The organism is Burkholderia seminalis, assembly GCF_001718535.1.
Lineage (GTDB): Bacteria > Pseudomonadota > Gammaproteobacteria > Burkholderiales > Burkholderiaceae > Burkholderia > Burkholderia seminalis.
Window position 1 is genome coordinate 626,762 of record NZ_CP013398.1, and the last position, 55,571, is coordinate 682,332.

General features: G+C 67.7%; 51 protein-coding genes and 1 other RNA gene (2 of these 52 running past the window's edge). 35 read left to right on the top strand and 17 right to left on the bottom strand.

Annotated features, from left to right (window positions below; genetic code table 11):
• A protein-coding gene (locus WJ12_RS02825; RefSeq protein ID WP_034186418.1) for an SDR family NAD(P)-dependent oxidoreductase crosses the window boundary here: on the top strand, positions 1-129 show its final stretch. Its footprint begins 645 nt before the window's first position; the window shows 129 of its 774 coding nt (coding positions 646-774); its start codon lies beyond the left edge, outside the window; it ends in the stop codon at positions 127-129.
• 15 nt (positions 130-144) lie between these two features.
• The gene (locus tag WJ12_RS02830; protein WP_034186419.1) at positions 145-1,203 is read left to right on the top strand and encodes an L-idonate 5-dehydrogenase; all 1,059 of its coding nucleotides are present in this window, start codon (positions 145-147) and stop codon (positions 1,201-1,203) included.
• Positions 1,204-1,308: 105 nt separating this feature from the next.
• On the opposite strand, the gene WJ12_RS02835 is transcribed toward WJ12_RS02830, so the two are convergent.
• Positions 1,309-2,508, bottom strand: coding sequence for an MFS transporter (locus tag WJ12_RS02835; protein ID WP_034186420.1), 1,200 nt, complete (start codon positions 2,506-2,508; stop codon positions 1,309-1,311).
• Between the two features lie 310 nt (positions 2,509-2,818).
• Between WJ12_RS02835 and cynR the strand changes: the two genes are divergently transcribed.
• Positions 2,819-3,709, top strand: coding sequence for a transcriptional regulator CynR (gene cynR, locus WJ12_RS02840; RefSeq protein ID WP_059558085.1), 891 nt, complete (start codon positions 2,819-2,821; stop codon positions 3,707-3,709).
• Between the two features lie 36 nt (positions 3,710-3,745).
• On the opposite strand, the gene WJ12_RS02845 is transcribed toward cynR, so the two are convergent.
• Positions 3,746-4,468 (bottom strand): FadR/GntR family transcriptional regulator, encoded by a 723-nt coding sequence (locus WJ12_RS02845; RefSeq protein WP_175029127.1) that lies wholly within the window; start codon positions 4,466-4,468, stop codon positions 3,746-3,748.
• 212 nt (positions 4,469-4,680) lie between these two features.
• On the opposite strand from WJ12_RS02845, the gene WJ12_RS02850 reads away from it, so the two are divergent.
• The 3 genes from WJ12_RS02850 (at position 4,681) to WJ12_RS02860 (ending at position 7,677) form a co-directional block, all read left to right on the top strand.
• Positions 4,681-6,003: a C4-dicarboxylate transporter DctA gene (locus WJ12_RS02850; protein ID WP_034186448.1), complete on the top strand. Its 1,323-nt coding sequence runs from the start codon at positions 4,681-4,683 to the stop codon at positions 6,001-6,003.
• Between the two features lie 118 nt (positions 6,004-6,121).
• Complete coding sequence (gene alc, locus WJ12_RS02855; RefSeq protein WP_059558035.1) at positions 6,122-7,129, top strand: allantoicase; 1,008 nt, start codon at positions 6,122-6,124, stop codon at positions 7,127-7,129.
• A gap of 14 nt (positions 7,130-7,143) precedes the next feature.
• Complete coding sequence (locus WJ12_RS02860) at positions 7,144-7,677, top strand: ureidoglycolate lyase (protein ID WP_034186449.1); 534 nt, start codon at positions 7,144-7,146, stop codon at positions 7,675-7,677.
• Positions 7,678-7,791: 114 nt separating this feature from the next.
• Here WJ12_RS02860 and fur read toward each other — a convergent pair whose 3' ends face one another.
• Complete coding sequence (gene fur / locus WJ12_RS02865; protein WP_006753314.1) at positions 7,792-8,220, bottom strand: ferric iron uptake transcriptional regulator; 429 nt, start codon at positions 8,218-8,220, stop codon at positions 7,792-7,794.
• Between the two features lie 141 nt (positions 8,221-8,361).
• On the opposite strand from fur, the gene WJ12_RS02870 reads away from it, so the two are divergent.
• The 9 genes from WJ12_RS02870 (at position 8,362) to WJ12_RS02910 (ending at position 17,569) form a co-directional block, all read left to right on the top strand.
• Positions 8,362-9,180 carry an outer membrane protein assembly factor BamE gene (locus tag WJ12_RS02870; protein ID WP_059558034.1) on the top strand — a complete coding sequence of 273 codons (819 nt, stop codon included), beginning with the start codon at positions 8,362-8,364 and terminating at the stop codon, positions 9,178-9,180.
• Positions 9,181-9,242: 62 nt separating this feature from the next.
• Entirely contained in the window at positions 9,243-10,040 is a 798-nt protein-coding gene (dapB, locus tag WJ12_RS02875) for a 4-hydroxy-tetrahydrodipicolinate reductase (RefSeq protein ID WP_049031358.1), read from the top strand.
• A 17-nt stretch (positions 10,041-10,057) separates the two neighbouring features.
• A complete protein-coding gene (locus tag WJ12_RS02880) occupies positions 10,058-10,726 on the top strand; it encodes a MotA/TolQ/ExbB proton channel family protein (RefSeq protein ID WP_034186425.1) in 669 nt (222 codons plus the stop codon).
• A gap of 24 nt (positions 10,727-10,750) precedes the next feature.
• Entirely contained in the window at positions 10,751-11,209 is a 459-nt protein-coding gene (locus WJ12_RS02885) for an ExbD/TolR family protein (RefSeq protein ID WP_059558032.1), read from the top strand.
• 181 nt (positions 11,210-11,390) lie between these two features.
• A complete protein-coding gene (gene leuS, locus WJ12_RS02890) occupies positions 11,391-13,985 on the top strand; it encodes a leucine--tRNA ligase (RefSeq protein WP_034186427.1) in 2,595 nt (864 codons plus the stop codon).
• A 38-nt stretch (positions 13,986-14,023) separates the two neighbouring features.
• Positions 14,024-14,575, top strand: a complete 552-nt coding sequence (locus WJ12_RS02895; RefSeq protein WP_034186428.1) for an LPS-assembly lipoprotein LptE — start codon at positions 14,024-14,026, stop codon at positions 14,573-14,575.
• Positions 14,576-14,593: 18 nt separating this feature from the next.
• The gene (holA, locus tag WJ12_RS02900) at positions 14,594-15,688 is read left to right on the top strand and encodes a DNA polymerase III subunit delta (protein ID WP_034186429.1); all 1,095 of its coding nucleotides are present in this window, start codon (positions 14,594-14,596) and stop codon (positions 15,686-15,688) included.
• A 167-nt stretch (positions 15,689-15,855) separates the two neighbouring features.
• On the top strand, positions 15,856-17,127 hold the full coding sequence (locus tag WJ12_RS02905; RefSeq protein WP_059558030.1) for a glutamate-5-semialdehyde dehydrogenase: 1,272 nt from the start codon (positions 15,856-15,858) through the stop codon (positions 17,125-17,127).
• Between the two features lie 19 nt (positions 17,128-17,146).
• On the top strand, positions 17,147-17,569 hold the full coding sequence (locus WJ12_RS02910) for a CopD family protein (RefSeq protein WP_107938103.1): 423 nt from the start codon (positions 17,147-17,149) through the stop codon (positions 17,567-17,569).
• Between the two features lie 132 nt (positions 17,570-17,701).
• On the opposite strand, the gene WJ12_RS02915 is transcribed toward WJ12_RS02910, so the two are convergent.
• Positions 17,702-18,550 carry a MurR/RpiR family transcriptional regulator gene (locus WJ12_RS02915; protein ID WP_021158790.1) on the bottom strand — a complete coding sequence of 283 codons (849 nt, stop codon included), beginning with the start codon at positions 18,548-18,550 and terminating at the stop codon, positions 17,702-17,704.
• Between the two features lie 293 nt (positions 18,551-18,843).
• Between WJ12_RS02915 and edd the strand changes: the two genes are divergently transcribed.
• The 4 genes from edd (at position 18,844) to WJ12_RS02935 (ending at position 23,444) form a co-directional block, all read left to right on the top strand.
• On the top strand, positions 18,844-20,700 hold the full coding sequence (edd, locus tag WJ12_RS02920; RefSeq protein ID WP_059558028.1) for a phosphogluconate dehydratase: 1,857 nt from the start codon (positions 18,844-18,846) through the stop codon (positions 20,698-20,700).
• Between the two features lie 19 nt (positions 20,701-20,719).
• A complete protein-coding gene (gene eda, locus WJ12_RS02925; RefSeq protein ID WP_034186432.1) occupies positions 20,720-21,346 on the top strand; it encodes a bifunctional 4-hydroxy-2-oxoglutarate aldolase/2-dehydro-3-deoxy-phosphogluconate aldolase in 627 nt (208 codons plus the stop codon).
• 219 nt (positions 21,347-21,565) lie between these two features.
• A complete protein-coding gene (locus tag WJ12_RS02930; protein ID WP_034186433.1) occupies positions 21,566-22,927 on the top strand; it encodes a GntP family permease in 1,362 nt (453 codons plus the stop codon).
• A 13-nt stretch (positions 22,928-22,940) separates the two neighbouring features.
• Complete coding sequence (locus WJ12_RS02935) at positions 22,941-23,444, top strand: gluconokinase (RefSeq protein ID WP_034186434.1); 504 nt, start codon at positions 22,941-22,943, stop codon at positions 23,442-23,444.
• Between the two features lie 73 nt (positions 23,445-23,517).
• On the opposite strand, the gene WJ12_RS02940 is transcribed toward WJ12_RS02935, so the two are convergent.
• Positions 23,518-24,165 carry a TetR/AcrR family transcriptional regulator gene (locus tag WJ12_RS02940; RefSeq protein ID WP_034186435.1) on the bottom strand — a complete coding sequence of 216 codons (648 nt, stop codon included), beginning with the start codon at positions 24,163-24,165 and terminating at the stop codon, positions 23,518-23,520.
• A gap of 277 nt (positions 24,166-24,442) precedes the next feature.
• Here WJ12_RS02940 and WJ12_RS02945 point away from each other — a divergent pair, with 277 nt between their 5' ends.
• Positions 24,443-25,867 carry an NAD(P)/FAD-dependent oxidoreductase gene (locus WJ12_RS02945; RefSeq protein WP_059558026.1) on the top strand — a complete coding sequence of 475 codons (1,425 nt, stop codon included), beginning with the start codon at positions 24,443-24,445 and terminating at the stop codon, positions 25,865-25,867.
• Positions 25,868-25,960: 93 nt separating this feature from the next.
• Here the strand turns inward: WJ12_RS02945 and purB are convergent, their stop codons facing one another.
• Complete coding sequence (gene purB, locus WJ12_RS02950; protein WP_069245540.1) at positions 25,961-27,349, bottom strand: adenylosuccinate lyase; 1,389 nt, start codon at positions 27,347-27,349, stop codon at positions 25,961-25,963.
• Positions 27,350-27,632: 283 nt separating this feature from the next.
• Between purB and WJ12_RS02955 the strand changes: the two genes are divergently transcribed.
• The 6 genes from WJ12_RS02955 to WJ12_RS02985 all read left to right on the top strand — a co-directional run bounded on the left by WJ12_RS02955 (position 27,633) and on the right by WJ12_RS02985 (position 33,492).
• Complete coding sequence (locus WJ12_RS02955) at positions 27,633-28,586, top strand: LysR substrate-binding domain-containing protein (protein WP_034186438.1); 954 nt, start codon at positions 27,633-27,635, stop codon at positions 28,584-28,586.
• Between the two features lie 283 nt (positions 28,587-28,869).
• Entirely contained in the window at positions 28,870-30,156 is a 1,287-nt protein-coding gene (locus tag WJ12_RS02965) for a Glu/Leu/Phe/Val family dehydrogenase (RefSeq protein ID WP_034186440.1), read from the top strand.
• Between the two features lie 218 nt (positions 30,157-30,374).
• Complete coding sequence (locus tag WJ12_RS02970) at positions 30,375-31,268, top strand: glutamate/aspartate ABC transporter substrate-binding protein (RefSeq protein ID WP_034186451.1); 894 nt, start codon at positions 30,375-30,377, stop codon at positions 31,266-31,268.
• Positions 31,269-31,352: 84 nt separating this feature from the next.
• Positions 31,353-32,093 carry an amino acid ABC transporter permease gene (locus WJ12_RS02975; RefSeq protein ID WP_034186441.1) on the top strand — a complete coding sequence of 247 codons (741 nt, stop codon included), beginning with the start codon at positions 31,353-31,355 and terminating at the stop codon, positions 32,091-32,093.
• Positions 32,093-32,770, top strand: coding sequence for a glutamate/aspartate ABC transporter permease GltK (gene gltK, locus WJ12_RS02980; protein WP_034186442.1), 678 nt, complete (start codon positions 32,093-32,095; stop codon positions 32,768-32,770). Before WJ12_RS02975 ends, gltK begins: the two co-directional genes overlap by 1 nt.
• Complete coding sequence (locus WJ12_RS02985; protein WP_069245541.1) at positions 32,767-33,492, top strand: amino acid ABC transporter ATP-binding protein; 726 nt, start codon at positions 32,767-32,769, stop codon at positions 33,490-33,492. The genes gltK and WJ12_RS02985 overlap by 4 nt, the downstream gene beginning before the upstream one ends.
• Before the next feature lie 84 nt (positions 33,493-33,576).
• On the opposite strand, the gene WJ12_RS02990 is transcribed toward WJ12_RS02985, so the two are convergent.
• Together WJ12_RS02990 and WJ12_RS02995 are read right to left on the bottom strand one after the other, a co-directional pair.
• Positions 33,577-38,796, bottom strand: a complete 5,220-nt coding sequence (locus WJ12_RS02990) for an autotransporter outer membrane beta-barrel domain-containing protein (RefSeq protein WP_059557356.1) — start codon at positions 38,794-38,796, stop codon at positions 33,577-33,579.
• Positions 38,797-39,400: 604 nt separating this feature from the next.
• Positions 39,401-40,312: a class II glutamine amidotransferase gene (locus WJ12_RS02995; protein WP_034187113.1), complete on the bottom strand. Its 912-nt coding sequence runs from the start codon at positions 40,310-40,312 to the stop codon at positions 39,401-39,403.
• A 206-nt stretch (positions 40,313-40,518) separates the two neighbouring features.
• On the opposite strand from WJ12_RS02995, the gene pyrC reads away from it, so the two are divergent.
• The 3 genes from pyrC to rnpB all read left to right on the top strand — a co-directional run bounded on the left by pyrC (position 40,519) and on the right by rnpB (position 42,882).
• Positions 40,519-41,583: a dihydroorotase gene (gene pyrC / locus WJ12_RS03000; RefSeq protein WP_011350953.1), complete on the top strand. Its 1,065-nt coding sequence runs from the start codon at positions 40,519-40,521 to the stop codon at positions 41,581-41,583.
• Positions 41,580-42,458: a DUF3025 domain-containing protein gene (locus WJ12_RS03005; RefSeq protein ID WP_059557354.1), complete on the top strand. Its 879-nt coding sequence runs from the start codon at positions 41,580-41,582 to the stop codon at positions 42,456-42,458. The genes pyrC and WJ12_RS03005 overlap by 4 nt, the downstream gene beginning before the upstream one ends.
• Before the next feature lie 12 nt (positions 42,459-42,470).
• An RNA gene (gene rnpB, locus WJ12_RS03010) (RNase P RNA component class A) lies at positions 42,471-42,882 on the top strand.
• A 70-nt stretch (positions 42,883-42,952) separates the two neighbouring features.
• Here the strand turns inward: rnpB and WJ12_RS03015 are convergent.
• Positions 42,953-43,417: an OsmC family protein gene (locus tag WJ12_RS03015; RefSeq protein WP_175028623.1), complete on the bottom strand. Its 465-nt coding sequence runs from the start codon at positions 43,415-43,417 to the stop codon at positions 42,953-42,955.
• A 411-nt stretch (positions 43,418-43,828) separates the two neighbouring features.
• Complete coding sequence (locus tag WJ12_RS03020) at positions 43,829-44,134, bottom strand: DUF1090 family protein (protein WP_059557353.1); 306 nt, start codon at positions 44,132-44,134, stop codon at positions 43,829-43,831.
• Between the two features lie 311 nt (positions 44,135-44,445).
• On the opposite strand from WJ12_RS03020, the gene rplM reads away from it, so the two are divergent.
• The 3 genes from rplM to erpA all read left to right on the top strand — a co-directional run bounded on the left by rplM (position 44,446) and on the right by erpA (position 45,877).
• Positions 44,446-44,874, top strand: coding sequence for a 50S ribosomal protein L13 (gene rplM, locus WJ12_RS03025; RefSeq protein WP_009687896.1), 429 nt, complete (start codon positions 44,446-44,448; stop codon positions 44,872-44,874).
• 10 nt (positions 44,875-44,884) lie between these two features.
• On the top strand, positions 44,885-45,277 hold the full coding sequence (gene rpsI / locus WJ12_RS03030; RefSeq protein WP_006476904.1) for a 30S ribosomal protein S9: 393 nt from the start codon (positions 44,885-44,887) through the stop codon (positions 45,275-45,277).
• 228 nt (positions 45,278-45,505) lie between these two features.
• Positions 45,506-45,877 carry an iron-sulfur cluster insertion protein ErpA gene (gene erpA, locus WJ12_RS03035; RefSeq protein ID WP_034187117.1) on the top strand — a complete coding sequence of 124 codons (372 nt, stop codon included), beginning with the start codon at positions 45,506-45,508 and terminating at the stop codon, positions 45,875-45,877.
• Positions 45,878-45,984: 107 nt separating this feature from the next.
• Here the strand turns inward: erpA and WJ12_RS03040 are convergent, their stop codons facing one another.
• A complete protein-coding gene (locus WJ12_RS03040) occupies positions 45,985-47,133 on the bottom strand; it encodes an anhydro-N-acetylmuramic acid kinase (RefSeq protein ID WP_069245542.1) in 1,149 nt (382 codons plus the stop codon).
• Positions 47,134-47,275: 142 nt separating this feature from the next.
• Between WJ12_RS03040 and tyrS the strand changes: the two genes are divergently transcribed.
• The 3 genes from tyrS to WJ12_RS03055 are packed head-to-tail and all read left to right on the top strand — an operon-like array spanning position 47,276 to position 49,658.
• On the top strand, positions 47,276-48,517 hold the full coding sequence (tyrS, locus tag WJ12_RS03045; RefSeq protein ID WP_034187119.1) for a tyrosine--tRNA ligase: 1,242 nt from the start codon (positions 47,276-47,278) through the stop codon (positions 48,515-48,517).
• Positions 48,514-48,972, top strand: a complete 459-nt coding sequence (dtd, locus tag WJ12_RS03050) for a D-aminoacyl-tRNA deacylase (protein ID WP_034182741.1) — start codon at positions 48,514-48,516, stop codon at positions 48,970-48,972. Before tyrS ends, dtd begins: the two co-directional genes overlap by 4 nt.
• 23 nt (positions 48,973-48,995) lie before the next feature.
• Complete coding sequence (locus tag WJ12_RS03055) at positions 48,996-49,658, top strand: histidine phosphatase family protein (protein ID WP_059557352.1); 663 nt, start codon at positions 48,996-48,998, stop codon at positions 49,656-49,658.
• Between the two features lie 54 nt (positions 49,659-49,712).
• Here WJ12_RS03055 and WJ12_RS03060 read toward each other — a convergent pair whose 3' ends face one another.
• The 6 genes from WJ12_RS03060 to purH form a co-directional block, all read right to left on the bottom strand.
• Complete coding sequence (locus tag WJ12_RS03060) at positions 49,713-50,825, bottom strand: ParB/Srx family N-terminal domain-containing protein (protein ID WP_059557371.1); 1,113 nt, start codon at positions 50,823-50,825, stop codon at positions 49,713-49,715.
• Between the two features lie 152 nt (positions 50,826-50,977).
• Positions 50,978-51,931 (bottom strand): oxygenase MpaB family protein, encoded by a 954-nt coding sequence (locus WJ12_RS03065; RefSeq protein ID WP_059557350.1) that lies wholly within the window; start codon positions 51,929-51,931, stop codon positions 50,978-50,980.
• A gap of 21 nt (positions 51,932-51,952) precedes the next feature.
• On the bottom strand, positions 51,953-53,023 hold the full coding sequence (gene ruvB / locus WJ12_RS03070) for a Holliday junction branch migration DNA helicase RuvB (protein ID WP_006483430.1): 1,071 nt from the start codon (positions 53,021-53,023) through the stop codon (positions 51,953-51,955).
• A gap of 108 nt (positions 53,024-53,131) precedes the next feature.
• Entirely contained in the window at positions 53,132-53,713 is a 582-nt protein-coding gene (ruvA, locus tag WJ12_RS03075; RefSeq protein WP_031402135.1) for a Holliday junction branch migration protein RuvA, read from the bottom strand.
• A 164-nt stretch (positions 53,714-53,877) separates the two neighbouring features.
• A complete protein-coding gene (gene ruvC / locus WJ12_RS03080; RefSeq protein ID WP_059557348.1) occupies positions 53,878-54,420 on the bottom strand; it encodes a crossover junction endodeoxyribonuclease RuvC in 543 nt (180 codons plus the stop codon).
• Between the two features lie 151 nt (positions 54,421-54,571).
• A protein-coding gene (gene purH / locus WJ12_RS03085; protein WP_034187122.1) for a bifunctional phosphoribosylaminoimidazolecarboxamide formyltransferase/IMP cyclohydrolase crosses the window boundary here: on the bottom strand, positions 54,572-55,571 show its 3' portion. Its footprint extends 566 nt past the window's final position; 1,000 of the gene's 1,566 nt are visible here — the last part of the coding sequence; the start codon falls outside the window, past its right edge; its stop codon occupies positions 54,572-54,574.

Sequence of the window (55,571 nt, forward strand, 5' to 3'; positions counted from 1 at the left end):
ACGCCGGCCGGTCGCTGGGGGCGCGTCGACGAGCTGTGCGGCGCGGCGATCTTTCTCGCGTCGGCCGCCTCCGATTTCGTGAACGGCCAGACGCTGTTCGTGGATGGCGGCCTGACCAGCGCCGTTTGACGAGAGGAGAGGGTCATGCGTATGCGTTGCATGTGTGTGGTGATCCACGGGCCGAACGACCTGCGGGTCGAGGAGCAGGACGCGGGCGAGATCGGCCCGGGCCAGGTGCGCGTCGACGTCGCGATGGGCGGCATCTGCGGCTCCGACCTGCATTACTTCCGGCATGGCGGCTTCGGCGCGATCCGGCTGCAGCAGCCGATGGTGCTCGGCCACGAGGTGGCCGGCACGGTCGCGGAGGTCGCGCCGGACGTGACGTCGGTGAAAGTCGGCGACCGCGTCGCGGTCAATCCGAGCCGGCCGTGCGGCGCGTGCCGCTACTGCCTCGAAGGGCTGCCGAACCAGTGTCTCGACATGCGCTTCTACGGCAGCGCGATGCGCATGCCGCACGTGCAGGGCGCGTTCCGCAACGCGCTCGTATGCGACGCCGTGCAGTGCGTGAAGGTTGCCGATCACGTGCCGCTGTCGCTCGCGGCGCTCGCCGAGCCGTTCGCGGTCGGGCTGCATGCGGTGTCGCGCGCGGGCCCGCTGATCGGCAAGCGGGTGCTCGTGTCGGGGTGCGGGCCGATCGGCGTGCTTGCGGTCGCGGCCGCGCGCGTGCACGGCGCGACGGAGATCGTCGCGACCGACGTCGTCGAGGCGCCGCTGGCGGTGGCCAGTGCGCTCGGCGCCGACCGCACGATCAACGCGGCCGCCGATGCCGGCTGGGTCGCGCGTTACGCCGCCGACAAGGGCACGTTCGACGTGATGATCGAGTGTTCGGGCAATGCGCGGGCGCTGCGAGACGGGCTGGACGTGATGCGGCCGCGCGGTGTCGTCGTGCAGCTCGGGCTCGGCGGCGACGTCAGCCTGCCGCAGAACGTCGTGGTCGCGAAGGAGCTGTCGATCTGCGGATCGTTCCGCTTCCACGCGGAATTCGCGCTCGCGGTGCAGCTGATCAATGCGGGGCGCGTCGACCTGCGGCCGGCCGTCACGCGCGTGTTCCCGATGCGCGATGCGAATCTCGCGTTCGAACTGGCCGGCGACCGGCAGCGCGCGATGAAGGTGCTGATCGATTTCGCGGGCGAGACCGCGTGACGGCGCGGCACTGACCCGCGACGGCCTCGACGCCGTCGCCACGAGGCACGCCCGCGATACGCGCGGCGTGCCTCGGTCGTCGTGTCGCGGAAACGGAGGATCGCGTTACGGCGTGACCTGCCGCGTGCCGACACGTTGCGAGGCGAGCCACAGCGCGATCAGCACGCCCGACAGCGCCGCGCCCGCGATGCACACGCCGCGCCAGCCGGCGATGCCGTACGCGACGCTCGCCGCGAACGACCCGAGCGCGCCGCCGATGAAGTAGCTCGTCAGGTAGATCGTCGTCACGCGGCTGCGCGCGTTCCCGGCCAGCGCGTAGATCACGCTCTGGTTCGAGATGTGCATGCCCTGCACGCCGACGTCGAGCAGCAGGATGCCCGCGATCAGCGCCGCGAGCGAATGCGCGCCGGCCGCGATCAGCGCGAACGACGCGAGCACGGCCGCGGCGAACAGCCCCGTCGCCGCGTTGCCGTGGCCGCGATCGACGAGCCGGCCGGCCGACGTCGCCGCGAGCGCGCCCACCGCGCCGACGACGCCGAACAGGCCGATCCGGCCTTCGGAATAGCCGTACGGCGGCTGGCTCAGCAGGAACGTGAGGCCCGTCCACAGCAGGCTGAAGCACGCGAACACCAGCGCGCCGTAGGTCGAGCGCAGCGCGATCAGCGGTTGCGCGCGCACCAGCGCGACGAGCGACTTCATCAGCGCCGCATAGTCGACGCGCGTGTCGCGGCGATCCTTCGGCAGCTTCACGGCGAGCACGCCGGTCAGCGCGAGCACCATCACCGCGGCGATGCCGTACACCGCACGCCAGCCGAACCCGTCGGCGATCGCGCCGGCCGCGACGCGCGCGAGCAGGATGCCGAGCAACAGGCCGCTCATCACGGTGCCGACCGCGCGGCCGCGCGAGCGCGCGTCGGCGAGCGATGCCGCGAACGGGACGAGCAGCTGCGTCGAGCAGGTGACGAAGCCGACCGCGACGTTCGCGACGACGAACGTCGTGAAATTGGTGCTGACGGTCACGGCGGCCAGCGCGACGACGTTGAGCATCAGCAGCCGCACGATCAGCGTGTGGCGGTTGACCGCGTCGCCGAGCGGGACGATCAGCAGCAGGCTCGCCGCATAACCGAGCTGTGTCAGCGTGACGAGATAGCCGAGCTCGGCCGGCGCGCGGCCGAAGCTGCGCGCGATCGCGGCGAGCAGCGGCTGCGCGTAATAGATGTTGCCGATGACGATGCCGCACGCGCAGGCGAACAGCAGCGTCATGCCGCGGGTCAGCGGAGGATGGTTGTCGTGATGCGGTTCCATGGTCGTGAAAAAACGGCGGCGCCGGCCGGCGGCACGGGACCGTCGGTTGCGCGGGGTGACGGAAATCGGGGCCGGTGTGACGGATCGGCGGTGGGCCGATGCGCGCCGGGCGGATCGCGGCCGGGCCCGGATCGGGCGCGCGGCGGATCGTCGTGCGGCGGGCGCAGGCAGGGCGGGCCCGGGCGGGCCGCTCCGGTGCGGACAGGTGCGAGGCACGGGAACGGATGTGCGTATGATGCGGGAGTCGCCCCATAGCGTCCAAGACTGGATCGTTATGGTATTCATTGGCAAAACCAATACATTGGCCGCGATGCTTCTTCGCCACATCCGCTATTTCCTGGCCGTCGCCGAGCAACGCAGTTTCACGCGCGCGGCCGATGCGCTGCACGTGTCGCAGCCCACGCTGTCGCAGCAGGTGCGCCAGCTCGAGGACACGCTCGGCGTGCAGCTGTTCGACCGCTCGGGCCGCACGGTGCGGCTCACCGAATTCGGCGAAGTCTATGCACGCCATGCGCGCGCCGCGCTGCACGAGCTCGATGCGGGGCAGCGCGCGCTGCACGACGTTGCCGATCTCGGCGGCGGGTCGCTGCGGCTCGCGATGATGCCGACCTTCGCGGCCTACCTGAGCGGCTCGCTGATCGACGGTTTTCACACCGATTACCCGAACGTCGCGCTGACGATCGACGCGATGCCGCAGGCGCGCATCGAGGCGCTGCTCGCCGACGACCGGCTCGACGCGGGTTTCGCGTTCATGCCGTCGCGCGCGCCGGACATCGACGCGCTGCCGCTGTGGGACGAGCCGCTCGCGCTCGTGACGGGCCGCACGCACCGTCTCGCGCGGCGCCGCCGCGCGCTGACGCCGGCCGAGCTCGGCGGCGAGCCGCTGGTGCTGCTGAGCCGCGCGTTCGCGACGCGCGAGCGCATCGACCGGTACTTCATCGAGCATGGCGCGCGGCCGACGATCGCGATCGAGACGAATACGATCAGCGCGGTGCTGGCGCTCGTGCGATGCGGCCGGCTTGCGACGGTGCTGCCCGATGCGATCGCGCGCGAGAGCGGCGAGCTGTGCGCGCTGGAGATCGATCCGCCGCTGCCGGCCCGCACGGCCGCGCTGCTCACGCGCCAGGGCGCGTACCGCAGCGTCGCGGCGCGCGCGTTCATCGAGCGCGCGCTCGCGTTCCGCTATCCGTCGGGCGGGTGACCGGGACGCCCGGGCCGTTTGGGAACCGGGGGCGCGTCAGGCGCCTGGCGTCGGGAAGAAGATGCCTGCGCGCTGCGCGGCGTTCGCGATGTGCGTTTCGATCGCGGTGCCCGCGGCGGCCGCATCGCGCGCGATCAGCGCGTCGACGATCGCGCGGTGCTCGTGCCATGTCGACAGCAGCAGCTCGCGCCGGTAGAACGGCATGCGCTGGCTTTCCTTCATGATGTCCGCGCTGCTGCGCAGCACCGATTCGATCGCCGCGTTGCCGGCCAGGTGGATGATCCGCATGTGGAAGTCGAAGTCGAGCTGCGACGCTTCGTCGATCGCGTTGTCGGTCAGCGCGACGTGCAGGTCGGCGAGGTTGTCCTCGAACCATGCGATGTCGGCGTCGCTGACGACGCGCGCGGCCATCCGCGCGGCGAACCCTTCGAGCGCATAGCGCATCTGGTACGTATCGGGCGGCGACGACTGCTCGGAGAACTGCCACGGATGCGCGGCCGACGCCTGCGCGCTTTCGACATACACACCCTTGCCCGCCCGGATGCGCAGCATCCCGAGCGCCTCGAGCGTCGACAGCGCCTCGCGCAGCGACGCGCGGCTGATTTCCAGCTCCTCGGAGAGCTGGCGCTGGGCCGGCAGCAGGCTGCCGACCGGATAAACGCCTGCCTCGATCCGGTCGCGGATCGTCGCGATGGCGGCGTCGGTCACGGTATGCGGAACGTTTTTCATGGTGTGGACTTTGGCCGGTCTGACCGGCATTGTAATCCGCACGCGGGCAGTGCACGACGCCCCTACGGGAAAGCCACGATCCGACCCTGTCAGATGCGTTCCAAGCGGGCGGGCAGGGGCGGGAAATCCCTATTTTGTCGGTCCTTGACGCCACTATATCGGCTTCCTACTATCCACCATAACATCACTGGTCTTACCAGTATGAACAGACGAAACTGCAACCGTTGGATCGGGAGAGCGCCGTGTCGAAATTCCTCAATTCGCTGTTTGGCCGGGTAGTCGTCGCATTGATCCTGGGGGTCGCGCTAGGCGCGTTCTTCCCGCACTTCGCCGAGTCGCTGCGGCCACTCGGCGACGGCTTCCTGAAGCTGATCAAGATGGTCATCGGCCCGATCGTGTTCTGCGTCGTGGTCAGCGGGATGGCCAATGCGGGCGACCTGAAGAAGGTCGGCCGGGTCGGCCTGAAGGCCGTCGTCTACTTCGAGGTGATGACGACGATCGCGCTCGGCATCGGCCTGGTGCTCGCGTGGTTCACGCGCCCGGGCGTCGGGATGAACATCGACCTGCGCTCGCTCGACGCCGCGTCGCTCGCGTCGTACGCGAAGAACGCCGAAAGCCTGAAGGACACGGCCGGCTACCTGATGAAGATCATCCCCGACACCGCGATCGACGCGTTCGCGAAGGGCGACATCCTGCAGATCCTCGTGTTCGCGGTGCTGTTCGGCTCCGCGCTGTCGCTGCTGGGCGACAAGGCGCAGCGCGTCAACTCGCTGATCGAGGAACTGTCGCACGTGTTCTTCCGGATCATCGGCTTCATCATCAAGCTCGCGCCGCTCGGCGTGCTCGGCGCGATCGCGTTCACGACCGGCAAGTACGGCGTCGCGTCGCTCAAGCAGCTCGGCTACCTCGTCGCGGTGTTCTACGTGAGCTGCTTCGTGTTCGTCACGGTCGTGCTCGGCATCGTGATGCGCATCGCGGGCTTCTCGGTGTTCAAGCTGATTCGCTACCTGCGCGAGGAACTGTCGATCGTGCTCGGCACGGCGTCGTCGGACGCGGTGCTGCCGCAGGTGATGAGCAAGCTCGAATACATGGGCATCAAGGATTCGACGGTCGGCCTCGTGATCCCGACCGGCTATTCGTTCAACCTCGACGGCTTCTCGATCTACCTGACGCTCGCGGTGCTGTTCATCGCGCAGGCGACCAACACGCCGCTGTCGACCCATGACCTGATCGTCGTGCTGCTCGTGTCGCTCGTCACGTCGAAGGGCGCGCACGGCATCCCCGGTTCGGCGATCGTGATCCTCGCGGCGACGCTGTCGGCGATCCCCGCGATCCCGGTGCTCGGCCTCGTGCTGATCCTGCCGGTCGACTGGTTCGTCGGCATCGCCCGCGCGCTGACCAACCTGATCGGCAACTGCGTCGCGACGGTCGTCGTCGCGGTATGGGAAAACGACATCGACCGCGCCCGTGCGACGCGCGTGCTGAACCGCGAGCTGCGCTACGTGCCGGCCGACGAGGCAGGCCGCGCGGCGCCGGTGGGCGGCGACCAGGCTCACGCGCTCTGAGCGCGGCTCGGCGCGCGGGCCGGCTTCGCCCCTGGCCATTGCGCGCGCTCGTCTTGCATGCGCCGGCGCCTCGATGCGCCGGCCTTTCACCAGAAATAACCGGAAATCAGGAGACGACGTGGCAGCCCCCATTCTCGATTCGAACGCGCCCGCGTTTGCGCGGCGCTACATGAACCTTGCCGACCCGCGCCTCGGGGCGCAGGCGCTGTTCGCCAGCGACGAATTCTTCGCGCCGAAGGAGCGCATGCTGAATCCGGAGCCGGCCGTGTTCATTCCCGGCAAGTACGACGACCACGGCAAGTGGATGGACGGCTGGGAAACGCGCCGCAAGCGCACGACCGGCCACGATTTCTGCGTGGTGCGCCTCGCGCGGCCGGGCGTGATCCATGGCGTCGACCTCGATACGAGCCACTTCACCGGCAATTTTCCGCCGGCCGCGTCGATCGAGGCGTGCGCCGTCGACGGCGACACGCCGCCCGACGACGCCGCGTGGCGCACGATCGTCCCCGCGACGACGCTGCAGGGCAATTCGCACCACTACGTGAGCGTCGACGACGCGCAGCCGGTCACGCACCTGCGCGTGAACCTGTATCCGGACGGCGGGCTCGCACGGCTGCGCGTGTACGGCCAGCCGCAGCGCGACTGGCGCCACGTGCCGGCCGGCGAGCTCGTCGATCTCGCGGCGATCGAGAACGGCGGTTATCTGGTGGCCGCGAACAACCAGCACTTCGGGCCGGCATCGCAGATGCTGATGCCGGGGCGCGGCGCGAACATGGGCGACGGCTGGGAAACGCGGCGCCGCCGCGAGCCCGGCAACGACTGGGCGATCGTCGCGCTCGCGCGGCCGGGCATCATCCGGCGCGTCGAGGTCGACACGGCGTTCTTCAAGGGCAATTTCCCCGACCGCTGTTCGCTGCAGGCCGCGCACGTCGCGGGCGGCACCGACGATTCGCTCGTCACGCAGGCGATGTTCTGGGCCGAACTGCTCGGCGAGCAGAAGCTGCAGATGGATCACGTGCACACGTTCGACCAGCTCGCGGCGCTCGGCCCCGTCACGCACGTGCGCTTCAACATCTTCCCGGACGGCGGCGTGTCGCGCCTGCGTCTGTGGGGCGAGCCGGCCTGAAGGAGGGCAGCGTCATGACCGGATCCCGCATCCTGCGCGTCGAACGCCTGACCCGCGAGGCGTTCGCGCCGTTCGGCGACGTGATCGCGCTCGAAGGCGCGCGGCACTTCCCGATCAACGGCGGCACGACCGAGCGCTTCCACGATCTCGCGGCGATCGACGTGTGCGCGGACGGCGGCCGGCCGCTCGTCAGCGTGTTTCGCGCGCAGCCGCGCGCGCTGCCGGTCGCGGTCACGCTGATGGAGCGCCATCCGCACGGCAGCCAGGCATTCATCCCGCTCGCGGCCGTGTCGCGCTATGCGATCGTCGTCGCGCCGGCCGGCGACTTCCGGCCCGATGCGATGCGCGCGTTCCTGGCCGAAGGCTGGCAGGGCGTGAACTATGCGAAGGGCGTCTGGCACCATCCGCTGCTCGCGCTCGACGCGCTCAGCGATTTCGTGATCGTCGATCGCGGCGGCCCGCAGCCGAACTGCGACGAGATCCCGCTCGAGTGCGCATGGACGCTGGCATTCGAGCCGGCTTGCGCGAGCGTCGAAGGGCATTCGTAAGCAATATTGGCCGGCCCGCGCGCCCCGCGCGGCGCGGACCGAAAAGAAAAACGGCCCGGGCGGCGAGATGCCGGCCGGGCCGTGCTGCGTGCGCGACGCACGCGAATCGGCGGCTCAGTGCTTGCGGTGCGGGCAGTTCTCGGTCGTGCACGAGCCGTACATCGCGAGCGAGTGCTCCTGGAGCCGGAAGCCGCGCTCCTTCGCGATCGCCTGCTGGCGGCTTTCGATCTCGGCATCGAAGAATTCCTCGACGCGGCCGCAATCGAGGCACACGAGGTGATCGTGGTGCGAGCCCTCGTTCAGCTCGAACACGGCCTTGCCCGATTCGAAGTTGCTGCGCGTGAGCAGGCCGGCCTGCTCGAACTGCGTGAGCACGCGGTAGACGGTCGCGAGCCCGATGTCGAGCTGCTCGTTGAGCAGGTTCCGGTAGACGTCTTCGGCCGTCAGGTGGCGCACCGGGCTCTGCTGGAAGATCTCGAGAATCTTGAGGCGCGGTAGGGTGGCCTTTAGCCCGATATTCTTGAGATCCGTCGGATTGGTCATGGCTAGGCATCCCTAGAGTACAATGCAGGGCTTCAATGTTACCGGCTTTTCGCCGTTCCAGAAACACGCGCGGCCTGCACGCGGGCCAGCACGGTGAAGGAAATGATCCCAGAATCGCTTTCGCACTTTCAGAGGAGTCGCATGCGGAGTGCCATCATCGCTGCCGCCGCCGTCGTCGCGCTGGCGGGTTGTTCGTCGTACGACAGCGTGACGCAGCGCATTGCGCAGAGCATCACGCCCTATCGGATCACCGTCGTGCAGGGCAACTTCGTATCGCAGGAGAAAGCCGCGCAACTGCAGGTCGGCATGACGCGCGAGCAGGTCCGGGCATTGCTCGGCACGCCGCTGCTGGCGGACATGTTCCACGCCGACCGCTGGGATTACCTCTTCTACTTCAAGCGCGGCTCGACGTCGATCGTCCAGCAGCGCGATCTCGTCGTGACGTTCGCGGGCGATCGCCTCGCGGGCTGGACGGGCGCCGACAACCTGCCGTCCGAGCTCGACCTGCTGGCCGACATCGACGGTGACCGCGGCGGCAAGAAGGCGAAGGCGGCCGCGGCGGCGCGGAAGGCGTCGGAAGCCGCTGCCGCGAGCGCCGCGCAGGCGCAGGCGGCGAGTACGCCGGTGCCGGATGTCGTCGCCAGCCCGTCCGTCGTGCCGGCCTCCGGCGCGGCGGTCGACCAGGATGCGAACGCGCAGGCCGCACGTGCGGCGAACCGCGCGACCAACCAGGTGTCGGGACAGGGTTCGGCCGCACGCCGCTTCACGCCGTCCGCGCAGGCCTCGGGCGGCGCACCGGTGCCGGGCGGCCAGCCGCCGGGCGCCGCGCCGGCGATCCAGCCGCAGTTCCAGTTCCACCGCCCGCCGCAGCCGAACGTGTCGAACGAGGCGTCGCCGCCCGTCGGTCCGCAAGGTTCGGACAACCTGCAGAACCAGCCGCTCACCGCGCCGGCGCAGTAAGCGCGGTTGCGGAACCAGGGCGGCTCGCGCCGCCCGCCTTTAGACCTGTCGTGTAGAAAGCCATGAAGATTGCGATTGCCGGCGCATCGGGCCGAATGGGCCGGATGCTGATCGAAGCCGTTCTCAACGATGCCGACGCGCAGCTCGTCGGCGCGCTCGACCGCGCCGATTCGCCGTTCCTCGGCCAGGACGCCGGTGCGTTCCTCGGCAAGGAAACCGGGATCAAGCTGACCGACGACCTCGACGCCGTGTTCGCGCAGGCCGATTACTTGATCGATTTCACGCGCCCGGAAGGCACGATGGCCCACATCGCGGCCGCGCTGCGCCACGACGTGAAGCTCGTGATCGGCACGACCGGCTTCACCGCCGAGCAGAAGGCCGAGCTGCAGGCCGCGGCGGCCAGGATCGGCATCGTGTTCGCGGCGAACATGAGCGTCGGCGTGAACGTCACGCTGAAGCTGCTCGAATTCGCGGCGAAGCATTTCTCGCACGGCTACGACATCGAGATCATCGAGGCGCACCACCGCCACAAGGTCGATGCGCCGTCGGGCACCGCGCTGATGATGGGCGAGGCCGTCGCCGGCGCGCTCGGCCGCTCGCTCGACGAGTGCGCGGTGTACGGCCGCCACGGCGTGACGGGCGAGCGCGACCCGTCGTCGATCGGCTTCGCGGCCGTGCGCGGCGGCGACATCGTCGGCGATCACACCGTGCTGTTCGCCGGGATCGGCGAGCGCATCGAGATCACGCACAAATCGTCGAGCCGCGTGTCGTACGCGCAGGGCGCGTTGCGCGCGGTCCGCTTCCTGTCGGCGCGTGGCGCCGGCCTGTTCGACATGCAGGACGTGCTCGGCCTGCGCTGACCCACGGGGAAACTCCGATGGCGATACCCACCGGCGTTGTCCACTACCTCGAAAGCGGCGATGCGATCACGCATGCGGTCGCCTATGTGCTGCTGGCGATGTCCGTCGCCAGCTGGTGCTTCCTTTTCATGAAAGCCTGGCTCCTGGTCCGCGCGAAGCGCCAGGGGCCGCGCGCGCTCGCCGCGTTCTGGCGCGCGCCGTCGCTCGACGCGGGCATTGCCGCGCTCGCCGGCGCGGATCGCGAGCGCGTGTTCGTGCCGCTCGCCGAAGCCGCGCGCGACGCGGCCGACGACCATGACCCGGCCACGCTGGCCGCGCGCGTGGAGCGCGGCGAACGCGTGCTGCGCGCGCTGCGCCACGCGATGCTGCGCTCGCAGCGGCGTCTCGAATTCGGCCAGGTGCTGCTCGCGTCGATCGGCAGCACCGCGCCGTTCGTCGGGCTGCTGGGCACCGTGTGGGGCATCTACCACGCGCTCGGCAGCATCGCCGCGAGCGGGCAGGCGCAGATCGAGAACGTCGCGGGGCCGGTCGGCGAGGCGCTGATCATGACCGCGTTCGGGCTCGTCGTCGCGATTCCCGCGGTGCTGGCCTACAACATCCTCGGGCGGCTCGTCCGGCAGCTCGCCGAGGAACTCGACGGTTTCGCGCGCGACCTGCACGTGTTCGTGTGCGCGGCGGGCGCCTGACCGACGGGCGCGGGAGGAACGACCATGGCATTCGGCGGGCTCGAGCACCACAAGACGTCCGCGCCGATGGCGGAGATCAACATGACGCCGCTGATCGACGTGATGCTCGTGCTGCTCGTCATCTTCATCATCACCGCGCCGCTGATGACGCACGCGATCCGGCTCGACCTGCCGAAGGTCGCGGCCAGCGTCGCGCGCGACACGCCGTTATCCGTCACCTTGTCGATCGACGACGCCGGCAAGCTGTACTGGGACGACGCGCCCGTCGCGCTCGACGCGCTGCCCGCGCGCTTCCGGGCCGCCGCCGCGGGCGCCGCGCCGCCGGAGCTGCGGCTGCGCGCGTCGCGCGCGACGCGCTACGACGTGATCGCGCAGGTGATGGGCGCCGCGCAGGCCGCGGGTCTTACGCGGATCGGTTTCGTGACCGACGTGCCGCCGCAGGCGGGCGCCGCCGCGCCGGCCGCCGCCACGGCGAAACCCTGACGCGCCCCGGTTGCGGGCCCCGGCCCGCGAGACCGGCCGTGCGGGCCGGCGCGGGCGGTATAATCGTCGTTTTTCCCGGTCCGGCAACAGCCCGCCTGTTCCCGCGCCGGGCATGCACGCCTTTCGATCCACTTCTGCGCGCGAGCCGTCGCGCCGCTTAAAGCCTAGCCCGAACCACACCATGCACGAAAGATACGTACCCGCCGACGTCGAAGCCGCCGCCCAGGGCGACTGGCGCGCAGCCGATGCCTACAAGACGCAGGAAGATTCGCAGAAGCCGAAGTTCTACTGCGTGTCGATGCTGCCGTACCCGTCCGGCAAGCTGCACATGGGTCACGTGCGCAACTACACGATCAACGACGTGATGTACCGCTATCTGCGGATGAACGGCTACAACACGCTGATGCCGATGGGCTGGGACGCGTTCGGGATGCCGGCCGAGAACGCCGCGATGGCGAACGGCGTGCCGCCCGCGAAGTGGACCTACGACAACATCGACTACATGAAGGGCCAGATGCAGTCGATGGGCCTCGCGATCGACTGGTCGCGCGAGATCGCGACGTGCAAGCCCGACTACTACAAGTGGAACCAGTGGCTGTTCCTGAAGATGCTCGAGAAGGGCATCGCGTACAAGAAGACGGGCACCGTGAACTGGGACCCGGTCGACCAGACCGTGCTCGCGAACGAGCAGGTGATCGACGGGCGCGGCTGGCGCTCGGGCGCGCTCGTCGAGAAGCGCGAGATCCCGATGTACTACCTGCGCATCACGCAGTACGCCGATGAACTGCTGAACGACCTCGACGGCCTCGGCTGGCCCGAGCGCGTGAAGATCATGCAGCAGAACTGGATCGGCAAGAGCTTCGGCGTGAACTTCGGCTTCCCGTACGAACTCGACGGCGAGCAGAAGCTGCTGCGCGTGTTCACGACGCGCGCCGACACGATCATGGGCGTCACGTTCTGCGCGATCGCGGCCGAGCACCCGCTCGCCACGCGTCTGGCGCAGGACAAGCCGGAACTGCTCGCGTTCATCGACGAATGCAAGCGCGGCGGCGTCGCCGAAGCCGACGTCGCGACGATGGAAAAGAAGGGCGTCGCGACGGGCTTCTCGGTCAAGCACCCGCTGACCGGCGAGCCGGTCGAGGTGTGGATCGGCAACTACGTGCTGATGAGCTATGGCGAAGGCGCGGTGATGGGCGTGCCGGGCCACGACGAGCGCGACTTCGCGTTCGCGAAGAAGTACGATCTGCCGATCAAGCAGGTGATCTCGGCCGAAGGCCAGACGTACTCGCTCGACGCATGGCAGGAGTGGTACGGCGACAAGGAAACCGCGGTCTGCGTGAACAGCGGCAAGTACGACGGCCTGCGCTACGCGGAAGCGGTCGACGCGGTCGCGGCCGACCTGAACGCCGGCGGCTTCGGCGACAAGCAGGTCACGTGGCGCCTGCGCGACTGGGGCGTATCGCGCCAGCGCTACTGGGGCACGCCGATCCCGATCATCCACTGCCCGTCGTGCGGCGACGTGCCGGTGCCGGAACAGGACCTGCCGGTCGTGCTGCCGGAAGACCTCGTGCCGGACGGCTCGGGCAACCCGCTCGCGAAGTCGGAAGCGTTCCTGAACTGTTCGTGCCCGAAGTGCGGCGCGGCCGCGAAGCGCGAAACCGACACGATGGACACGTTCGTCGATTCGTCGTGGTACTTCTCGCGCTACACGGCGCCGGACGCCGACACGATGGTCGACGCACGCACCGATTACTGGATGCCGATGGACCAATACATCGGCGGCATCGAGCACGCGATCCTGCACCTGCTGTATTCGCGCTTCTGGACCAAGGTGATGCGCGACCTCGGCCTCGTGAAGTTCGGCGAGCCGGCGAAGAACCTGCTCACGCAGGGGATGGTGCTGAACGAGACGTTCTACCGCGAGGACGCTTCGGGCAAGAAGACCTGGTACAACCCGGCCGACGTGACGGTCACGCACGACGACAAGGGCCGCCCGGTCGGCGCGACGCTGAACACGGACGGCCAGCCGGTCGTGCTCGGCGGCATCGAGAAGATGTCGAAGTCGAAGAACAACGGCGTCGATCCGCAGGTGCTGATCGACCTGTACGGCGCCGACACCGCGCGCCTGTTCACGATGTTCGCCGCACCGCCCGAGCAGCAGCTCGAATGGTCGGGCGCGGGCGTCGAAGGCGCGAGCCGCTTCCTGCGCCGCGTGTGGAGCTTCGGCTACGGCAACCGCGAGGCGCTCGCCGCGCGCGCGGGCTTCGATGCAGCCGCGCTCGGCGAAGCCGACAAGGCGCTGCGCCGCGAGATCTACAGCGTGCTGAAGCAGGCCGATTTCGACTACCAGCGCCTGCAGTACAACACGGTCGTGTCGGCCGCGATGAAGATGCTGAACGCGATCGACGGCGCGAAGGGCGCGACGCCCGGCGTGCTGCGCGAAGCGTACGGCGTGCTGCTGCGCGTGCTGTACCCGGTCGTGCCGCACGTCACGTTCGAGCTGTGGAAGGCACTCGGCTACGCGGACGAATTCGGCCCGCTGCTCGACGCGCCGTGGCCGAAGGTCGACGAGGCCGCGCTCGAGCAGGCCGAGATCGAACTCGTGCTGCAGGTGAACGGCAAGGTGCGCGGCGCGCTGAAGGTGGCGAAGGACGCGAGCCGCGAGGCGATCGAAGCCGCGGCGGTGGCCGACGAAGCATTCGCGAAGTTCAGCGACGGCAAGCCGGCGAAGAAGATCGTCGTCGTGCCGGGCCGCCTCGTGAACATCGTCGTCTGACGGCCGCCGGCCGTCGGACGTACCCAGAAGGAGCGAAGGTGATCCGCAGATCGTTTTTGATGCTCGTCGGCAGCGCGGTCGCGCTGTCGGCATGCGGCTTCCAGTTGCGCGGCCAGCAGGACTACGCGTTCAAGCACCTGCTGGTGGCCGGTGCGCCGGCGCCCGTCGAGGCGCGTCTCACGCGCCTCGTCGAGGCCGGCAGCGACACGAAGATCGTCAAGTCGGCGGACGACGCCGACGCCGTGCTGCGCATGTGGGAGTCGCGTGGGCAGAACACGCTGACGCTCAACAAGTTCGGCTCGGCGCAGGAATACGCGCTGTTCTATACGCTGAACTACACGCTGACGAGCAAGGACGGCACCGTGCTGATCCCGCCGAGCGCGATCGCGCTGAACCGCGCGATGACGTACAGCGACCAGTACACGAACGCGAAGGCGCAGGAAGCCGACATCCTGTACGGCGACATGCAGAACGACGCGGTCGACCAGCTGATGCGACGTCTCGCGATCGTCCATTCGCTGACGCCGGCGCCGGAGGACGTGGTGCCGGGTGTCGCGCCGCGCGCGCCGCTGCCGCCGCCGCCGCTCTGATCGACGGCGCACGTAGCGATGCAATTGCGACTTGATGCGCTGGAGCCGCACCTCGCGAAGGGGTTGGCCGGGCTCTATACCGTCTACGGCGACGAGCCGCTGCTCGCGCAGGAAGCGTGCGACCGCATTCGTGCGGCCGCACGCGCGGCCGGCTTCACCGAGCGTTCGGTGCATACGGTCGAGCGCGGCTTCGACTGGAGCGTGCTGCTCGGCGCGACCCAGGCGATGTCGCTGTTCGGCGAGCGCCAGCTGATCGAGCTGCGCATTCCGTCGGGCAAGCCCGGCAAGGAAGGCGCCGATGCGCTGAAGACGCTCGCGGCCGCGCCCAATCCCGACGCGCTGATGCTCGTCACGTTGCCGCGTCTCGATGCGGCCACGCAGAAATCCGCGTGGTTTACCGCGCTGCAGAACGGCGGCGTCGCGCTGAAGATCGATCCGGTCGATCGCGCGCAACTGCCGAACTGGATCGGCCAGCGTCTCGCGATGCAGGGCCAGCGGGCCGCGCCCGGCGACGACGGGCGGCGCGCGCTGCAGTTCATTGCCGAGCGCGTCGAAGGCAACCTGCTCGCCGCGCACCAGGAAATCCAGAAGCTCGGGCTGCTGTATCCGCAAGGGACGCTGTCGTTCGAGCAGGTGCACGACGCGGTGCTGAACGTCGCGCGCTACGACGTCTTCAAGCTGAACGAAGCGATGCTCGCCGGCGACGCCGCGCGGCTCGCACGGATGATCGACGGGCTGAAGGGCGAGGGCGAGGCGATCGTGCTCGTGATGTGGGCCGTCGTCGAGGAACTGCGCACGCTGCTGCGGATCAAGCGCGGCGCGACGGCCGGCAAGCCGCTGGCGACGCTGCTGCGCGAGAACCGCGTATGGGGGCCGCGCGAGCGGCTGATCGGCCCCGCGCTGAACCGCGTGTCGGAAGGCGTGCTCGAGAAGGCGCTCGCGTTCGCCGCGAAGCTCGACCGGCAGGTCAAGGGGCTCACGGCCGTCGTGCCGGGCCGCCGCACGCAGGACGAGCCGCCGCCCGATCCGTGGGACGGGCTGTTCCAGCTCGCGATGACGGTCGCGGGCGCGCGCGGCGAACGACCGCCGACCGCGGGTCGCGTGCGACGCTAGGTCCCGTCCGGGCCGTCAGCGCGCACGGCGCAACCCGCTTACAATATTTCGATTGCCGGCGCGGCGTGTCTGCCGCGGCCTGGCGCGGATGGCCGCCCCGGATGGCCGTCCGCGCGCTCCCCCACGAATTCATGCCGCTCCGCGCGGCTCGCTTCTCGAGTCACACGATGGATATCGATCAGTACATGACCGACCTGGGCCGTCGCGCCCGGCACGCTTCCCGCGCGATGGCGCGCGCCAGCACGGCCGCGAAGAACGCGGCGCTCGACGCGGTGGCCCGCGCGATCGAACGCGACGTGCAGGTGCTGAAGGACGCGAATGCGCGCGACGTCGCCCGCGCCCGTGAAAAGGGGCTCGATGCAGCGTTCGTCGACCGCCTGACGCTGTCGGACAAGGCGCTGAAAACGATGGTCGAAGGGCTGCGCCAGGTCGCGTCGCTCGCCGATCCGATCGGCGAGATCGGCAACCTCAAGTATCGCCCGAGCGGGATCCAGGTCGGCCAGATGCGCGTGCCGCTCGGCGTGATCGGCATCATCTACGAATCGCGCCCGAACGTGACGATCGACGCGGCCGCGCTGTGCCTGAAGTCGGGCAACGCGACGATCCTGCGCGGCGGCTCCGAAGCGCTCGAATCGAACGCGGCGCTCGCGAAGCTGATCGGTGAAGGGCTCGAGGCGGCCGGCCTGCCGCAGGACGCGGTGCAGGTCGTCGCGACGGCCGATCGCGCGGCGGTCGGCAAGCTGATCACGATGACCGAATACGTCGACGTGATCGTGCCGCGCGGCGGCAAGAGCCTGATCGAGCGCCTGATCAACGAGGCGCGCGTGCCGATGATCAAGCACCTCGACGGCATCTGCCACGTGTACGTCGACGATCGCGCCGATCTCGCCAAGGCGCTGACCGTCTGCGACAACGCGAAGACGCACCGCTACGGCACCTGCAACACGATGGAGACGCTGCTCGTGTCGGGCGGCATCGCGGCTGCGCTGCTGCCGCCGCTCGGCAAGCTGTATCGCGACAAGCAGGTCGAGCTGCGCGTCGATGCGGCCGCGCGCGCGGTGCTCGCCGATGCGGGCGTCGGTCCGCTCGTCGACGCGACCGAAGAAGACTGGCATACCGAATATCTCGCGCCGGTGCTCGCGATCAAGGTCGTCGACGGCCTCGACGCCGCGATCGAGCACATCAACCACTACGGCTCGCATCACACCGATGCGATCGTTACCGAGGATCACGACCGCGCGATGCGTTTCCTGCGCGAGGTCGATTCCGCGAGCGTGATGGTCAACGCGTCGACCCGCTTCGCGGACGGCTTCGAGTTCGGCCTCGGCGCGGAAATCGGCATCTCGAACGACAAGCTGCACGCACGCGGCCCCGTCGGCCTGGAAGGGCTGACGTCGCTGAAGTACGTCGTGCTCGGACACGGCGAAGGCCGCCAGTAACCCGCGAGGCACACCACCAATGGCAATGCTCTGGGTCAAGACGTTCCATATCGTTCTGATCGCCGCGTGGTTCGCGGGGCTCTTCTACCTGCCGCGCATCTACGTGAACCTGGCCATGGAGACCGATCCGGCCGCGGTACGCCGCCTGCTGCTGATGGCGCGCAAGCTGTTCCGCTTCATGACGATGATCGCGGTGCCGGCGCTGGCCTGCGGGCTGTGGCTGTGGCTCGTGATCGGCATCGGGCAGGGGCAGGGCTGGATCCATGCGAAGGTGACGGTCGTGCTGCTGCTCGTGATCTACCACGCGTACTGCGGGCACTTGTTGAAAGTGTTCGAGCGCGGCGAGAACAAGCGTACCGACAAGTGGTATCGCGTGTTCAACGAACTGCCGGTGCTCGGCATGCTTGCCGCGGTCGCACTGGTCGTGATCAAGCCGTTCTGAGCGGCGCGGCCGGCGCGGTGGCCGGTGCGGACCCCTGCGCGACGGCGCCCCTCGGGGCGCCGTTTGTCGTTGACGTGCGTGTTACGTGCCGGCTGATGCGCCGGTCATGCGCCGGCCGACCGCCACGCGCCGTCAATCCTTCGTGCCGTCGTCGATCCGGCGCCGCGTAATCGCTTCCTTCGCGCGGCCGACCCGTTCCATCAGCGCGGGGCCGCGCGACAGCGCCACGCCGACCGCGAGGATGTCGCCGATCGCGAGGTGCGACATCCGCGACGTCATCGGCGAGAACACGTCCGTTTCCTCGGCAACGTTCGACGCGAGGCTCACGGTCGCGAGCTTCGCGAGCGGCGAATGGCTCTGCGTGATCGCGACGACCTTCGCGCCGCACGCGAGCGCGGAGCGCGCGGCGTCGACGATGTCGCGCGTGCGGCCGGTGTTCGAGATCGCGACGACGACGTCGTGCGGCCCGAGCAGCGCGGACGACATCGAGAACGTGTGCGGATCCGAGTACGCGACGCTCGGCACGCCGAGCCGGAAGAACTTGTGCTGGATGTCCTGCGCGGCGATGCCCGAGCCGCCAGCGCCGTAGAACTCGATCCGCGACGCGTTCGACAGCAGCGCGATCGCCTCGGCGACGCTGCCGGCGGACAGGCTGTTGCGTACTTCGATCAGCGCGCCGATCGTGCGGTCGAACACCTTGCCGATGATGCCGGGCGCCGGTTCGTCGGGCTCGACGTCGCGATAGACCGACGACACGCCCGGCGCGACGCTCTGTGCGAGCCGGATCTTGAATTCGCGAAAGCCGCTGCAGCCGAGCGCCTGGCAGAAGCGGGCGATGGTCGGCTGGCTGACGCCCGCGCGCGTCGACAGCTCGGTCATCGCGAGGTCGAGCACCTCGCGCGGCGCGGCGAGGATGTAGTCGGCGAGCTTGCGCTCGGACGGGCGCAACTCGGCGCGGATCGCTTCAATGCGAGGCAGCATGGGGCGGTACGTGAAAATCGGGTTCGGATGAGCGAGTGTATCGCAATCGAATTGTAGAAAATCTACATGAAATTACTAGCGTCATTGTGGTGCTTTTGGTGGGATGACGACAGGCGAAATTAGGGTTTTCACTAGGTTTGGCCTTGCTGGTGGCGGGAATAAGGATTGCGCACCTGTCGATCCGCATTGCGTGCTTGTAGTTTTTCTACTAGACTGGCTTCGTTCGGTCGACGCACTCGACCGTCCCCACGATTCCAACCGCCGGTGTCGGCCGGCATACAGGAGCGCCCAGCATGACGTCGCTGCACCCCACCCTGGCGAAGGTCACCGAACGCGTGATCGCCCGCAGCCAATCGACCCGTTCCGCCTATCTGCAGCGCATCGACGGCGCGCAGGGCAAGTTCCCGGCACGCGGCGCGCTGTCGTGCGCGAACCTCGCGCACGGCTTCGCGGGCCTCGAAGGCAACGACAAGTTCTCGATCAAGGCGATTCGCGAGCCGAACATCGGCATCGTGTCCTCGTACAACGAGATGCTGTCCGCGCATGCGCCGTACAAGGATTTCCCCGAGATCATCAAGGCGGCCGCGCGCGAGAACGGCGGGGTCGCGCAGTTCGCCGGCGGCGTGCCGGCGATGTGCGACGGTGTCACGCAGGGCAACCCGGGGATGGAGCTGTCGCTGTTCTCGCGCGAAGCGATCGCGATGGGCACGGCGATCGCGCTCACGCACAACATGTTCGACGCGGCGCTGTGCCTGGGCATCTGCGACAAGATCGTGCCGGGCCTCCTGATCGGCGCGCTGCAGTTCGGCCACCTTCCGACGATCTTCGTGCCGGCCGGCCCGATGACGAGCGGCCTGTCGAACGACGACAAGGCGAAGATCCGCCAGCAGTTCGCGACCGGCCAGGTCGGCCGCGACGCGCTGCTCGAAGCCGAATCGGCCGCGTATCACGGCCACGGCACCTGCACGTTCTACGGCACGGCGAACAGCAACCAGATGCTGATGGAGCTGATGGGCCTGCACCTGCCGGGCTCGGCATTCGTTCATCCGCACACGCCGCTGCGCACCGCGCTGACGGCCGAGGCCGCGCGCCGCGTGCTCGACCTGACCGTCGAGCGCGGCCATTACACGCCGATCGGCCATGTGATCGACGAGAAGGCGATCGTCAACGGCATCGTCGCGCTGCTCGCGACGGGCGGCTCGACCAACCACACGCTGCACCTCGTCGCGATCGCGCGCGCGGCCGGCATCCTGATCGACTGGAACGACTTCGACGAACTGTCGGCCGTCGTGCCGCTGCTCGCGAAGATCTACCCGAACGGCAAGGCCGACGTGAACCACTTCCACGCGGCGGGCGGCGTCGCGTTCCTGGTGCGCAACCTGCTCGAAGGCGGCCTGCTGCACGAGGACGTGACGACGGTCGCCGGCAAGGGACTGTCGCACTACACGAAGGAGCCGAAGCTGATCGACGGCAAGCTGACGTGGGTCGACGGCGCGGCCGAGAGCCACGACACGAAGGTGCTGCGCGGCATCCGCGACCCGTTCCAGCCGGACGGCGGCCTGCGCCTGATGCAGGGCCGGCTCGGCCGCGGCGTGATCAAGATTTCGGCGGTCGCGCCCGAGCACCGCAAGGTGACGGCGCCCGCGATCGTGTTCGATTCGCAGGAAGCCGTGCAGGAAGCGTTCGATCGCGGCGAGCTGAAGCGCGATTTCGTCGCGGTCGTGCGCTTCCAGGGCGCGCGCGCGAACGGGATGCCCGAGCTGCACCGTTTGACGCCGCTGCTCGGCGTGCTGCAGGATCAGGGCTTCCACGTCGCGCTGGTGACCGACGGCCGCATGTCGGGCGCGTCGGGCAAGGTGCCGGCCGTGATCCACGTGTCGCCGGAAGCGCTGCTGGCCGGCCCGCTGGGCAAGGTGAAGACGGGCGATACGCTGGTGATCGACGCGGAAGCCGGCGTGCTCGACATCGAGATCGACGACGCGGAGTGGCATGCGCGCCCGGTCGCGCAGCCGCTGCACCAGGCCGAGAACGAGGTCGGCTTCGGGCGTGAACTGTTCGGCGTGTTCCGCGCGGCCGCGGCGCCGGCCGAGCAGGGCGCATCGGTTTTCGGGACGCTGGTCGGCGAAACGGCCGCCCACGTCGCCGCATGAATTTCAAGGAGCCAATTCAATGAAGACGATTGCTGAAATCGTGAAGCTGGGCCCGGTCATTCCGGTGCTCGCATTCGACTCGGTCGAGCAGGGCGAACACGTGTCGCGCGCGCTGCACGCAGGCGGCGTGAAGGTACTCGAGATCACGCTGCGCACGCCGGCCGGCCTGGAGGCGATCCAGCGCGCGAGCCAGCTCGCGGACGACATCGTCGTCGGCGTCGGCACGATCACGAAACCCGAGCACTGCGCGCAGGCGAAGCGCGCCGGCGCGAAGTTCGGCGTGTCGCCGGGCCTGACGAAGGACCTGCACCTCGCGTCGCTCGACGCGGGCCTGCCGCTGCTGCCGGGCGTGATGACGCCGAGCGACATCATCCAGGCGCTCGAATTCGGCTACGAGATCGTGAAGTTCTTCCCCGCGCAGCAGGCAGGCGGCGTGCCGATGCTGCAGGCGTTCCACGGCCCGTTCCCGGCGCTGAAGTTCTGCCCGACCGGCGGCATCACGGTCGACACCGCGCCGAATTTCCTGAAACTGCCGAACGTCGTGTGTGTCGGCGGCTCGTGGCTCACGCCGAAGGCCGCGCTTGCCGCGCAGGACTGGGCCGAAGTCACGCGCCTCGCGCAAGCCGCGAGCCAGCTGCCGCGCTAATGCTTGTATGAAATGAAGAAAGAACCCTCGGAAGCGAGCGCTTAGTGCTTGTTTTACCGAGGGTTTTTGCTGATGGAACCGGTTCTATCCGCAGGCCGTAAAGATAAGTAAAATTCAGCGTCCTGACGGGGTGGGTACCCCCCGTGTTTCGGAGACCTGCATAGCCGGGCATACTCGCAACAGCTCGCCCGGTTCGAACAATTCTAGGAGGAGTGCCACATGGGGGCTGTCCAAGGCAGCATGCTGCTCGTATTCACGCTGATCGCGATTGCCGCGCTGATCCTGATGATCGCGCGCTACAAGATCTACCCGTTCCTGGTGCTGATCATCGTTTCGCTCGGCCTTGGTCTCGTCGTCGGCATGCCGATGGACAAGATCGTCAAGTCGTTCGAGACGGGCACCGGCGGCACGCTCGGTCACATTGCGATCGTCGTCGGCCTCGGCACGATGCTCGGCAAGATGATGGCCGAATCGGGCGGCGCCGAACGGATCGCGACCACGCTGATCGACTGGTTCGGTGAAAAGAACATCCACTGGGCGATGATGTTCGTCGCGATCATCGTCGGCCTGCCGGTGTTCTTCGAAGTCGGCTTCGTGCTGCTGATCCCGATCGCGTTCAACGTCGCGAAGCGCACCGGCAAGTCGCTGCTCGTCGTCGGCCTGCCGATGGTGGCCGGCCTGTCGGTCGTGCACGGGCTGATCCCGCCGCACCCGGCCGCGCTGCTGGCTGTCCAGCAATACGGCGCCGATATCGGCAAGACGATCGCGTTCGGCCTGCTCGTCGGCGTGCCGACCGCGATCATCGCGGGCCCGCTGTTCGCGCTGACGATCTCGAAGTTCGTGAAGCTGCCGGACAACAACCCGCTCGCGTCGCAATTCGTCGATTCGCGCACGGACGGCCGCACGCGCGAACTGCCGAGCTTCGGCATCACGCTGTTCACGATCCTGCTGCCCGTCGTGCTGATGCTCGTCGGCAGCTGGGCCGACCTGCTGTTCACGCCGAAGTCGCTGCCGAACAACCTGCTGCGCTTCGCCGGCAACTCGGACGTCGCGCTGCTGATCGCCGTGCTCGTGAGCTTCTTCACGTTCGGCAAGCTGCAGGGCTTCAACCGCGACCAGATCCAGAAGTTCTGCAGCGAGTGCCTGGCGCCGATCGCCGGGATCACGCTGATCGTCGGCGCGGGCGGCGGCTTCGGCGGTGTCCTGCGCGACAGCGGGATCTCGCAGCAGATCGTCGAGACCGCGAAGCACGCGCATCTGTCGCCGCTGCTGCTCGGCTGGTTCGTCGCGGCGCTGATGCGTCTCGCGACCGGCTCGGCGACGGTCGCGATGACGACGGCCTGCGGCATCGTCGCGCCGATCGCGGCGGCGGCCGGCACGACGGTCAGCCCGGAGCTGCTGGTGCTGGCCACCGGTTCGGGCTCGCTGATCTTCTCGCACGTGAACGATGGCGGCTTCTGGCTGATCAAGGAATACTTCGGGATGACGGTCGGTCAGACGTTCAAGACCTGGTCGTTGCTCGAAACCATCATTTCAGTGCTTGGTCTGGGCTTCACGCTGCTGCTGAGCATGGTTTTGTAACAAGGGGTAGTCAATGATTCTGATCGCAATGGGCGTATCGGGCGCAGGCAAGTCGCTGATCGGCGAAATGCTGGCGGAACGCCTGTCGTGCAGCTATACCGACGGCGACGCGTTTCACAGCGCGGCGAACAAGGAAAAGATGCATAACGGCATTCCGCTGACCGACGACGACCGCTGGCCGTGGCTGCGCACGATCCGCGCGGCCATCGAGGAAAAGCAGCGTGCCGGCGAAACGGCCGTGTTCACGTGCTCGTCGCTGAAGCGGTCGTACCGCGACGTGCTGCGCGGCACCGACACCGATGTGCGGTTCGTGTATCTGAAGGGGTCGTTCGAGGTGTTGCAGGAGCGCCTGAAGAGCCGCACCGGCCATTTCTTCGATCCGTCGCTGCTGAAGAGCCAGCTCGATACGCTCGAGGAGCCGGGCCCGGACGAAGCGATCGAGGTCAGCATCGAGCTGACGCCCGAACGGATCGTCGATCAGGTCATGCTGAAGATCGGTACCGCGCAGCAGCATTGAGCGCGGTTCGCGGCAATCGTCACGCAAAAGGCGCCCTTCGGGGCGCCTTTTGCGTTGGCGCGAAGCCGGCCGGTCAGGCCGCGTGCGCGCGCCGCGCGATGCCGTCGAGCAGCACGTCGAGCATCGTGTCGTGCACGACGGCCGGGTCCAGCTGCGCATAGAGCGGGGCGGCCGACCTGACGAGCGGATGCTCGGCGTCGGACAGCGCGTTCATCTCCGCGAGTTCGACGTCGTTGGCCGCACGCGTGAGGCCGCCGGCTTCGGCGGCAGCGAGCCCGATCACGCTCGCGTACCAGCCGACACACACCGCCGGCAGCGCCGCGCGCGGGATGCCGGCGTCGGTCAGCGCGCGATGCACGGCCTCGATGTGTGCGAGGTCGGCCGGCCCCGTGCTCATGTGCCGCTGCAGCAGCGCGAACGCGGCAGGGTAGCGCAGCGCGAGCGCGCGGTACTGGCGCGCGAGGTCGCGCAGCCGCTCGCGCCACGGCAGCGACGGGTCGACCGGCACGAGCGAGCGCGACAGCGCGTTCGCGATCGCGCGGTTCAGGCCTTCCTTCGACTTGAAGTGATACAGCACGCTCATCGGGTCGCAGCCGACCGACTGCGCGAGCTTGCGCACGCTGAATGCGGCTTCTCCGACGTCTTCGAGCAGCGCGAGGGCGGCCGCGACGATCGCGTCCTTGTCGAGGCCGCGCGGGCCTTGGGCGGGTTTGTCCTTCATCGAGGCGGGCGGGCACGCCGGTGCGGGACCGGCCGTAAACTTGACGAAAGCTTATTCTACACTGTAGAATTATTTCTGCGGTGTAGAAATTGGGTGTCCCGGCACCTTTCAAGACGTGCTTTCGCACAGTCCGGGATCCAGGCGGCACGAGCGTGCCCGCCGTCAACACGGGCCATCGCGCCCCCTCTTCTCGTTGACACCCATGTGGAACCGGCTGCCCCACCCGCGAAGCCAGAAGGCTATTCGACAGGCGGCCCAAGACCATGCAAGTGCAATCATGACGTCCAACCACCAACGACCCCTGATCCAGGGCGAATCGCGTTTCGAGCAAACGCAACTGAACATCGAAAAAGACAACTGGAACTGGTGCGACCCGGCTCGCTACGACGGCGAGCGCCCGGCCAACTGGTATGAGGCGTCGCTGTCGCGTCATGCGAACGGCGCGCCGCTCGCGCACGATGCGGTGTGCGACGTGCTCGTGATCGGCGCGGGGCTGCTCGGCGCATCGGCCGCGCTGCATCTCGCGGAAGCGGGCGTCGACACGATCCTCGTCGACAAGCACCACGTCGGTTCGGCCGCGTCCGGCCGCAACGGCGGCCAGCTGACGCCCGGCCTCGCGCGCTGGGAGGCGGCCGACATGATCGACCATCTGTCGCACGACGACGCGAAGCGGCTGTGGCGCTTCGCGTCGGCCGAGTCGATGGACCTGATCGATGCGATCGGCGCGCGCTACGCGCTCGACCTCGACCGCAAGCGCGGCCACATCACGGCGGCCGTTCACCCGGGCCACATGAGCGCGCTGCTCGACGGCGCGGATGCGCGCCGTCATCTCGGCGACGCGGGCGTGACGCTCGTCGGCCGCCATCAGCTGCACGACGAATACGTGCGCTCGGGGCTGTATCACGGCGCGGCGATCGATGCGATCGGCGGCCAGATCCATCCGCTCGCGCTGGTGCGCGGCCTCGTGCACGGCTTCCGGCTGAACGGCGGCGCGCTGTTCGAGGGCACCGAGGTGCTCGAACTCGACGAGACGCCCGCGGGCGTCGTCGCGACGACGCCGGGCGGCACGATCACCGCGCGCAAGGGCGTCGTGCTCGCGCTGCACAACACGACGTTCCGGCTGCTGGACGACGGCGCGGCAACCACGGTGCCGTTCTTTACCTACGTGAGCGTGACGGCGCCGCTCGACGTCGATGTCGCGACGCTGATGCCGGCCGGCATGCCCGTGTACGACACGCAGTTCCAGATCGACTACTACCGGCCGGTGCGCGGCAACCGCCTGCTGTTCGGCGGGCAGGGCACCGGCACCTGCTGGGCGCAGCCCGACGTCAACGCGTATCTGCTGACGCGGCTGAACACGGTGTTTCCGCAGACCGACGGCCGCATCGCGCTCGACTACTGCTGGAGCGGCGTCAGCGACTTCACGCTGAACGGCGCCACCGACAGCCGCAAGACCGATGCCCGCGTGCCGATGTACATGGTGCAGGGCTGGAGCGGCCACGGCGTCGCGCAGACGGTGCGGATCGGCAAGGCGATCTGCGACGATTTCGTCGGCCGCAACGACGATTTCTCAATGCTCACGGGCATCGATCACCGCGCGATTCCGCTCGGCCGGCAGTTGTCGCCGATCGCGATTCCCGCCGCGAAGGCCGCGATGAGCGTGATGAGCGCGCTGAACCCGGGGCGGATGATCTCGTTCTGATGGTCCGGTGTTCAGGCTGCCGCGCGCCGTCAATGAAAAAGCCCGATGCGAATCGCTCGCATCGGGCTTTTTTTCGTCCGGGGACGGCGGTGCTTACGCGATCCGCTTCGCGAGTTCGACGGCCTTGCCGATGTACGACGCGGGCGTCATCGCAAGCAGCAGATCCTTCGCGTCCTGCGGGATCGCGAGCGTGCCGACGAATTCCTGCAGCGCCTCGCGCGTGATGCCCTTGCCGCGCGTCAGTTCCTTCAGCTGCTCGTACGGGTTCTCGATGCCGTAGCGGCGCATTACCGTCTGCACCGGCTCGGCCAGCACTTCCCAGCAGTTGTCGAGATCTTCGTCCAGGCGCTGCGGGTTCACCTCGAGCTTGTCGAGGCCGCGGATCAGCGAGTCGTACGCGAGCAGCGAGTAGCCGAGCGCGACGCCCATGTTGCGCAGCACCGTCGAGTCGGTCAGGTCGCGCTGCCAGCGCGACACCGGCAGCTTGTCGGCGAGGTGGCGCAGCGTCGCGTTCGCGAGGCCGAGGTTGCCTTCCGAGTTCTCGAAGTCGATCGGGTTGACCTTGTGCGGCATCGTCGACGAGCCGATCTCGCCGGCCTTCGTCTTCTGCTTGAAGTAGCCGACCGAGATGTAGCCCCACACGTCGCGGTCGAGGTCGAGCAGGATCGTGTTCGCGCGCGCGACGGCGTCGAACAGCTCGGCCATGTAGTCGTGCGGCTCGATCTGGATCGTATACGGGTTGAACGTGAGCTTCAGGCGGTTCTCGATCACGTCGCGCGAGAACGCTTCCCAGTCGAATGCCGGATACGCGGACAGGTGCGCGTTGAAGTTGCCGACCGCGCCGTTCATCTTGCCGAGGATCTCGACCTTCTCGATGCGGGTGATCGCACGGGCGAGACGCGCGGCGACGTTCGCGAGTTCCTTGCCGAGCGTCGTCGGGCTGGCCGGCTGGCCGTGCGTGCGCGACAGCATCGGCTGCTCGGCGTGCGCGTGCGCGAGGGCGACGAGGCGCTGGTAGACCGTGCGCAGCGCCGGCAGGATCACGTGTTCGCGCGCGCCGGCGAGCATCATGCCGTGCGACGTGTTGTTGATGTCCTCGGACGTGCACGCGAAGTGGATGAATTCGCTGGCCTGCTCGAGTTCGGCCTGGCCCTTCACCGATTCCTTCAGCCAGTATTCGACGGCCTTCACGTCATGGTTCGTCACGCGCTCGATTTCCTTGATGCGGGCGGCGTCGTGCGCGGTGAAGCGCTCGGCGAGCTGCAGCAGGAACTGCTCGGACGCATCGGAGAAGCGCGGGATTTCCGCGAAGCCGGCGCGCGACAGCGCGATCAGCCAGTGCACCTCGACGGTGACGCGGTGGCGCATGAAGGCGGCTTCGGAGAGCCAGTCGCGCAGCGCTTCGGTCTTGCTGGCGTAGCGGCCGTCGATGGGCGAGAGCGCGGTGAGGGCGAAAAGCGTATCGGGACGAGTGTCGGACATGATCGGGCGGGCCTTGGGGCCGGGTCGAGCGAGGGGGAAGGAGAATCCGGCATTTTACCATTGGCGCGGGGCGATCCCGGCCGAACCGGTCCGGCCGCTGCCGGCGCGGGCCACCGGCGCGGGCGACCAGTGCGGGCGACCAGTGCGGGACGGCGGGCGCGTGACGGCGGGGCGGCGCCAGAAAGGGCCGCTTGCGCGTGTCCGCGCCGCCGCCGCCGACCGGGGCTGCCCGCCGGTAGAATGCAGGCTTCTTCCCGACCGCCGCCCGCCGCGCCCCGCCTGCATGGAACTGAAATGGCTCGAAGACTTCGTTTCGCTCGCGGAAACGCGCAGCTTTAGCCGGTCCGCCGAACTGCGGCACGTGTCGCAGCCGGCGTTCTCGCGGCGGATCCAGGCGCTGGAGGCGTGGCTCGCGACCGAACTGATCGATCGTTCGGTTTATCCGACGCGGCTCACGCAGGCCGGGCAGATCTTCTACGAGCAGGCGCTGACGATGCTGTCGCAGGCGCACGAGGCGCGCACGCTGCTGCGCGGCCACGTCGGCGCGCCGGTGCCGACGATCGAGTTCGCGGTGCCGCACACGCTGTCGCTTACGTATTTTCCGCGCTGGCTGCAGCGGATCGAGGCGAAGATGGGCCAGGTCCACACGCGGCTGCGCGCGCTGAACGTGCACGACGCGGTGCTGTCGCTCGTCGAGGGCGGCTGCGATCTCGTGATGGGCTACCACCACCCGAGCCATCCGGTCGCGCTCGACCCGGCGCGCTACGACATGCTGATCCTCGGCAGCGAGCCGATCAGCCCGTTCTCGGCGCCCGGCCGCGCCGGCCGGCCGCGCCATACGCTGCCGGGCGCGGCCGACGCGCGCGTGCCGTACCTGTCGTATACGCCGAACGCGTATCTCGGCCGGATGACCGAGGTCATCATCGCGAACGCGCCGACCCGGCTGTTCCTCGACCGCGTCTACGAGACCGACATGGCCGAAGGGCTGAAGGCGATGGCGCTCGCGGGCCACGGCGTCGCGTTCCTGCCGCACAGCGCGGTCGAGGATTCGGTCGCGGGCGGCCGGCTGATCCGGCTCGACCGGTCGGCGCGCGGCGGCGCGCATCCGTTCACGCTGACGATGGAGATCCGGCTGTACTGCGACAAGCTCGCGCTGCAGGGCGACGATCCGCGCCAGAAACTCGTGCGCGCGCTGTGGGAGGTCGTGCGCGACGAGCTGCGCGACACCCCGAATTAACCGCCGGCGGTTAATCGACCGCCGCCGGTCGGTCGCGGCCGGCTGACGGCGGCCTTGCGGTGCCTGTCGGGTGGCTGTCCGGCGGCCGGCCCGCGCGCAAGCCAGCCGATTTTTTCGCCGGCGCGATGCACGGCCGATCGCGGGCGTTCTTGCGCAAATCGACCGCGGATTTGCGAAAAATCGCGATCATGCAAGAAACGCATAATCGAATAAGCAAACGGCATTGGATAAAAAAAACGGGTTTTTCGACAATGTGCGCAATCCGTTGAACGTTGGAGCTTCCATGTCTTCGCAACAGCAGTCCATCCCGTCCTACCTGCACGCCGACGATCTCGGCCCGTGGGGCAACTACCTTCAGCAGGTCGATCGCGTCGCGCCGTACCTCGGTTCGCTGTCGCGCTGGCTCGAAACGCTGAAGCGTCCGAAGCGCATCCTGATCGTCGATTGCCCCATCGAGCTCGATAACGGCACCGTCGCGCACTTCGAAGGCTATCGCGTGCAGCACAACGTGTCGCGCGGCCCGGGCAAGGGCGGCGTGCGCTACCACCAGGACGTGACGCTGTCGGAAGTGATGGCGCTGTCCGCATGGATGTCGGTGAAGAACGCGGCCGTGAACGTGCCGTACGGCGGTGCGAAGGGCGGCATCCGCGTGGACCCGCGCAAGCTGTCGCGGGGTGAGCTCGAGCGCGTGACGCGCCGCTACACCAGCGAAATCGGCATCATCATCGGGCCGAACACCGACATTCCGGCGCCGGACGTCAACACCAACGAACAGGTGATGGCGTGGATGATGGACACGTACTCGATGAACCAGGGCCAGACGTCGACCGGCGTCGTGACCGGCAAGCCGATCGCGCTCGGCGGTTCGCTCGGTCGCAAGGAAGCGACGGGCCGCGGCGTGTTCGTCGTCGGCTCGGAAGCGGCGAAGAAGAAGGGGCTGGAAATCGAAGGCGCGCGCATCGCGGTGCAGGGCTTCGGCAACGTCGGCGGCATCGCGGCGAAGCTGTTCCAGGAAGCCGGCTCGAAGGTGATCGCGGTGCAGGATCACACGGGCACGATCTACCAGCCGGCCGGCCTCGATTCGAACAAGCTGCTCGACCACGTCGCACGCACGGGCGGCGTCGCGGGCTTCGAAGGCGCCGAGCCGATGCCGAACGACGAGTTCTGGACGGTCGAGACCGACATCCTGATCCCGGCGGCGCTGGAAAACCAGATCACCGAGAAGAACGCGGCGAAGATCCGCACGAAGATCATCGTCGAAGGCGCGAACGGCCCGACGACGACGGCGGCGGACGACATCCTGAGCGCGAACGGCGTGCTCGTGATCCCCGACGTGATCGCGAACGCCGGTGGCGTGACCGTCTCGTACTTCGAATGGGTGCAGGATTTCTCGAGCTTCTTCTGGACGGAAGACGAGATCAACCACCGCCTCGAGCGCGTGATGCGCGAAGCGTTCGCCGGCGTGTGGGCGGTCGCGGAAGAGCACAAGGTGACGGTGCGTACGGCGGCGTTCATCGTCGCGTGCAAGCGCATCCTGATGGCGCGCGAAATGCGTGGCCTCTACCCCTGATCGTTGACTATGATCCATTCATGACGCAATCCCCCCGATTGCGGAAATGAACCCTCGCGGGCGATGCCGGATCCGGCATCGCCCGCGCGCGCATTCGGGCGCCAGGAGCCGGGTGGAAGGCTTCGTGCAGGGCGATTCGTAGTGCGGTAAACAACCAGTACTTTCAAAAATATTACTTTGATACACTGGCGCGGGTTTTAGCCAAGGAGATGACCAAAATGAAATACCACAAGGCAGTCCTGATGGTCGCGGCGCTTTGCGCGTTCGCAAGCGGCGCGCATGCTCAGGAGACGGGCACGCTGAAGAAGATCAAGGACACGGGCGTGATCGCGCTGGGCCACCGCGAATCGTCGATTCCGTTCTCCTATTACGACCAGAACCAGCAGGTGGTCGGCTATTCGCGCGAATTCCAGATGAAGATCGTGGACGCGGTGAAGAAGAAGCTGAACCTGCCGAACCTGCAGGTGAAGAACATCCCCGTCACGTCGCAGAACCGCATTCCGCTCGTGCAGAACGGCACGGTCGACATCGAGTGCGGCTCGACGACCAACAACACCGAGCGCCAGCAGCAGGCTGCGTTCTCCGACACGATCTTCGTGATCGGCACGCGCCTGATGACGAAGAAGGATTCGGGCGTCAAGGATTTCGCCGACCTGAAGGGCAAGACGGTCGTGACGACCGCCGGCACGACGTCGGAGCGCCTGCTGCGCAAGATGAACAACGACAAGCAGCTGGGCATGAACATCATCAGCGCGAAGGATCATGGCGATTCCTTCAACACGCTGGAATCGGGCCGCGCGGTCGCGTTCATGATGGATGACGCGTTGCTCGCGGGCGAGCGCGCGAAGGCGAAGCAGCCGGGCGAGTGGGTGATCGTCGGCACGCCGCAATCGGAAGAAGCCTACGGCTGCATGATGCGCAAGGGCGATGCCGACTTCAAGAAGGTCGTCGACGACGCGATCTCGCAAGTCGAGAAGTCGGGCGAAGCCGCGAAGATCTACGCGAAGTGGTTCGAGAATCCGATCCCGCCGAAGGGGCTGAACCTGAACTTCCCGTTGTCCGATTCGATGAAGAAGCTGTACGCGAACCCGAACGACAAGGCACTCGACTGACCACACGGCCGTTGATGCAGAAATGACGCTAATGAGACGGAAGAGGCCACGCTTCTTCCGTCTCTTTTTGCTGGAGTCTTGCCCATGTCTTACCACTGGAACTGGGGCATCTTCCTGAGCCCCGTGTCGACCGGCGAGCCGACGACTTATTTCGGATGGCTGATGTCCGGCTTCTGGGTGACGATCGAAGTGTCGCTCGTCGCCTGGGTCATCGCGCTGATCGTCGGGTCGCTGTTCGGCGTGCTGCGCACCGCGCCGAACAAATGGCTGTCCGCGATCGGCACCGTGTATGTGTCGATCTTCCGGAACATTCCGCTGATCGTGCAGTTCTTCGTCTGGTATCTCGTGATACCCGAGCTGCTGCCCGCGTCGATCGGTACCTGGATCAAGCAGTTGCCGCCGACCACGCAGTTCTTTACCGCGTCGATCGTCTGTCTGGGCCTGTTCACCGGCGCGCGCGTGTGCGAACAGGTGCGCTCGGGGATCAACGCGCTGCCGAAGGGCCAGCGCGCGGCCGGTCTCGCGATGGGCTTCACGCAATGGCAGACGTATCGCTACGTGCTGCTGCCCGTTGCGTACCGGATCATCGTGCCGCCGCTCACGTCGGAATTCCTGAACATCTTCAAGAACTCCGCCGTCGCGTCGACGATCGGCCTGCTCGACCTGTCCGCGCAGGCGCGCCAGCTCGTCGACTACACCGCGCAGACGTACGAGTCGTTCATCGCCGTCACGCTCGCGTACGTGATCATCAACCTCGTCGTGATGGCGTTCATGCGCTGGATCGAAGGCCGCACGCGGCTGCCCGGCTATATCGGAGGCAAGTGATGCATCAGTTCGACTGGAGTAGTATTCCCGGCGCGCTGCCGACGCTGTGGACGGGGGCCGTCGTCACGTTCCAGATCACGCTGATCGCGATCGTGGTCGGGATCGTCTGGGGCACGCTGCTGGCGCTGATGCGGCTGTCGGGCGTCAAGCCGCTCGCGTGGTTCGCGCAGGGCTACGTGACGGTGTTCCGCTCGATCCCGCTCGTGATGGTGCTGCTGTGGTTCTTCCTGATCGTGCCGCAGCTGCTGCAGGGCGTGCTCGGGCTGTCGCCGACGATCGACATCCGCCTCGCGTCGGCCATGGTCGCGTTCTCGCTGTTCGAAGCCGCGTATTATTCCGAGATCATCCGCGCCGGCATCCAGGCGGTGCCGCGCGGGCAGGTGAATGCCGCGTTCGCGCTCGGCATGAACTACGCGCAGGCGATGCGCCTCGTGATCCTGCCGCAGGCGTTCCGTGCGATGGTGCCGCTGCTGCTCACGCAGGCGATCGTCCTGTTCCAGGATACGTCGCTCGTGTACGTGATCAGTCTCGCGGACTTCTTCCGCACGGCGGCCAACATCGGCGATCGCGACGGCACGACCGTCGAGATGGTCCTGTTCGCCGGCGCATGTTATTTCGTGATTTGCTCGTTGGCGTCTGCTCTCGTCAAGGGTCTCCAGAAAAAGGTCACAAGATGATTTCCATCAAGAACGTTTCGAAGTGGTACGGCCAGTTTCAGGTCCTCACCGACTGCACGACCGAGGTCAAGAAAGGCGAAGTGGTCGTCGTGTGCGGCCCGTCGGGCTCGGGCAAGTCGACGCTGATCAAGACCGTCAACGGCCTCGAGCCGTTTCAGCAGGGCGAGATCCTCGTGAACGGCCAGTCGGTCGGCGACAGGAAGACGAACCTGTCGAAGCTGCGTTCGAAGGTCGGGATGGTGTTCCAGCATTTCGAGCTGTTCCCGCATCTGTCGATCACCGAGAACCTGACGCTCGCGCAGGTCAAGGTGCTCGGCCGCGGCAAGGACGAAGCGACCGAGAAGGGCATGAAGCTGCTCGAGCGCGTCGGCCTGAAGGCGCATGCGCACAAGTTCCCGGGGCAGCTGTCGGGCGGCCAGCAGCAGCGTGTCGCGATCGCGCGCGCGCTGTCGATGGACCCGATCGCGATGCTGTTCGACGAACCGACGTCCGCGCTCGATCCCGAGATGATCAACGAAGTGCTCGACGTGATGGTCGAACTCGCGCAGGAAGGGATGACGATGATGGTCGTCACGCACGAGATGGGCTTCGCGAAGAAGGTCGCGCATCGCGTGATCTTCATGGACAAGGGCGCGATCGTCGAGGACGACCGCAAGGACGATTTCTTCTCGAATCCGAAATCGGAACGCGCGAAGGACTTCCTCGCGAAGATCCTGCACTGAGCGTTCGCGCGTTTCGCGCGCGTCCATGCGAAAACCGCCCGGCATCGAGCCGGGCGGTTTTTTTTCGGCCGCCGGTCGCGTGCGTTACCAGCTGTAGCGGTAGCCGACCTGCCCGACGATGCCGCGCCGGTAATCGCCGCCGATGTTGCGCGCGATTTTCGCGTTCGCGTAGAGCTCGCCCGACTTGCCGAAGCTCGCGCTCACGCCGACCCCGAGCTCGTACCAGGTGCGGCCAAGGTGCGTCGCGAACGGCGTGCCGCCGACGACGGTCTGGCCCGGCGACAGGAAGTCGTGCAGCACGTCGGCCGTGAAGTACGGCGTCGCGGCGCCGCCGCCCGCATCCGACTGGAGGTTCGGCCGGAAGATGCGCACGCCGACGCGGCCGCGCAGCGCGTTCGTCGTCGTGCCCGATACGGCCGACACGTTGTCGTTGAACCCGTTCAGCTTCAGGTACTGGTACATCAGCTGCGCCTGCGGTTCGATCGCGATCGGCGTGCCGCCGATCGCGAACGGCTTGCCGACTTCCTGCGACAGCGCAATACCGAAACCGTTCTGCGACGCCTCGTTGCCGTAGCTGTCGCGATAGCGGTTGCCGTAGTGCGTGACCTGCCCGACGCTGTCGAAGTAGGTGCCGTCCGGCAGATAGCGCGTCCAGTAGCCACCGACGCTCTGCGCGTGCATCTCGACCGAGCCCGTCGAGGTCGACAGGTCCTGCGCGTCGGCGCGCGCCATGTCGCTGAAACTCGCGTTCGACACGCCGATGCTGGCGGTCACGCCCGCATGCGTGCTGCCCGCGCCGTTCGGCGCCTGGTCGAGCGTCCAGTCCTTGCCGAACTGCGCGAAGAACGTGCGCTCGTCGGCCGCGAAGCGGCCCGCGTTCGCATCGAGGCTCTGGCCGCCGATGCGCCCCCATACGCCGTCGCGGTTGCCCGGCTGCTGCTTCTCGACGTTGTAGATGTCGCCGACGCGCTCGTGCAGCTTGCCGAGCGTGGAGAAGCCGTAGTCGGCGTTCAAGAGCGGCGTGAGCGCGTAGCCGGCGACGCCCGGGCGGTACGCGAGCGTGCCGCCGTTGCCGTTCCCGTTGTTGCCGCCGTCGCCGCCGCCGGACGGGTGGATCGGGTCGCCGGGGTCGGTCTGGTCGAGCTGCGAGCGAAGGTACCAGCCGTTCGCGTCGCTTTGACCGCCGCGATAGAGCCGGTATTCGTACGCGCCGGCCTGGACGGGCCCGGCGAGATGGAAGGCCGACGCGGTGGTCGTGCCGCCGTTGGCCGTGAGGACCACCGGAATCCCGTCGCCGGTCGTCTGCGCGCCGGTGCCGGCCGTATTGGCGATCTTCAGGCCGGTCGTGCCGTTCGCGGCGCCGCCGTTCACGATCAGCCGGTCGGTCGGCGACGCGTCGGCGCCGAGATACGTGTTGAGCGCGATCGTGCCGCCGCGGCCGACATAGTTGCCGGTCGTCAGCGTCTTGTAGCTGCCCGTGAGCGTCGGCGAACCGACGGGGGCGGCGAACGCGACGAGGCCCGCGTTGCTCAGGCTGCTCAGGACCGAGCTGCCCGTCATGCGCCACGTGCTCGAGCCGTCGACCCTCAGCGCGACCGGATCGATCTTGCCGGTCAGCGTCGTGCCGTACCCGAGGAACACGTTGCCGGTGCTCGATGCGTCGGAGACGATGTCGCCCGCGAGGTTCACGCCCAATGCGTTGAACGTCACGTTGCTGCCGTTCGCAAGGTTCAGCAGCGTGCCGTTGCCGGCCGTCACGACCGTGCCGTTTACCGTGATGTCGGCCTTGCCGCCGCGCGCGGCGAAGGCCGGCCCGGCGACGGACGTCACGCTACCGCCCTGGACCAGGACCGAACTCGTCGCGCCGCTCGCGAGCATATCCGACGTCAGCACGCCGGCCGTCGCGCCCTTGAGCGTCGTGCCGTGCAGTTCGAGCAAGCCGCCGCTGTCCGCGGTTGCGCCGTTGCCGGCCGCGCTGTCGATCGACGAATCCGTACCGGTGATACGCCCGCCGTGCAGCGCGACGCTGCCGTCGGCAGCGCTACCCGACGTGGTGAGCGTCACACCCGACAGCGTGGCTGCCGCACCATCCATCACGATCGCATGCGCACCGGCGCCGGTCGTCGCGACGGTCGTGCCGTCGGCCAAGAACGCCGAATCGGCGCTCGACACGTAGACGCCGCGCGCATTGGTACCGGAGGTGCGGACGACCGTCGTCGGATAGGTCGCGATGAGCGCGCTCGTGCCGGTCGACGTGACGCCGTCGGCGCCGTTGCCGGTCGTGGCGATCTGCATATCGGACAGTGAGATCGTTGTGTTCGCGCCGAGGTTGCGGATCCCGCTGCCCGATCCGCCCGTTGCGATCGAGGTCGCGCCGGCCACGATACCACCGCGCGTGACGGTCGGGTCGATCAGCACGCCGTCGGCGCTGCCGTTCGCGATCACGGTGCCGGCGCCCGACATCGAGACCCATGTGCCGGCGCCCGTCAGGCGCACGCCCGCGATGCCGTCGTCGGCTTCGATCGAGCCGGTGTTGGCGAGTAGCGCCGATGCCCCCTGCACGAGCGCGCCGGTGCCATCGGACACGCGGATCGTCGACGCGTTGTTTACCGCGCCTAACGTGCCGACGACGACGCCCGTCGAGTCGGCGCCGGTCAGCAACACCGTATTGCGGTTATCGAACGTGCCGAGGTTTTGCGCGACGAAGCCCGTCACGCCGGCGGTCGACGACGTCACGGCGGCATGGTTGGTCAGCGTCGTCGCGACCAGGCCACCGGTGTTTGCGCCGGCGAGGTCGTGCGCCTGCCCGTCGACGACGCCCGCGATCGCGCCGGCCGCGTTCAGGTTGATCGTCGCGCCGGCGTCGATCGTGCCGTTCGCGCCGCCCTCGACCGCGATCGCGATGCCGTTCGCGCCGTTGACGTTGTAGGTCGCGTTGCCGGTCGACAGCGTCGTGCCGGCGTCGGTCGCGAGCACGCCATGCGCACGCTGGCCGTTGACGTCGGTCGTCAGCGTGCCGGCCGCCGACGCGCCCGTGTACGCCGCGCCGCCCGCGACGCGGAACAGCGTCGAGTCGTCGGTGTCGACGCCGAGGTGCTGAGCGGCCACGTTGATCTTCGAGCCCGCGCCGTATGCGTAGAAGCCGATCTGGTTTGTGCCCGACATGAAGGCCGGCACCGCGTTCGCGCCGACGTCGATCGTCGCGCCCGAGCGTGCGTGCACGCCGATCGCGCCGGTGCCCGTCAGGTTGAGCGCGCCGTCGAGCGTGGCCTTCGCAAGCGGCCCTTCGGCCCACACGCCGTAGTTGCGCGTGCCCGACGCGGGATCGAGGCCGCCGGCCACGTCGATCGTGCCGGTCGACGTCGCGGCGGTCGCTTGCGTGCCGGTGCCGAGCACCATCACGCCGATGCCGTTCACGCCATTCAGCGTGATCGTGCCGGTGTTGGTCACGGTCGCGGCCGTATCGGCCGCGAGCATGCCGACGTTGGCGAGCGGCGTGCCGGGCGCCGTGCCGTTGACGACGATCGCTCCCGCGTTGGTCAACGTGCCGGACGTCGAGCCGATGCTCGCGAGCGCGGCGCCGTTCTGTGTCTGCGAGCCGATCACGATCGTGCCGAGGTTGCTCGCGGTGCCCGATGCGCCGAGCAGGATGCCGTATGCGTGCGCGGCGAGCGCGACGTCGCTTGCCGTGCCGCCGGGTGCGTACTGGGCCGCGCGGCCGAGATAGATCGTGCCGCCGGCCTGGTTCGTGAAGCTGCCGCCGTCGACGAGGCCGCCGATCACCTGGCTGTCGAGCGTCGTCGCGTTGACGCCGACGTTGATCGTGCCGGCGTTCGACCCGGTCGCGCCGTCTGTCACACCTACCGCGTAGTTCTGCAGGTTCGGCTGGTTGCCGTCGAGCGTCCACGCGCCGACGTTCATCACGCCGTTGTTGACGAACGAGGTGCCCGTTCCGCTTGCGTACACGCCGTTGCCTTCCGTGTAAGCGTTGAAGCCGAAGTTGGCGGGCGGCGCGCTGCCGCTCGTGTCGAAGTTGTCGCCGGATGCGTAGCCGGACGAGATCGTGCCGTTGTTGACGCCGCTTGCACCGCTCAGCAGGCGCACCAGCGTGAAGTCGCCCGACAGGCGCCCGTCGTTGATGAAGTGCGCACCGTTTTCCGCGAGGACGGCCGAGCTCGGGACGATCGTGTTGGTGCCGCGGAAGTCGATCTGGCCTTCCTTGCCGATCTGCAGCGTCGCGTTCGCGCCCGTGCCGTGCATGACTGACAGGAAATCGATCGGCAGCGTGTTCTTGTCGCCCGCGGACACGGTGTTCTGATACTGGAAGCTTTGCTGCGAGAACGTCACGGCCTGGCTGAACGCGCTGTCGTAGGCGGCCTGCGAGCCGAGCGCGCCGCTTTGCACGGAGCGCACGAGAAAGTCGTTGTATGCGGCAAGCGATGCGGCGTCGGTGACCTTCCACGTACTGCCGTCGAACGCGGTGAAGGTGCCCGCGTAGGCCGGCACGTCGAGCTGGCGGCTGCCGACGGCACCGCCGTCCGCAAGATAGTCGCCGGTGGTGAACTGAATCTGGTTGCGCGAGTTCCAGGTGACGGTGCTTGTCGTGGAGCCCGTACCGTCCGCGAAGGTAAGGTCGGTCCCCTTCGCGGCGATCGAGATCGCGTTGCCGGCTGCGTCGGGCGCGTTCGCCGCATTGCCGATCGACACGTTGAGCGATCCGCCGGTGGCGGCGACGGTGCCGATGCGCGTGTTCACGTACTGATCGCCGTTCACGTCGTGGTAGACGGGCACTTCGGTCGCGCCGGCCGTCGACGCGGAAAACGCGGACGAGTCGTAGGTCGCGACCGACGTGCGGGTGCCGGTGATCGAGTCGGGCGTGCTCACGCTGTGCGTCTTGCCGCCGAGCGACAGCAGCGGCTGGTTCGGGTTGCCCGACACGATGGTCGTGCTGCCGATCGGCGTGAGCGTGTAGCCCGGGTCGCCGCCGGCGCCGGTCCATGCGCCCGACACGCCGACGGTGTCGCCGCCCGACACGGTGGTGGCACCGGCCAGGTTGTCGTTGACGGTCGGGCTGAAACTGCCGAGCGCGCAGGTGCCGCCGCTCGCGACGGCCGCGCCGCTGCCGCAGGTCGATGCATGCGCGCCGCCGGCCGACAGCATGGCCAGCAATGCGCCGAGCGCTACCGCGCGGCGGTTCGTGCCCGATGCGCTACCCGAGCGCTTGCCGCGCGCCCGTGCCGTTTCCGCCACCGCGACCCAGCAGCCGGCGGTTTCGCTCCATATCGATCGAAATGAGTGATTCACGACAAGCCCCTATTTCTTGTTTTGAAATGGCATTCGCCGGAATTCGGCGAATTCGCAATCCGCGGTGGAGAAATAATCCGAAAGGGGCGTGCGGCGGCTGTGGCTGCGTATCGCGCCAATCGTGTTTCGTTACACCAGCGATGGGCGGAGTCTACTGATTCGGAGCACGGTCGATTATCGAGAAATCGGGAAATGTGGGGATGCCAACCGTAGTGGGTTGTATTTTTGATTTGTGTGGTTAATCGAACCGAAAGCCATGCAGGTCAATGGACCCGGGGGCTGGGGTGAAAATCAGGAATGGCCGGTGGGGTGGGTGGGATACCGCACGGATTGACGGCAACCGATAAGCTAGAATGCGCGCCCGAGATTATATTTAATGGGAAGAATTTGCCGTTTCTTGATTTGGTTGTTTTTTATTTTCGCTTGTAAATTAATAAAATCAAGCGAATTTCTCATGGTGCTGATTCATTGCGCCGAATGGCGGCCCGAGTGAAACGGCATCGGCCGAGGCGCGCCGATTTTCACCGGTAAGGGATGCGTCGGCCTCGACGCGAGGTTCGCTCGAGCGGAAAGGACGCAGGTTGCGGCGCGTGCCGTACCGGGTTCAGAAATCGATTGCGTCGTCGGAGTCGCCGTCGGCGGCGGTGGCGAGTGCCTCACGGACCTCGCGCGGCGCGGACGCCGATGCGTCGAGCGCCGGGTTGCGCAGTTTCTCGAGCACACGCTCGGGCACCGGGATCTGCATCCGCGCGGCGACGTCGCCGCACTGGAACATGATCAGCTCGCCCGGCTCGAACGCGGTCCAGACCTCGTTGTCGGTGAGCGGCTGCGTCGCGATCACCGCGACGCGATCTTCGGGCGTCGTGTATTTCGCGAAGTCGATCGACAGGTCCTCGTCGACGAGATGCGCGGTCGAGAACGGCCAGCGCCGCACCAGATAGTGCAGGCGCGTCGAGCAGTGCGCGAAGAGCGCCTGACCGTTCGACATCAGGAAGTTGAACACGCCGTGATCGGTGATCCCGCGCGTGAGTTCGCCGACGCGCTCGAACAACTCCGGCAGCGGCGGCTGCGCGCCGGGAAAGGCCTCGCGCAGCCCCTGCATCAGCACGCAGAACGCCTGTTCGCTGTCGGTCGTGCCGACCGGGTGGTAGACGCTGCCGTCCATGTTCGGCGCGTAGTCCTGCAGGTCGCCGTTATGCGCGAAGATCCAGTGCCGGCCCCACAGCTCGCGCATGAACGGGTGGCTGTTCTCGAGCAGGATGTGCCCCTGCGTCGCCTTGCGGATGTGCGCGATCGTGTTCTTGGACTTGATCGGGTAGCGCTTCACCATTTCGGCGATCGGCGACGTGGCCGATGCCTGGTGATCGATGAACAGGCGGCAGGCCTTGTCCTCGAAGAACGCGATGCCCCAGCCGTCGGCATGGTGATCGGTCAGCCCGCCCCGGGCCGCGAAACCTGTGAAGGAGAATGTGACGTCCGTCGGCGCGGCGCAGTTCATTCCTAAGAGTTGGCACATTTTACTTGGGGCGGCAGGCTGAAGCGGGGGGGTAACGAACCGGGCGAACCCCGGTACAATGCGGCTTCAAGCATATCACCGAGCCCTGAGCGGTAAAAAGCGGATTCCGCTGGCCAAAGGTCCCGTGTTGCGGTTTGCCGTCAGTCGGCCCGCGCACGCGTGTTCCGGCCCCGCCAACGGCAAGCACGTTCCTCACGACGCCTCCTATGACTGCCTCGAACGCTTCCTCCCCGGCGACGCTCTCGCTCGCCCGTCCCGACGACTGGCACCTGCACCTGCGAGACGGCGACATGCTGGCCGCCGTGCTGCCGCACACCGCGCGCCAGTTCGGCCGCGCGATCGTCATGCCGAACCTGAAACCGCCGGTGACGACCACCGCGCAGGCGCAGGCCTATCGCGAGCGCATCCTCGCCGCGCTGCCCGCCGGGATGACGTTCGAACCGCTGATGACGCTGTACCTGACCGACAACACGCCGCCCGACGAGATCCGCCGCGCGCGCGAAAGCGGCTTCGTGCACGGCGTGAAGCTGTACCCGGCCGGCGCGACGACGAATTCCGACCACGGCGTCACCGATCTCGCCAAATGCGCGAAGACGCTCGAGGCGATGCAGGAAACCGGCATGCCGCTGCTCGTGCACGGCGAGGTGACCGATGCGTCGATCGACCTGTTCGACCGCGAGAAGGTGTTCATCGACCGCGTGATGACGCCGCTGCGCCGCGATTTCCCGGGCCTGAAGGTCGTGTTCGAGCACATCACGACGAAGGACGCGGCCGACTACGTGCGCGACGCCGACGCGGCGCCCGGCCTGCTCGGCGCGACGATCACCGCGCATCACCTGCTGTACAACCGCAACGCGCTGTTCGTCGGCGGGATTCGCCCGCATTACTACTGCCTGCCCGTGCTGAAGCGCGAAACGCATCGCGTGGCGCTGGTCGAGGCCGCGACGTCGGGCAACCCGCGTTTCTTCCTGGGCACCGACAGCGCGCCGCATGCGCGCGACGCGAAGGAAACCGCGTGCGGCTGCGCCGGCTGCTACACGGCGCTGCACGCGCTCGAGCTGTACGCGGAAGCGTTCGACACGGCCGGCGCGCTCGACAAGCTGGAAGGGTTCGCGAGCTTCTTCGGCGCCGATTTCTACGGGCTGCCGCGCAGCGCCGAGACGGTCACGCTGCGCCGCGAGGCGTGGGAACTGCCGCGCGAGATCTTCGCGGGCGACACGCCGGTCGTGCCGTTGCGCGGCGGCGAGACGATCGGCTGGAAACTGGCGTGACCGTTGCGCCGCCGCGCGGGTCCGGCCATGCGGCCGGCCGCATGGCGGCGGATTTCGCGCGGATCGACTGGTCCGCGCCGTGGCTTGGACCCTATGCGGAGCCGGGCCGCGCCGTCCAGGCGGCCGTATTGGCGGGTGACGCCGCGCTGCTCGATGCGCTGAATGGCGCGTTGCGCGACGGCGCGCGTGTCAGCGGTCGCGGCAGGCCGCTGCGGTTCGTGCCGCAGGCCGCGCTGCCGCCCGGCATCGCATACGAAACCCATGTCGCCGACACCGGCGGGGTGCCGACTCGCCACCATCTTCACGACTTCTTCAATGCACTCGTCTGGTTCGCGTATCCGCGCACCAAGGCCGCGCTGAACGCGCGTCAGGCCGCCGCGATCGACGCGGCGGGCGGTGTCGGGCCCGTGCGCGGTTCGCTGCGCGACGCGCTCACGCTGTTCGACGAGAACGCCGCGCTGTTCGTCACGGCCGACCGCGCGCTCGCCGCTGCGCTGCGCGGCTTCGACTGGCCGCGGCTGCTGGTCGCCGCGCGCGACGCGTGGGGCACGCGCTGCGAAGCGCGGCTCGTCGGCCATGCGCTGCTCGAACAGCTCGTGACGCCTTACAAGTCCTGCACCGCGCACACGTGGATCGTCGAAGTGAGCGCCGACTATTTTTCATGGCCCGACGCGCAGCGCAACGCGCATGTCGACACGCGGGTGGCCGCCGAACTCGCGACGCGCGCGCTGACGAGCCGCGATTTCGCGCCGCTGCCGGTACTCGGTGTACCGGGCTGGTGCGCCGCGAATGCCGATGCCGCGTTTTATGACGATCCGGCGGTATTCCGCAGCGGCCGACGCGTGCGTGCTGCCGGTGGCGGCGCGCAGTGCTAGAATGCGCGTCGCAAAGCAGGCCAGGCAGTCGCGGCCTCGCCGCCTTCGGGCGCGCGGGGGCGAGGAAAGTCCGGACTCCACAGGGCAGGGTGATGGCTAACGGCCATCCGTGGCGACACGCGGAACAGGGCAACAGAAAGCAAACCGCCGATGGCCCGGCGCAAGCCGGGATCAGGTAAGGGTGAAACGGTGCGGTAAGAGCGCACCGCGGCGACGGCGACGTCCGCCGGCACGGTAACCTCCACCCGGAGCAATTCCAAGTAGGCAGGCGTGCATCTTCGGATGCAGGACGGGGCCCCCGTCTCGCCTGCGGGTAGGAAGCTTGAGCGCGTCAGCAATGGCGCGCCTAGAGGAATGGCTGCCACGCGTGGCGCGCTTCGGCGCGCGGCGTGCACAGAATCCGGCTTATCGGCCTGCTTTGCCGTTCGAATGCGAAAGGGCCGGCGTCTCCTTGCGGAGCGCCGGCCCTTTTTTCATGCGTGAGCGCGGTGCGTTCAGGCGGCGACGATGTCGAACGAATGCGTGAGTTCGGCCGTCTTCGCGATCATGATCGACGCGGAGCAGTACTTGTCGTGCGACAGGTTGATCGCCCGCTCGACCGTGCCCGGGTTCAGGTTGCGGCCGGTGACGGTGAAGTGGAAGTGCACCTTCGTGAACACCTTCGGGTCTTCGCTCGCGCGCTCGGCCTTCAGCGTGACCGAGCAGCCGGTGACTTCCTGGCGGCTCTTCTTCAGGATCAGCACGACGTCATAGGCCGTGCAGCCACCGGTGCCGAGCAGCACCATTTCCATCGGACGCGGCGCGAGGTTGTGGCCGCCGCCCTCGGGCGCGCCGTCCATCGCGACGAGATGCCCGCTGCCGGTCTCGGCGGAAAACGCCATGCCGTCCTGGCCCATCCAGCTTACTTTGCATTCCATGCTTGCACTCCAGCGTTGCCTGATTCGGATTCGATCCGGCATTGTAGCCCGCAGCGCAACGGTCGGCTGATGCGCTGCACGACGTGCAATGCCGGCGCCGTGCGGGCAGGGCGTCCGACGGCAATTTCCCTGCTTCTTTTAGGGGTTCTGCTCTAGATGACGGAGATTCCTGTTCCCGGGCGCCGGAATCATGCCATTGATTTAAAAGGGAAAATCATTGTTTTCGAGCGTCACCTCGTGAATTTTGCATTATGGTTTTGGATTTCGCCATGCAAATTTTCTTGTTCAGTCGGCGACGCATTCGTATAATGAGCCTCATTGGTTGTCGCGCTGCGGTAACCTCCGAATGTCTCCTCCACCCTCCTCCTAAGGTGGATTAAGCCCGAACCAGCCGTTCGGGCTTTTTTTCGTCCCGTGCAAACATCGGCGCGCGGCTTGCGCGCGCCGGCAGCGTCACGCGGGCTGCCGTGCGGCAGGCGGCGATGCCGCGTCGGGCGCCGCGCCGCGCGAGCGCGTGTCAGGCGCAGGTGCATGGACGGCTGACGCATGGCCGTGACTGCGCGCGCAGAAGTGGCGGACGCGTTCGCGCACCGCGCGCAGTCGGGCGACGCGATCCTCGGCATGAGCGTTCCGGGCGTCGGCGATGCGCGCATCGAGCGCGTCGAGCTTGGCTTCGCAGCCGGTGTGAGCGGCGACGGCAGGCGCCGCGATGGCCAGCAGCGCGGCTGCGAGAAAGGGCGTAAGTCTTTGTTTCATCATGCTTGTTTGTTGTTTTCCGGGTTCGGCCGGTCGGGCGCGGCAAGGTCAGGTGCCGCGCGTCGACGGGTGCCGCCCCAGACGCTCGGTTCGCCTGGCTGGTTGGGGCACGACCGAATTTTGGCCCATTTCGGCCGCCGCGGACACGGGACGTGGATTCCCTTTGACCGCTTCGCCGTATTTCCTTTATAATTCAGGGCTTTTCCGCTTTCATGCCCACGGAAAAAGAACAGGGAGAGCCTGCACCGCGCCTCGAAGCGCACACAGACAAGCAGGAAGAACACATCGGGCAAAGCATTTTTTTTGGATCGATCATGAAGACGTTTTCCGCAAAAGCCCATGAGGTGACGCGCGAATGGTACGTGATTGACGCGACGGATAAGGTTCTCGGCCGTGTTGCCAGCGAAGTGGCACGCCGTCTGCGCGGCAAGCACAAGCCTGAGTTCACCCCGCACGTCGACACTGGTGATTTCATCATCATCATCAACGCGAGCAAGTTGAAGGTCACGGGCAACAAGACGCTGGACAAGAAGTACTACCGTCACTCGGGTTACCCGGGCGGTATCTATGAAACGACGTTCGGCAAGATGCAAGAACGCTTCCCGGGCCGCGCGCTCGAGAAGGCGGTCAAGGGCATGCTGCCGAAGGGCCCGCTCGGCTACGCGATGATCAAGAAGCTGAAGGTCTACGCAGAAGCGACGCATCCGCACTCGGCTCAACAGCCGAAGGCGCTCGAGATCTAAGGGGACCCACATGATCGGTAACTGGAACTACGGTACGGGCCGCCGCAAGAGCGCAGTCGCACGTGTCTTCATCAAGGCTGGCAAGGGCGACATCATCGTCAACGGCAAGCCCATCGCTGACTACTTCTCGCGCGAAACGTCGCTGATGATCGTGCGTCAACCGCTGGAACTCACGAACCACGGCCAGACGTTCGACATCAAGGTGAACGTGAACGGCGGCGGTGAAACGGGCCAGGCAGGCGCAGTGCGCCACGGCATCACCCGTGCACTGATCGACTACGATGCGACGCTGAAGCCGTCGCTGTCGAGCGCAGGCTTCGTCACGCGCGATGCGCGTGAAGTCGAGCGTAAGAAGGTCGGTCTGCGCAAGGCACGCCGCGCAAAGCAGTTCTCGAAGCGTTAATTCCGCTTCATGGCCTCGCCGCCCCTCGGGTGGCGTCCGCCGGAAAAACCGCCAGCTTCCACGCTGGCGGTTTTTTTATGCCCGCTTTTTGCCTGTCCCGGGCCGCCGCCGCGGCCGCCCGCGCGGGCACGTTTGACGAAATCGACAAGAACCTATTGATTTCATGGACTTCAGCACGATCTTCTGATCGGCCCTACAATAGCGGCTAAAGCTTTTTGGAGAGTTCGAATGAACGCTGTTACCGAATCCGCAGCAACGACGACCGATATGCCGCTTCCGTTTGTCTTTACCGACGCGGCGGCCGACAAGGTCAAGCAACTGATCGACGAAGAGGGCAACCCCGACCTCAAGCTGCGCGTGTTCGTGCAGGGTGGCGGCTGCTCCGGCTTCCAGTATGGCTTCACGTTCGACGAGGAAGTCAACGAGGACGACACCGTGATGGACAAGAACGGCGTCCAGCTCCTGATCGATTCGATGAGCTACCAGTATCTGGTCGGCGCCGAGATCGACTACAAGGACGATCTCAACGGCGCCCAGTTCGTGATCAAGAACCCGAACGCGACCACCACCTGCGGGTGCGGTTCGTCGTTCTCGGTCTGAGCGCGCATCCGATCCGCGCCGGTTCGCCGGCATGAAAAACGGGGCTTCATGCCCCGTTTTTTTATACCCGTCTGCCGTGCTGCGTCCGCCGCACCGCAGGTCTTGCGTCAGCGCGGATAGAGCGCGCCGAGCACGCGATTGCCGGCTGCGCCGGTAACCGTCGCGAGATTGCCGGGCTGGCGCGCGGTGAAGCGGTACGCAAGCCACGCGAACGCGAGCGCCTCGACCTGCTGCGGCGGCACGCCGAGCGCCGCCGTCGTATCGACGGCGGCCGGCACGCCGGCCTCGCGCAGCGCGTGCCGCAGCGCGTCGAGCAACACCGGATTGCGTGCGCCGCCGCCGCAGACGAAGACGGCCTTGCAGCCCGACGCGTGTTTGGCCACCTCGCGTGCGACCGACACCGCGGTCAGCACGGTGAGCGTCGCCTGCACGTCCTCCGGCGCGACCTGGGCGAACGCGGTGAGCTTCGCGTCGAGCCATGCGGGATTGAACAGGTCGCGGCCGGTGCTTTTCGGTGGCGGCGCGGCGAAATACGGTTCGTCGAGCAGTGCATCGAGCAGCGGCGCGTGCACGGTGCCGCGCGCGGCGAACTTGCCGCCGTCGTCGTACGGCTTGCCCAGATGGCGGGTCGCCCATGCGTCGATCAGTGCGTTCGCGGGGCCGCAGTCGAAGCCGCGCACGTCGCCGCCGTCGCCGGGCAGGATCGTGATGTTGCTGATCCCGCCGAGATTGCAGACGACGCGCGTTTCGCCGGGCGCACCGAACACCGTGGCATGGAAGGCCGGCGCGAGCGGCGCGCCGTGGCCGCCGGCGGCCACGTCGCGGCTGCGGAAATCGGCGATCACGTCGACCTGGGTCAGTTCGGCGAGCAGCGCCGGGTTGTTGAGCTGCCGCGTATAGCCGCGCTCGGGGCGATGACGCACCGTCTGCCCGTGCACGCCGATCGCGCGGATCTCGTCGCGCGACAGTCCGGCCGTGCGCTGCAATTCGTGGCAGCACACCGCATAGCGCGTGACGAGCGCGTTCGCCGCGAGCGATTCGCGGTCGATTTCGTCGTCGCCGGGTTGTTGCAGCGCGAACAACGCGTCGCGCAGCGATTGCGCGAAGCCGACGAACGCTTCCGCGAGCACGACCGGCGCGCGGCCGGCCTCGAAACGCACGGCGACGCCGTCGACGCCGTCCATGCTGGTTCCCGACATCAGCCCGAAGTAGATGCCGTCGGCCGGATGGGCATTTTGCGGCTGTCGTTGCGGCACGTTGGGTTCTCCTGGATCGTGCGGCGCGGGCCGGTGCCGCGCGCCTTGCGCCCGATTATCCGCGCAACCTGACGCGCCGTTAAGCGATGCGCGCGCAAGTTATGGGAAAATCCCTGTTTTTGCGACATTCTTCCCGGCACCGATGAGCACCGAACCCAGTTCCAAGCCTGTTTTCCCGATCACCGACGAAGTCCGGCATGCGCTCGCCGTCACGAAGCGCGGCGTCGACGAACTGCTGATCGAGGAAGAGTTCGCGCAGAAGCTCGCGCGCAGCGCGGCCACGAACACGCCGCTTCGCATCAAGCTCGGCCTCGACCCGACCGCGCCCGACATCCACATCGGCCACACGGTCGTGCTGAACAAGATGCGTCAGCTGCAGGACCTCGGCCACACGGTGATCTTCCTGATCGGCGATTTCACGTCGCTGATCGGCGATCCGTCGGGCCGCAATGCGACGCGCCCGCCGCTCACGCGCGAGCAGATCGAATCGAACGCGAAGACCTACTTCGAGCAGGCCGCCCTCGTGCTCGATCGTGAAAAGACCGAAATCCGCTACAACAGCGAATGGTCGATGCCGCTCGGCGCGGACGGGATGATCAAGCTCGCGTCGCGCTATACGGTCGCGCGGATTCTCGAGCGCGAAGACTTCACGAAGCGCTTCCAGGGCGGCGTGCCGATCTCGATCCACGAATTCCTGTACCCGCTGATGCAGGGCTACGACTCGGTCGCGCTGAACGCCGACCTCGAGCTCGGCGGCACCGACCAGAAGTTCAACCTGCTGGTCGGCCGCGAGCTGCAGAAGCAGTACGGCCAGGAACAGCAGTGCATCCTGACGATGCCGCTGCTCGAGGGTCTCGACGGCGTCGAGAAGATGTCGAAGTCGAAGGGCAACTACGTCGGCATCAGCGAGAAGCCGACCGACATGTTCGGCAAGCTGATGAGCATCTCGGACACGCTGATGTGGCGTTACTTCGAGCTGCTGTCGTTCCGCAGCCTCGACGAGATCGCCGGCTTCAAGCGCGAGGCCGAAGGCGGCCGCAACCCGCGTGACTTCAAGGTGCTGCTCGCGCAGGAAATCGTCGCGCGATTCCACTCGCAGTCCGATGCCGAGCGCGCGCTGGAGGACTTCAACCATCGCGCGAAGGGCGGTGTGCCGGACGACATTCCGGCGGTCACGCTCGCCGGCGCGCCGCTGGCGATCGGCCAGCTGCTGAAGCAGGCCGGCCTCGTGCCGTCGACGAGCGAAGCGCTGCGCAACATCGAGCAGGGCGGCGTGAAGATCGACGGCGCGACGGTGTCGGACAAGGGCCTGAAGGTCGAAGCCGGCGAGTTCGTCGTGCAGGTCGGCAAGCGCCGCTTCGCGCGCGTCACGCTGACCGCATGATCGCGCTGATCCAGCGCGTGAAGCGCGCTGACGTCCGCGTCGGCGACCGGACGACCGGCGAGATCGGCGCGGGCCTGCTCGCGCTGGTCTGCGCGGAACGCGGCGACACCGACGCGGCAGCCGACAAGCTGCTCGCGAAGATGCTCGGCTACCGCGTGTTCAGCGACGCAGCCGGCAAGATGAACCTGCCGGTGTCGAACATCGACGGCGCGGGTCGCGCGGGCGGGCTGCTGCTCGTGTCGCAGTTCACGCTGGCGGCCGACACCAACAGCGGGCTGCGTCCGAGCTTCACGCCGGCCGCGCCGCCCGACGAAGGCGCGCGGCTGTTCGACTATTTCGTCGCGGCCGCGCGGGCGCGCCATCCGGTCGTCGAAACGGGCGAGTTCGGCGCCGACATGCAGGTGTCGCTCGTCAACGACGGCCCCGTGACGTTCTGGCTGCAAGTGCGGCCCTGATTCTTTCCCGGAGACGCGCGGCGATGGCCAGCACGCAGATTCTTTTCATCCGCCATGGCGAGACGGCCTGGAACCGCATCAAGCGTATCCAGGGTCATATCGACATCCCGCTGGCCGACACCGGCCTCGCACAGGCGAAGCGGCTGGCGGCCCGGCTCGAACGAGAGGCGCGCGACGGCGCGCGGATCGACGCGATCTATTCGAGCGACCTGATGCGCGCGCAACAGACCGCGCAACCCTTTGCCGAGGCGCTCGGTCTGCCGCTGCAGCTGCGCGAAGGGCTGCGCGAACGCTCGTACGGCGCGTTCCAGGGGCACGACAGCACCGAGATCGAGGCGCTGTTCCCGGACGCCTACGCGGCCTGGCAGACGCGCGATCCGGGCTTCGCGCCGGAAGGCGGCGAGTCGCAGCGCGCGTTCTATCACCGCGTGCTGCATGCGCTCGAACCGATCGTCGCCGCGCATCCGGGCGACCGGATCGCGTGCGTCGCGCACGGCGGCGTGCTCGACTGCGTGTACCGCTTCGCGAACGCGATCGAGCTGTCGGCGCCGCGCACTTACCAGTTGCTCAATACGAGCGTCAACGTCGTCGATTACGTGGATGGCCGCGCGCAGGTCGTGCGGTGGGCCGACGTGTCGCATCTGGAAGCGGCGAGCGACGACGACGGGTACCGCAAGGTGCGCTGAGTCCACGGGCCCCGTGCGGCGTTGCCGGTCGGGGCTTTCGTCGCCGCGTGCCGCTTACCGCGGCAACGCGTGGCGGGTCTTGTAGTCGAGCGCGTACGCGATCTTGCCGGGCTTGTCGGCCGTGATCGGCTGGCGCAGCTTGTCGAACTCTCCCTTGCTGTATTTCTTCCCGCCGTTGATCGCATCGGCGCGCCCGAGATCGGCGCCCGTCTTGCCGTCGATCACCGGGTCCGTTGCCGCGACAATCCGCGTCGACGCATTCCAGACCGCATTCAGGTAGCCCGTGTCGGCCTTCGCCGGATCGGGATCGGTCGTGCCGCCGCGCGCGAGGTCGTAGCTCGCCAGCGCGAACGTGCCGGGCTGCGCGCGCAGCCAGTCGGCCCAGTAGAACTCGAGGTAGTCGGTCGCTTGCGCGGGCTTGCCGTAGCCGATGTCGCGCGTGAAATAGACGAGCGACCGGTAGCGATCGTTCGTCATCCCCAGCGACAGGCCGAGTCCGGTCGGCAGTTGCGCGGCCGTGATCGCCTTGCCTTCGCCATTCTTCAGGCGCAGATAACCGCGGCTTTGCATCTGCTGCCAGAACGCGTCGCCCGAGTAGTCGCCGAGGTTGTCCTTGACGACGACGTGCACGTGCAGCGCCGGGCCGCCGTCGGGCGTCTCGTAGTAGGTCGACAGGCCGTGATGGCCGTCGGTCAGGTACAGCGCATCGCCGTTCGGGCCGATCACGACGGGGTTCAGCACCGAGCGGTCGCGGGCGTTCGCGTCGGTCGTCGTGCATGTATAGCTAGCCGGTTCGCGCAGCGACGACCTGGCCGTGTAGCCGCCCGATGCGAGGCCGCCGAGCCCTTCGTCCGCGCAGAAGTCGTCGAACTTCTTGTCGGGCTGCAGCTCGTAGCGGCCGAGCTTGTAATAGATCTGGTCGTAGCCGATCGCACCCTGTGTCGGATGGAGGTCGCCGAGCGTCACGTCGATCAGGTCGCCCGCGCGCGCGGCTTTCCACTTGCCCGGTCGCGGCGTGACGGTGGCCGGCGGGGTCGTGGTGCCGCCGGACGGCGTTTGCGCATCGGTACGCGCCACGGCGGCGATATCGTCGCCTCCGCATGCGGTGAGGGCGAAGACGGCGGACAGGCTGGCGGCGAGGGCGAAACGGATCGGCAGGCGGAGCATCGCGGGCATCGGGTATCGGTTGGGTGAACGGGACCTCGCGCGGATCACGGGCAGGCGGGACGGGCGGGGCGTACGACCGTGGGCGGGTGCAAGCCCGTCAGCTTGTCACGGGAATTTGACAGCCAATTGAAATGATCGGAAGAGCCGGATCGTCAGGCGGACGGGGTGCCGTCGGGCGGGGGCGCGGTCGCGCGACGGCGTGCGCGTTTCGACGCGCCGTTGACGAGCGCCCAGCGCAGCACGGGGGCGACGGCCCGTACGCCGGGCCGGACTACCGCGCGCCGCAGCGGCGCGAACGTCGACACGCCTAGCATGCGCTGCGCCCACGGCGGCAACAGGTCGATTCCGGCATGCATCATCAGCGACGCGGCCGGTCGCAGCGCGGGCGTCGCGACCGGCGCATTCAGCAGGATCTCCATCACGTCGAAGGTGTGCGGCCCGGCCTCGAGTTCCGGCTGCATGCGCGCGAGATAGGCAGCGACCTCGGCGCGCGAACGCGGTACCCCTTGGGCGCCGAGCAGTTCGGCGACCAACGCCGTTTCGGCGTAGTAGCGGTCCTGCAGCTCGCCCGACAACGACGGATTCACGTAGCGCAGATGCGCGGCCAGGAAGCTCGACACTTCCGCGACGTGTACCCAGGCGAGCAAGGCTGGATCGTCGGCGCGGTACGGCCGCCCGTCGGGCGCGGTGCCCGAGATGCGCGCGTGGATCGATTTCACGCGCTCGATCAGCGCGAGGGCGTCGGCGCGGCTGCCGAACGTCGTGCCCGTGATGAACGTGGCGGTGCGCCGCAAGCGGCCGAGGATGTCGGTGCGAAACGACGAGTGATCCCAGACGCCCGCGAGCGCGAGCGGATGGAGCGCCTGCAGCAGCAGCGCCGCGATGCCGCCCGTCATCATCGACGTGAAATCCGCATGCACGCGCCAGCAGACGGCATCGGGGCCGAACAGCCCCGGGTCGCCGGGCGGCGAAGAGAGATCGAGCGACGGCCCGCCGCCGCCCGCCGTCAGGTGCGTGATGCCGGCCACCAGCCGCCTGCGGATCGGCTCGGCCCAGCGCGGGCCCGGTGCGGGTGCGGCAGGGTGGCGGCTGGGCGGCGTCGTCATGGCGGGGGCTCGGGTGACGGATCACTTTCCGTCGGGGGTATCCCACTCGTCGCGTTCGGGGCGGCGGGCGTCGGGCACCGACAGTCCGAAGTGGCGATAGGTGAGCAGCGTGGCGACGCGCCCGCGCGGCGTGCGCTGCAGGAAGCCCTGCTGGATCAGGTACGGTTCGAGCACGTCCTCGATCGTGTCGCGCTCCTCGCCGATCGCGGCCGCGAGGTTGTCGATGCCGACCGGGCCGCCGTCGAACTTGTACAGGATCGCTTCGAGCAGCTTGCGGTCCATCAGGTCGAAGCCGACCGGATCGACGTCGAGCATCGCGAGCGCGGCATCGGCCACGGCCGCGGTGATCTGGCCGTCGGCCTTCACTTCGGCGAAGTCGCGCACGCGGCGCAGCAGCCGGTTCGCGATCCGCGGCGTGCCGCGCGAGCGCTTCGCGATTTCCAGCGCGCCGTTCGGATCGATCTGCGCATTCAGCAGCGACGCCGAGCGCCGCACGATGCGCGACAGTTGATCGGCATCGTAGAACTCGAGCCGGGCGACGATCCCGAAACGGTCGCGCAGCGGGTTGGTCAGCATCCCCGCGCGGGTGGTCGCGCCGACCAGCGTGAACGGCTGCAGGTCGAGCTTCACGCTGCGCGCGGCCGGGCCTTCGCCGATCATGATGTCGATCTGGTAATCCTCGAGCGCCGGATACAGGATTTCCTCGACGACCGGCGACAGCCGGTGGATCTCGTCGATGAACAGCACGTCGTTGGCTTCGAGGTTGGTCAGCAGCGCGGCGAGATCGCCCGCGCGCTCGAGCACGGGGCCGGACGTCTGGCGCAGGTTCACGCCCATTTCGCGCGCGATGATGTGCGCGAGCGTCGTCTTGCCGAGGCCCGGCGGCCCGAACAGCAGCACGTGGTCGAGCGGCTCGGAGCGGCGCTTGGCGGCTTCGATGAAGATCTCGAGCTGGCCGCGCACCTTTTCCTGGCCGACGTAGTCGTCGAGCTGGCGCGGCCGCAGCGCACGTTCGAACACCTCCTCGTGCGACGAGGCGGGCGTGGCGGCGATGATCCGCTGCTCGGTGGCGAGTTTGTCGGTTTCGATCATGCGGCCATTGTACCGCGCGACGCGGTCCGGCCCACCTGGCCGAACGGCCGACTGGCGCGCGGCGCGGCGCCGCGCGACACTGGTTTCGACGGCCGGATCGACCGCGCGTTACGCCTTCGACAGCGCCTTCAGCGCGAGCTTGATGCCTTCCGACACACCGGTGCCGGCCGGCACGTTCTTGATCGCGGCCAGGCCTTCCTTCTCGGAGTAGCCGAGCGCGAGCAGCGCGTTGAGGATGTCGGTCGCGTGATCGGACGGCGACGCGGCGCCGGCAAGCGCACCGAGGTCGGCGCCGAGCTTGCCCTTCAGCTCGAGCAGCAGGCGTTCGGCCGTCTTCTTGCCGATGCCGGGCAGGCGGGTGAGGCGCGCGGCGTCCTGCATCGTCACGGCCTGCGCGAGCTCCTGCACGCTCATGCCGGACAGCACGGCGAGCGCCATGCGTGCGCCGATGCCGGTGATCTTCAGCAGCTCGCGGAAGGTCGTGCGCTCCTGCGGCGTCAGGAAGCCGTACAACAGATGCGCGTCCTCGCGGACGATCTGCTGCGTGAGCAGCACGATGCGCTCGCCCGTCTGCGGCAGGTTGTAGAAGGTGCTCATCGGCACGTCGATTTCGTAGCCGACGCCGTTGCAGTCGACGAGCAGATGAGGCGGGTTCTTTTCGAGCAGGATGCCGGCGATGCGACCGATCATGGAGGGCGGGACGAGAGGAATAAAGCGCGAGTGTAGCGCACGCGCGGCGCAATGCCGATGGGCCCGGCCGTCAGGCCGAGGCGATACGTGTCGTGGGTGCGCCGTGCGCGCTCGGGACGGTCGCGGCACCGAACCGGCATGCCGGGTGACCGCGCGCGCCGGGGTCAGCCGACCAGTCGCCCGCGCCGCACGCGCAGCCCTTTCTGTGCGAGCGCCGGCGCGAGGCCGCCAAGCGTGCTGAGCGTGTTGCCGCTGTGCGCATGGCAGATCGCCATGCCGAGCGCGTCGGCCGCGTCCGAGCCCGGCTGGCCGGAGAGATTGAGCAGGCGCGTGACCATCTCCTGCATCTGCGTCTTGGTCGCGCGGCCGTAGCCGACCACCGCCTGCTTCAGCTGCAGCGCCGTGTATTCGGCGACCGGCAGGCCGCCCGCGACGAGGCCGCAGATCGCGGCGCCGCGCGCCTGGCCGAGCAGCAGCGTCGACTGCGGGTTCACGTTGACGAACACCTTTTCGATCGCGGCCTGGTCGGGCGCATGTTCGCGCACGATCGTCGAGACGCCCTGGAAGATCGTGCCGAGCCGGGTGGCCAGGTCGGCCGTCGGCGTGCGGATCACGCCGCTCGTGACATAGGCGAGCCGGTGGCCGCTGACGTCGATGACGCCGAAGCCGGTGACGCGCAGGCCGGGGTCGATGCCGAGAATTCGCATGAGTGAGGAGAGTTGCCCGATGCAGCGATACTACAACGAATGGTGCGACGCGCCGGCCGCCCGGTTGCGGGCGAAGGCGCCGCGCAATAAAAAACCCGGCGGGTGCGACGCCGCCGGGTTTTCGTGTTCGGCCCGCGCGGGCCGCATGCGATCAGTGACGGAAGTGGCGCACGCCCGTCAGGACCATCGCGATGCCGTGCTCGTCGGCCGCCGCGATCACTTCGTCGTCGCGCATCGAGCCGCCCGGCTGGATCACGCAGGTCGCGCCTGCGGCCACCACGACGTCGAGGCCGTCGCGGAACGGGAAGAACGCATCCGACGCGACCGCCGAACCGGCCAGCGTGAGGCCCGCGTTCTGCGCCTTGATGCTTGCGATGCGTGCCGAATCGACGCGGCTCATCTGGCCGGCGCCGACGCCGAGCGTCATGCCGTTGCCGCAGAACACGATCGCGTTCGACTTCACGTACTTGGCGACGCGCCACGCGAACAGCAGGTCGTCCATTTCCTTCGCGGTCGGCTGGCGCTTCGTGACGACGCGCAGCTCGCTCGGCTGCACGTTCCGCGAATCGAGCGACTGCACGAGCAGGCCGCCGCCCACGCGCTTCAGGTCGAAGGCGTTATGGCCGTCGCCGAGCGCGATCTCGAGCAGGCGCACGTTCTGCTTCGCGGCGAACACCTGCTTCGCGGCGTCGGAGAACGACGGGGCGATCAGCACTTCGACGAACTGCTTCGCGACTGCCTGCGCGGCTGCTTCGTCGACTTCGCGGTTGAACGCGATGATGCCGCCGAATGCGGAAGTCGGATCCGTCTGGAACGCCTTCGCGTATGCGTCGGCCGAGTCGTTGCCGACCGCGACGCCGCACGGGTTCGCATGCTTGATGATCACGCAGGCCGGCGCGTCGAACGTCTTCACGCATTCCCACGCCGCGTCCGAATCCGCGATGTTGTTGTACGACAGTTCCTTGCCCTGCAACTGGCGGTAGTTCGCCAGTGCGCCGGCCGGCGTCGCGAGGTCGCGGTAGAACGCCGCGCTCTGGTGCGGGTTCTCGCCATAGCGCAGGTCCTGCACCTTGTCGAACGCCATGTTCAGCGTGGCCGGGTACGTGCTGCGCGACGCGTGCTGCAGCTCGTCGGTCAGGCTCGTCAGGTAG

What these genes read in the sequence shown, in the direction of transcription:
- WJ12_RS02830 (WP_034186419.1), top strand. Translation starts at nt 145, where the DNA reads ATGCGTATGCGTTGCATGTGTGTGGTGATCCACGGGCCGAACGACCTG.
- WJ12_RS02835 (WP_034186420.1), bottom strand. Translation starts at nt 2,508, where the DNA reads ATGGAACCGCATCACGACAACCATCCTCCGCTGACCCGCGGCATGACG.
- cynR (WP_059558085.1), top strand. Translation starts at nt 2,819, where the DNA reads ATGCTTCTTCGCCACATCCGCTATTTCCTGGCCGTCGCCGAGCAACGC.
- WJ12_RS02845 (WP_175029127.1), bottom strand. Translation starts at nt 4,468, where the DNA reads ATGCCGGTCAGACCGGCCAAAGTCCACACCATGAAAAACGTTCCGCAT.
- WJ12_RS02860 (WP_034186449.1), top strand. Translation starts at nt 7,144, where the DNA reads ATGACCGGATCCCGCATCCTGCGCGTCGAACGCCTGACCCGCGAGGCG.
- fur (WP_006753314.1), bottom strand. Translation starts at nt 8,220, where the DNA reads ATGACCAATCCGACGGATCTCAAGAATATCGGGCTAAAGGCCACCCTA.
- WJ12_RS02870 (WP_059558034.1), top strand. Translation starts at nt 8,362, where the DNA reads ATGCGGAGTGCCATCATCGCTGCCGCCGCCGTCGTCGCGCTGGCGGGT.
- dapB (WP_049031358.1), top strand. Translation starts at nt 9,243, where the DNA reads ATGAAGATTGCGATTGCCGGCGCATCGGGCCGAATGGGCCGGATGCTG.
- WJ12_RS02880 (WP_034186425.1), top strand. Translation starts at nt 10,058, where the DNA reads ATGGCGATACCCACCGGCGTTGTCCACTACCTCGAAAGCGGCGATGCG.
- WJ12_RS02885 (WP_059558032.1), top strand. Translation starts at nt 10,751, where the DNA reads ATGGCATTCGGCGGGCTCGAGCACCACAAGACGTCCGCGCCGATGGCG.
- leuS (WP_034186427.1), top strand. Translation starts at nt 11,391, where the DNA reads ATGCACGAAAGATACGTACCCGCCGACGTCGAAGCCGCCGCCCAGGGC.
- holA (WP_034186429.1), top strand. Translation starts at nt 14,594, where the DNA reads ATGCAATTGCGACTTGATGCGCTGGAGCCGCACCTCGCGAAGGGGTTG.
- WJ12_RS02905 (WP_059558030.1), top strand. Translation starts at nt 15,856, where the DNA reads ATGGATATCGATCAGTACATGACCGACCTGGGCCGTCGCGCCCGGCAC.
- WJ12_RS02910 (WP_107938103.1), top strand. Translation starts at nt 17,147, where the DNA reads ATGGCAATGCTCTGGGTCAAGACGTTCCATATCGTTCTGATCGCCGCG.
- WJ12_RS02915 (WP_021158790.1), bottom strand. Translation starts at nt 18,550, where the DNA reads ATGCTGCCTCGCATTGAAGCGATCCGCGCCGAGTTGCGCCCGTCCGAG.
- edd (WP_059558028.1), top strand. Translation starts at nt 18,844, where the DNA reads ATGACGTCGCTGCACCCCACCCTGGCGAAGGTCACCGAACGCGTGATC.
- eda (WP_034186432.1), top strand. Translation starts at nt 20,720, where the DNA reads ATGAAGACGATTGCTGAAATCGTGAAGCTGGGCCCGGTCATTCCGGTG.
- WJ12_RS02930 (WP_034186433.1), top strand. Translation starts at nt 21,566, where the DNA reads ATGGGGGCTGTCCAAGGCAGCATGCTGCTCGTATTCACGCTGATCGCG.
- WJ12_RS02935 (WP_034186434.1), top strand. Translation starts at nt 22,941, where the DNA reads ATGATTCTGATCGCAATGGGCGTATCGGGCGCAGGCAAGTCGCTGATC.
- WJ12_RS02940 (WP_034186435.1), bottom strand. Translation starts at nt 24,165, where the DNA reads ATGAAGGACAAACCCGCCCAAGGCCCGCGCGGCCTCGACAAGGACGCG.
- WJ12_RS02945 (WP_059558026.1), top strand. Translation starts at nt 24,443, where the DNA reads ATGACGTCCAACCACCAACGACCCCTGATCCAGGGCGAATCGCGTTTC.
- purB (WP_069245540.1), bottom strand. Translation starts at nt 27,349, where the DNA reads ATGTCCGACACTCGTCCCGATACGCTTTTCGCCCTCACCGCGCTCTCG.
- WJ12_RS02955 (WP_034186438.1), top strand. Translation starts at nt 27,633, where the DNA reads ATGGAACTGAAATGGCTCGAAGACTTCGTTTCGCTCGCGGAAACGCGC.
- WJ12_RS02965 (WP_034186440.1), top strand. Translation starts at nt 28,870, where the DNA reads ATGTCTTCGCAACAGCAGTCCATCCCGTCCTACCTGCACGCCGACGAT.
- WJ12_RS02970 (WP_034186451.1), top strand. Translation starts at nt 30,375, where the DNA reads ATGAAATACCACAAGGCAGTCCTGATGGTCGCGGCGCTTTGCGCGTTC.
- WJ12_RS02975 (WP_034186441.1), top strand. Translation starts at nt 31,353, where the DNA reads ATGTCTTACCACTGGAACTGGGGCATCTTCCTGAGCCCCGTGTCGACC.
- gltK (WP_034186442.1), top strand. Translation starts at nt 32,093, where the DNA reads ATGCATCAGTTCGACTGGAGTAGTATTCCCGGCGCGCTGCCGACGCTG.
- WJ12_RS02985 (WP_069245541.1), top strand. Translation starts at nt 32,767, where the DNA reads ATGATTTCCATCAAGAACGTTTCGAAGTGGTACGGCCAGTTTCAGGTC.
- WJ12_RS02995 (WP_034187113.1), bottom strand. Translation starts at nt 40,312, where the DNA reads ATGTGCCAACTCTTAGGAATGAACTGCGCCGCGCCGACGGACGTCACA.
- pyrC (WP_011350953.1), top strand. Translation starts at nt 40,519, where the DNA reads ATGACTGCCTCGAACGCTTCCTCCCCGGCGACGCTCTCGCTCGCCCGT.
- WJ12_RS03015 (WP_175028623.1), bottom strand. Translation starts at nt 43,417, where the DNA reads ATGCCGGATCGAATCCGAATCAGGCAACGCTGGAGTGCAAGCATGGAA.
- WJ12_RS03020 (WP_059557353.1), bottom strand. Translation starts at nt 44,134, where the DNA reads ATGATGAAACAAAGACTTACGCCCTTTCTCGCAGCCGCGCTGCTGGCC.
- rplM (WP_009687896.1), top strand. Translation starts at nt 44,446, where the DNA reads ATGAAGACGTTTTCCGCAAAAGCCCATGAGGTGACGCGCGAATGGTAC.
- rpsI (WP_006476904.1), top strand. Translation starts at nt 44,885, where the DNA reads ATGATCGGTAACTGGAACTACGGTACGGGCCGCCGCAAGAGCGCAGTC.
- erpA (WP_034187117.1), top strand. Translation starts at nt 45,506, where the DNA reads ATGAACGCTGTTACCGAATCCGCAGCAACGACGACCGATATGCCGCTT.
- tyrS (WP_034187119.1), top strand. Translation starts at nt 47,276, where the DNA reads ATGAGCACCGAACCCAGTTCCAAGCCTGTTTTCCCGATCACCGACGAA.
- dtd (WP_034182741.1), top strand. Translation starts at nt 48,514, where the DNA reads ATGATCGCGCTGATCCAGCGCGTGAAGCGCGCTGACGTCCGCGTCGGC.
- WJ12_RS03055 (WP_059557352.1), top strand. Translation starts at nt 48,996, where the DNA reads ATGGCCAGCACGCAGATTCTTTTCATCCGCCATGGCGAGACGGCCTGG.
- WJ12_RS03060 (WP_059557371.1), bottom strand. Translation starts at nt 50,825, where the DNA reads ATGCTCCGCCTGCCGATCCGTTTCGCCCTCGCCGCCAGCCTGTCCGCC.
- WJ12_RS03065 (WP_059557350.1), bottom strand. Translation starts at nt 51,931, where the DNA reads ATGACGACGCCGCCCAGCCGCCACCCTGCCGCACCCGCACCGGGCCCG.
- ruvB (WP_006483430.1), bottom strand. Translation starts at nt 53,023, where the DNA reads ATGATCGAAACCGACAAACTCGCCACCGAGCAGCGGATCATCGCCGCC.
- ruvA (WP_031402135.1), bottom strand. Translation starts at nt 53,713, where the DNA reads ATGATCGGTCGCATCGCCGGCATCCTGCTCGAAAAGAACCCGCCTCAT.
- ruvC (WP_059557348.1), bottom strand. Translation starts at nt 54,420, where the DNA reads ATGCGAATTCTCGGCATCGACCCCGGCCTGCGCGTCACCGGCTTCGGC.